We start from the raw sequence: 57671 nt of genomic DNA on the forward strand, positions 1-57671 counted from the left end.
CCAATGACGGTCAGTAGCTCTTTATACTCATCCAGCAGTTTTTCATGCTCCAAACCGGTCAGTTTCTGCAAACGCAGATCCAAAATGGCCTGAGCTTGCTGCTCGGTGAGATAATACTTGCCGTCGCGGATCCCGAACTCTTCTTCCAGCCATTCAGGGCGGGCAGCATCATCACCGGCACGTTCCAGCATCGACGCGACGTTGCCTAATTCCCATGGGCTGGCAATCAGGCCAGCTTTCGCTTCGGCTGGTGTTGCCGCACGGCGAATCAATTCGATAATCGGATCGATGTTAGCCAATGCAATGGCCAGCGCTTCAAGGATATGCGCGCGGTCACGTGCTTTACGCAGTTCAAAAATAGTCCGGCGCGTTACCACTTCACGGCGGTGGCGAACAAAGGCGACCAGGATGTCTTTCAGGTTAAGCAATTTAGGCTGCCCTTGAGACAGAGCCACCATATTGATACCGAAAGTCACCTGCAATTGCGTCAGAGAGTAGAGGTTATTCAGCACCACTTCCCCGACCGCATCGCGTTTGATTTCAATCACGATGCGCATGCCGTCTTTATCAGACTCATCACGCAATGCACTGATGCCTTCAACGCGTTTTTCTTTGACCAGCTCGGCTATCTTTTCAATCAACCGCGCTTTGTTCACCTGATACGGGATCTCGTGAACAATAATGGTTTCACGGCCAGTTTTAGCATCAGCTTCGACTTCAGCACGGGCGCGAACATAAATCTTGCCGCGACCGGTACGATAAGCTTCTTCAATACCACGGCGACCATTGATAATCGCAGCGGTTGGAAAATCTGGCCCAGGGATGTACTCCATCAACCCTTCAATGGTGATGTTTTCATCTTCGATATAGGCCAGGCAGCCATCAATAACCTCAGAAAGGTTATGCGGCGGAATATTGGTTGCCATCCCGACGGCAATACCTGACGAGCCGTTAACCAGCAAGTTAGGAATTTTGGTCGGCATTACGGCAGGAATTTGCTCCGTACCGTCATAGTTAGGCACGAAGTCGACGGTATCTTTTTCTAAATCCGCTAACAACTCGTGAGCAATTTTAGACATACGGATTTCGGTATAACGCATCGCCGCGGCGGAGTCGCCATCAACGGAACCGAAGTTTCCCTGCCCATCCACCAGCATATAGCGCAGTGAGAACGGCTGAGCCATACGCACGATAGTGTCGTAGACCGCGCTGTCACCATGCGGGTGATATTTACCGATAACGTCCCCGACTACACGGGCCGATTTTTTGTATGGTTTATTCCAGTCATTACCCAGTACATTCATCGCAAACAGTACGCGACGGTGAACGGGCTTCAGTCCATCCCGGACATCTGGTAATGCACGTCCGACAATAACGGACATCGCGTAATCCAGATAGGAGCTTTTCAGCTCTTCCTCGATGTTGACCGGTGTTATTTCTCTGGCAAGGTCGCTCATTGAGCCGCTATCCCTCTACTAATTACCGGATTTAAAGGTACGAAACTATATCACAAAACCCTGATTTTGGCGAAACTACATAATGATTGTCGAAACTACTATTACTGCATATCGCCGCATGCACGCCTTATAGACAAAACTGCGCCAATTGACGGGGAATATGTATAATCTGCGCAAAGATATAAAACAGAGAGAACTCGCCATGTCTATAGATACCACCGCCCCCCATCGTCAAGTTGTTGAACAGATAAACGTCGATGAACAAGAAATTGCTAAATTTGAAGCAGTTGCCTCCCGCTGGTGGGATTTAGAAGGCGAGTTTAAGCCTCTCCACCGTATTAACCCGCTGCGTCTTGATTACATTTTGCAGCGCGCTGGCGGTATTTTCGATAAGAAAGTGCTGGATGTGGGTTGCGGTGGCGGTATTCTGGCTGAAAGCATGGCGCATGAAGGTGCTCAGGTTACCGGGTTGGATATGGGCTATGAGCCACTACAAGTTGCGCGGTTGCATGCATTGGAAACCGGCACCAAACTCGATTATGTTCAGGAAACGGTTGAAAGCCACGCGCAAAAACACCCGCAATATTACGATATGGTGACCTGCATGGAGATGCTCGAACACGTCCCAGACCCTTCTTCGGTTATTCGCGCCTGTGCACAATTGGTCAAACCCGGTGGGCATGTTTTCTTTTCGACTATCAACCGCAATACTAAATCCTGGCTAATGGCGGTGGTCGGCGCTGAATATATATTGAAGATGGTGCCCAAAGGCACCCATGACTCGAAAAAGTTTATTCGCCCATCAGAACTTATCGGCTGGGTTGACCAAACGCCACTGCGCGAACGCCATATTATTGGCTTGCATTACAACCCGATAACAGACCATTTCAAGTTGGGCCGCAATGTTGATGTGAACTATATGGTGCACACTCAACGGGATGAAGAATAACCCCATCAAATGAGTGTATAAAAATCAAGCAATACCCAATATATTTCGCGTTGTAGCAAGGCAGCAACAGAACGCATCCCCAGGATGCTTAGTCCACTAAGTGACTGGGGTAAGTAAGGGCTGCCAACACCGCTACAGCGTGAAAGAGGAAGGGGATTTTTCTAATGTTTAATAAACCGGCAAACGATCAAATTTTTAAGATTTTCAGTAAAATCTTATCCCCTAGAGTGATGGGAGGTGAGCGCCAGTAATGGCGCTGCCTGTGAGCCTTTCGTAACAATTCACCCCCAAGTTATCCACACAATATAGCGGTTTTGTTCACTTGCCAAAAGTCTCAATACTCACTATCTTGTTATCTATCCACTACCCACCCCCTATATATTGTGTTTACATACTGAACAACACACTACGACCTCAATGATTATTTCAGTCATGGAGAGCGTTAATTTGCGTTGTGCAGACACGAAGTCAGGGGAAAAAAGGTCACGAATACATGAACCAAAGTCTACTTGTTACTAAACGCGATGGCAGTAAAGAACGCATCAATCTGGATAAAATCCACCGGGTCATCGACTGGGCCGCGGAAGGTTTACATAACGTCTCAGTATCTCAAGTAGAATTGCGTTCACACATTCAGTTTTATGATGGTATTAAAACCGCTGATATCCATGAAACTATCATCAAAGCTGCCGCAGATTTGATCTCGCGCGACGCACCGGATTACCAATATCTGGCGGCGCGTCTGGCTATCTTCCACCTGCGCAAAAAAGCCTATGGTCAGTTTGAACCACCAAAATTATTCGCCCATGTGACGAAAATGGTGGATATGGGTAAATACGACAAACATCTGCTGGAAGACTACACCGCAGAAGAATTCGAACAGATGGACACTTTCATCGACCATTGGCGCGATATGAACTTCTCCTATGCTGCGGTTAAGCAGTTGGAAGGCAAATATTTGGTGCAAAACCGCGTCAGCGGCGAGATCTATGAAAGTGCCCAATTCCTGTACATTCTAGTTTCCGCCTGTTTGTTCTCTAACTATCCGCGCGAAACCCGGATGGATTACATCAAGCGCTTCTATGATGCGATTTCTACTTTCAAAATCTCATTGCCGACGCCAATTATGTCCGGCGTGCGCACCCCAACCCGCCAGTTCAGCTCTTGCGTGTTGATTGAGTGCGGCGACAGTCTGGATTCTATCAATGCCACCTCCAGCGCCATTGTGAAATATGTGTCACAACGCGCCGGTATTGGTATCAATGCAGGCCGGATCCGGGCGCTGGGTAGCCCAATTCGCGGCGGCGAAGCTTTCCATACCGGTTGTATTCCGTTCTACAAACACTTCCAAACTGCGGTGAAATCCTGTTCACAGGGCGGTGTACGTGGCGGTGCAGCTACGTTGTTCTACCCAATGTGGCACTTGGAAGTTGAAAGCCTGCTGGTTCTGAAAAACAACCGTGGTGTTGAAGGCAACCGCGTGCGTCATATGGATTACGGCGTACAAATCAACAAACTAATGTATCAGCGCTTGCTGAAAGGCGAAGACATCACCTTGTTCAGCCCGTCCGATGTTCCGGGCCTGTATGACGCGTTCTTCGCCGATCAAGACGAATTTGAGCGCCTTTATGTCAAATACGAGCAAGACAGCAGCATCCGCAAGCAGCGCGTGAAGGCGGTCGAGTTATTCTCTCTGATGATGCAAGAGCGTGCTTCCACTGGCCGTATCTATATTCAAAACGTGGATCACTGCAACACCCACAGCCCGTTTGACCCGAAAGTTGCGCCAGTGCGCCAGTCAAACTTGTGTTTGGAAATTGCCTTGCCAACCAAGCCGTTGAATGACATCAACGACGAAAATGGTGAAATTGCGCTCTGTACTTTGTCGGCATTCAACTTGGGTGCCATTGACAGCCTTGATGATTTAGAAGATTTGGCCGTGTTGGCCGTGCGGGCGCTGGATGCCCTGCTCGATTATCAGGATTACCCAATTGCCGCAGCACAGCGTGGTGCTATGGGCCGCCGTACCTTGGGTATCGGTGTGATTAACTTTGCTTATTATCTGGCGAAGAATGGCGTTCGTTACTCCGATGGCAGTGCCAACAACCTGACTCACCGCACCTTTGAAGCTATTCAGTATTATTTATTGAAAGCCTCCAATGCGCTGGCCCGTGAGCAAGGCGCTTGCCAGTGGTTCAACGAAACCACCTATTCACAGGGTATTTTGCCAATTGATACCTATAAGAAAGATTTGGATGCCATCAGTGACGAACCTCTGCATTACGATTGGGAAACGCTGCGTAAGGACATCCAAACTCACGGCCTGCGTAACTCCACGCTGTCAGCGCTGATGCCTTCCGAGACATCCTCGCAGATCTCCAATGCCACTAATGGTATTGAGCCGCCGCGTGGATATGTCAGTATCAAAGCCTCGAAAGATGGTATTCTGCGCCAGGTTGTTCCTGAATATGAGCGCCTGAAAGATGCTTATGAGCTGCTGTGGGAAATGCCAAATAACGATGGTTATTTACAGCTGGTAGGTTTGATGCAGAAATTCGTCGATCAGGCGATTTCAGCCAACACTAATTACGATCCGACCCGCTTCCCGTCTGGCAAAGTGCCGATGAAGCAGTTGCTAAAAGATTTGCTCACCACTTACAAATTTGGCGTAAAAACCCTTTACTATCAAAACACCCGCGATGGTGCTGATGATGTGCAAGAAGATATCCAAAGTCAGCCGGGTGATGATGACTGCGAAGGCGGTGCATGTAAGATCTGATTTTGAGTTAAGGCCTGCGCGATGATAGCCAATACATTCATCGCGGGGCCTCTTCATTTGCCCCTGAGGAAATCATGGCCTATACCACTTTTTCGCAAAATAAAAACAACCAATTACTCGAACCCATGTTTTTTGGTCAACCCGTCAACGTGGCGCGTTTCGACCAACAAAAACACGCTATTTTCGAAAAGCTGATTGAGAAACAACTCTCATTTTTCTGGCGTCCGGAAGAGATTGACGTCTCCCGCGATCGTATCGACTACAACGCCCTGCCAGATCATGAAAAACACATTTTTATCAGCAACCTGAAATACCAAACATTGCTGGATTCTATTCAGGGACGTAGCCCTAATGTGGCCCTATTGCCGCTGGTTTCCATTCCTGAGCTGGAAACCTGGATAGAAACCTGGTCGTTTTCTGAAACTATTCACTCGCGCTCTTACACTCATATCATTCGCAATATCGTTAACGATCCTTCGATTGTTTTCGATGATATCGTGACCAACGAAGAGATCCTCAAACGCGCAAAAGATATCTCAGGGTATTACGACGATTTGATTGAGATGACCAGTTACTACCATCTGCTGGGAGAAGGTACCCATCAGGTCAATGGTAAAACTGTGGTGGTCAATCTGCGTGAGCTGAAAAAGCAGCTTTATCTGTGTGTAATGAGTGTTAATGCGCTGGAAGCTATCCGTTTCTATGTCAGTTTCGCCTGCTCCTTTGCCTTTGCCGAGCGCGAACTGATGGAAGGCAACGCCAAAATCATCAAAATGATTGCCCGCGATGAAGCCCTACATTTGACGGGCACCCAGCATATTATTAACTTAATGCGCTCAGGTGAAGATGACCCGGAAATGGCTGAAATTGCTGAAGAATGCCAGCAACAATGCTATGACCTGTTTGTTCTGGCCGCGCAACAAGAAAAAGAATGGGCAGAATACCTGTTCCGTGACGGCTCAATGATTGGTCTGAACAAAGAGATCCTGTGCCAATATGTGGAATATATCACTAATATCCGCATGCAAGCGGTCGGGCTGGGTGTGCCATTTAATACCCGCACCAACCCGATCCCATGGATCAACTCCTGGTTAGTGTCTGATAACGTGCAGGTTGCACCGCAGGAAGTTGAAGTCAGTTCTTATCTGGTCGGCCAAATTGATTCAGAAATCAGTGCTGACGACCTGAGTGATTTCGAGCTGTAATTGATGAAGCTTATACCCAATAGATTTCGAGTTGCAGCCAGGCGGCAACTGAATGCATCCAAGGAGTTGAGATAACTCAATGACTTGGGTAAGTGATGGCAGCCAACACCGCTGCAACTTGAAAGATGACGGGGATACTGTGAAGTTGAGCACCACCGGTGCTCAACTTACCCCACCAGCGAATAGCCGCAACTTGTTAGAAACACTTGAACACCATCAGGTACAAATCGAATACCAATGCCGCTCCGGTTATTGCGGTTCTTGTCGCCTGCGTTTGCTCAAAGGCGAAGTCTGCTATTCGCAGCAACCTTTAGCGTTTATTCAAGCCGGCGAGATTCTGCCCTGTTGCTGTCAGCCAAAGGGCGATATTGAAATCGAACTTTAATATTCCCGTCATACTTCAAGCTGCAGGGGTGTTGGCTGCCTTCGTTCACCCCAGTCACTTACCAGTATAAGCTCCCGGGGGTTTGCTCAGTTGCCGCCTTCCTGCAACTCGAATTATTTAGGGCATAAAGGAATCTTCCCTCGAATCGGATTTCACCTATAATCAGCTAGTTGAATAGATGATATTTTTGCATCTGGAATCAAAATCATAGGGACAAAAGATGAAAAGACTGTCAATCGCAATAACTAGTCTGTTAATGGCAGCATCGGCCAGCACTATTGCCGCTACAGAGCCGCCGCTTAATCAGCAACAGCCGTTAGAGAAGATTGCGCCTTATCCGGCGGCAGAAAAAGGCATGAGCCGCCAGGTCATTTTCCTCGATCCACAAGAAGATGAAAACAATTTCAAAGTTGAATTACTGATCGGCAAAACTATTGAAGTTGACTGCAACCGCCATATGCTCAGTGGCAATCTGGAAACCAGAACTTTGTCTGGCTGGGGTTTTGATTATCTGGTGATGGATAAAATCTCAGAACCGGCCTCCACCATGATGGGGTGCCCAGATAACACCCGTCGCCCGCAATTTATCGCCGCTAATCTGGGTGATGCCGCCATGCAGCGCTACAACAGCCGCCTGCCGATTGTGGTTTATGTGCCGCAAGGTGTTGATGTGAAATACCGGATTTGGCAAGCTGGCAATGAAGTCAGAAATGCGCAGGTGAAATAAACCTCGCGAACACCGGAAAAGGCTGACGCGGCCTTTTTCGGTGTTGTGCTACCGCCCGCAGTAAAAACTACAGAATTTCAACCACTTCCAGCCAACCGTGTTGACCACAAACCGCCCCTCCTTTCAGCCAACGGCGCAGCATATCTAATGCCAGCATGGCGCTGCTTTCTTGGCGGATGCGCAAACTATGGCGACTTGCCTGATAAGCTACCGTCTGGGCAAAAGTCCCATCAGGGGTATGCAGTGCCACACTCAGGCGATCGTTTTGCATGGCGCTCACTGCTAACACCACCTGAGCACCACACAGCATTGATAATGACTGCGCACGGCCAGCAACCTCATTTAATGACTCCTGGCAATGCGCCGGTAATAACTCGCCCCCAGCCAAAGGTGCAGCGGCGCTTTGTAACTGCCAATGCAACAACCCACCGGTAAATTGTTCACTGACGGCTAATAACAGCCCGCGTTGAGTCAATTGTTCACTCAACAATGCCGGTAAGCCCCGCGTACCTTCGAATATGATGCTCTCACCCGCGACCGCCTTGACCTGTTGCCAGATTTCCTCCATCGCCGCTTGCTGCGAAGCTGGCCCGGTTAGCTTCAATTCAATAATGGGGGCGGATGAGCGATAGCCTAGCACCGCGCCGTCCGGGAGTAGCAGTGAATCTAACTCAAGGGCCAAATCACTTTCCGAGCGGCCAAAGGTGGTCATTCGCAAACATAATGGCGGTTCAGCCACATCAAAATGTTGACGTAAGCGTGGCATAATCTGCTGCTCAACCATCACTTTAAATTCTGACGGCACACCGGGGGTGAAAAACATCAAACATTTATTGAGCCGTAAAGCAAAACCACACGCGGTTCCGACCGGGTTATCCAGCATTTCGGCATTGGCCGGAATATGCGCTTGTTTACGATTGGTCGACGACATTACCCTGCCGCGCTCTTTAAAGAATGCTTCCATCCGCGCAATCCATTCCGGATGCTCGATAAGCTCCGTTCCGGCTGCACGCGCCGCTGCCAAAGCACTTAAATCGTCACTGGTCGGCCCAAGCCCCCCGTTAACAATCAGCACATCAGCCACCTGGCTCCGCTCCGTCAGCACTTCAATAAGAGACGCGAGTGAGTCACCGACTGTTTCCCGGCTGCTGATTGGCAAACCCTGATTAAATAAATAATCTGCCAGCCATGCGGCGTTGGTATCAATAATCTGCCCATGCAGCACTTCATCCCCGGTACTCAACATCTCAACTCTGATCATTTTCTTCTCCGTCGATGCTTATGCATTCACTTTAAGAAGCCAACCGCATAAACACAATCGTTATCCATTATCAGAATGAAGAACGATGGTAAAAGTCGATATTTCAGCGCCTTAAGAATCGTAATGATAAGTTTACAGTGCGCGTAACGCCGATTTGACACAAATGAGGCAATCCTCTACTCTGCTGCACTTTATCATGCTAATAAATTATCATGTAGTAGAGGAAAGCGTGAAGAATCGCACTCTGGGCAGTATATTTATCGTTGCGGGCACCACTATTGGTGCCGGCATGTTGGCAATGCCACTGGCGGCGGCGGGAGTCGGCTTCGGCGTCACCCTCGCATTATTGATTTTTCTTTGGGTATTAATGTGTTACACCGCATTACTCTTGGTGGAAGTCTACCAGCATGAGGCGGCCGATACCGGGCTGGGCACCCTTGCCAAACGCTATCTCGGTAATCGCGGTCAATGGCTCACTGGTTTCAGCATGATGTTTTTGATGTATGCGCTGACTGCCGCCTATATCAGCGGTGCAGGCGAGCTACTGGCAACCAGCATCAGCCAGTGGACTCAGCAATCATTCCCAACCTATCTCGGTGTATTATTGTTTACACTTGTGGCTGGCGGTGTGGTCTGTATTGGCACCCATTCAGTTGACTTATTTAACCGCATCCTATTCAGCGCCAAAATTATCTTCCTGATAGTCATGCTGTCATTGATGATGCCGCATATCGAAAAAACCAACTTATTGACCTTGCCGCTGGAACAAGGGTTAGCGCTTTCTGCTATTCCGGTCATATTCACTTCATTTGGCTTCCATGGCAGCGTGCCAAGTATTGTTAATTATATGGGCGGTAATATTCGCAAGCTGCGCTGGGTGTTTATTATCGGCAGTGCGATCCCATTAATTGCGTATATTTTCTGGCAGTTAGCGACATTAGGGGCGATATCCTCCCATACCTTTGTCGGAATATTGGCGCAGCAAGCCGGGTTGAATGGGTTATTACAAGCGGTGCGCGATGTGGTGGCTTCACCCCATGTTGAGCTGGCGGTTCATCTGTTTGCAGACTTGGCGCTGGCGACCTCATTCTTGGGCGTTGCATTGGGGCTGTTTGATTATCTGGCTGATTTATTTAAACGCCGTAACTCAGTGCGGGGCCGTCTGCAAACCGGCGCAATTACCTTTGTACCGCCGCTGCTGTTTTCGTTGTTTTACCCCCGTGGTTTTATTATGGCGCTGGGCTTTGCCGCCGTGGCCTTATCTGTCTTAGCCTTAATTCTGCCCGCGATGCTGGCGTGGAAAGCACGTAAAGTCCATCAGGGAAATTATCGCGTCTGGGGCGGAAAACCCGCACTGGCGGCGGTATTTGCCTGCGGCGTGCTGGTCATTGGTATTCAGGTGGGAATTGTTACCGGTGCATTACCCGCAGTCGGGTAATTCAGCGAATAAATACAAAAAGGCGCATATCCTGTCAGGAGTGCGCCTTTTTTTACAGAAAATAGTGTTAAATCAGAAGTTCAGGCCAGCGCCGATATACACGCCATCCGCCAGGCGGTTATCGCGACGCCCTTCTTTACCTTCCATATTAATATAGCGATAGCCGACATCAACAGTCAGCGGGCGGAATACATTCCAGCGCAGGCCGCCATTGGCTTCACTGTAGGATTTCATCCCACTGGTCAATTCTTCCGGCGCGAAATAGCCCTCGCCATATAAGCTGAATGACTTGTTGATTGGGTAAGTTAGCCCGCCGCCAATCGCGACTGCGCCACCACTGCTACCCTCTTCCGGTGACATATAAATGCCTTTCCCGCCGACAGTGGCCATCAGTGGGCCAATAGGTAAATTGAAGCCCAAGCCCATACCGTAGATATCACCGTCATGGTCACTGCGAGCCCAATTACCACTGATGGCTAAACCGCCGGTGTTAGTGCCAAGGCCGAATCCTAAATTGGTGTAATGACGCCCGGTTTCGGCATTAAAACTTATTGCACTGGCGGAACCTGCAACAAACAGCAAGCTAGCTGCACAGGCGATTAAATGCTTATTCATATTGTTCTCTTATGATTCGTGATGTCACCCGTGACCCGCTATTGGCCGACAGATTTTTCCTGTACCAAGTTTAACTGAAAAAAACAGCATGAACACACGTAAAAACCGATTAAATACCACAGTATTTCAAATGATTGTAAGTCATTGTGTGATTGAAATTGGTTATACCCTAAATAATTCGAGCTTCAGGCAGGCGGCAAGTGAGAGAGTCCCGATGAGCTTACTGTGTTGTAAGTGATTCGGGTGACAAATCGGTCGAGAACCGATTTGAACGCTGTTTGCAGCGGCCTCGCAGAGGCGAGGCCCATGGACGGGCCGAGTAACGAAAGTAGCCAACGCACATGCAGCTTGAAGTATGACGGGCATATGCAAACAATGATAACAATAAGGCGTACCTATTTGCCGAATACCACTAATAAGGCTACAACTAGTGTGGAGATCAAGGAATAACTCGCTGATGTTGTTTAAGTTATTATTTTACCAATCAGACTTTTGGCAAAATGTAATGCTTTAAAACACCCGAAAAGCAATCAATTCAACAGAAATACTGGAGAAAATGATGAGCAAAAAGAAAGGATTAACCACCGCAGCGGGCGCCCCCGTCGTTGATAATAATAATGTCGTCACTGCTGGCCGACGTGGCCCCATGCTACTGCAAGATGTCTGGTTCTTAGAAAAACTGGCCCATTTCGATCGTGAAGTTATCCCAGAGCGCCGCATGCATGCTAAAGGCTCTGGCGCTTACGGCACATTTACTGTCACTCACGACATCACGAAATATACGCGCGCAAAAATTTTCGCCGAGCCAGGCAAACAAACTGAAATGTTTGTGCGGTTCTCTACAGTGGCAGGCGAACGCGGTGCTGCCGATGCCGAACGTGATATTCGTGGCTTTGCCATGAAATATTATACCGAGGAAGGCAATTGGGATTTGGTCGGCAATGATACGCCAGTATTCTATTTACGTGACCCATTGAAATTCCCCGATCTGAACCACGTAGTGAAACGCGACCCGCGCACCAACCTACGCAACCCAATTTATAAATGGGATTTCTTCTCTCAACTACCCGAAGCTCTGCATCAGCTCACTATCGATTTCAGTGACCGTGGCCTGCCGAAATCTTATCGCCACATGCACGGATTCGGCAGCCATACCTTCAGCTTTATCAATGCCGCCAATGAGCGTTTTTGGGTTAAATTCCATTTCCGCTGCCAGCAAGGCATTGAAAATATGATGGATGATGAGGCTGAAAAACTGATTGGGGCGGACCGTGAAAGCTCTCAACGCGATTTATATGAAGCGATAGAACGCGGCGACTTCCCGCGCTGGAATCTACAAATTCAAGTGATGCCAGAACATGAAGCATCACAAACCCCGTATAACCCATTCGACCTGACCAAAGTGTGGCCGCACGGCGATTATCCGCTGATTGATGTTGGTTTCTTCGAACTGAACCGCAATCCAGAGAACTATTTTGCTGAAGTAGAACAAGCCGCATTCAACCCTGCCAACGTGGTGCCGGGGGTCAGTTTCTCTCCTGACCGTATGTTGCAAGGCCGCCTGTTTTCCTACGGCGACGCGGCACGTTATCGTTTAGGGGTTAATCATCACCAGATCCCAGTGAACAGTGCCAAATGTCCGTTCCATAATTATCACCGTGACGGCGCTATGCGCGTTGATGGTAACAGTGGCAATGGGGCGACTTACGAGCCAAATAGTTTTGGTTTATTCCAGGAACAACCTGATTTCAGTGAGCCGCCATTGACATTAGAAGGGGCCGCAGATCACTGGAATCACCGCGAAGATACTGATTACTTCTCACAACCTCGGGCGTTATTCAACTTGCTCAGCGCAGAAGAACATCAGCGGATGTTTACCCGTATTGCGGGTGAGTTGTCGCAAATTCCTGAAGAAATTCAACGCCGTCAGATAGCATTATTTACACAGGTTCACCCGGATTATGGTAATGGGGTGAAGAAAGCGCTGGGGTTAAATTAACGTTTTTTGTTTATCACTATTAGGTGGACGGGTTCGGTTAATATCAGTTTTGCGATCAGGTTCGGTTGTTAAAGCAACTGAGTTTACTTAACCTCCTATGAACCAACTGGCAAAGGGGCCATAAGCGTGGCCCCTTATGCAATCCCGCGCTTGCGCGAAATATTGCCCTACGGGTAAACCGCCTGCGTCCTTCGGGCTGACGAGCCAGCGCGATTCGCAATCCATGCTCAAGCGCGCTTTTCGCGGGCGTCCATGCCCGCTCACTCTACCCTCCATCCTTGTCGGCAATATTCCTGAATGCGCTCAACATCAAAAGCCAATTCAAAACCTTGTTTTTAGGTTTTGAAGTTTAAAAGCACATTTGAGCCGCCGAGTGAAGAGTGTAGCAAGGGAAATCCGCCATGGACGGCGGATTTAGGCGTCACGCGGAGGGACCCGCGTAAAGCCGTCCCGCCAGCGAAATGATGAGTGAGGGAACCCACACAGTGGGCTAGCGATACGTGCGCCAGCGCGGGATTCCACAAGGGTGCGCGCCCGCACCCTTTGGCGGTTGAAGCTATGGAAGTTAAGTGAGCCGTGAAATTTTAACAACCGAACCCGATCAATCATCAACCGAACCCAATCACCAATTCAATTCAATTCAATTCATCTTAACCACAAAATCAGCCACATCCCGCCGCGAGACCTTAATCCCACCCTTTTTAAGTTCCGCCGGTAAGCGGTAAAAAGCCACCGGGCGCTGGAATGTCGCCAGTTGTGGTGCTAACCAGTTTGCTAACACGGCATCATCCACGGCCTCATCGGCATCAATCACCGCCACGGGCCGGTGACCAAATTCACTATCAGCAACAGGAATAACAAAAGCTTGCTGCACCCCCGGATACTGCAACAAAACGCGCTCAATATCCTCAGGTTGAATACCCTCGCCGCCGCTGAAAAACAAATTATCCAGCCGCCCAAGAATCCGCAGCTCGCCTTGCTGCCATTCACCACGATCGCGCGTATGGAACCAACCTTCGCTGTCAGTTATGGGTTGCAATTCACCCTGTTGCCAATAGCCCGCAGCCAAGCAATCTGCTTTCGCCCAAACCTCACCCTCAACCAACTTCACTTGCCGCCCTGCTAGCGCCACACCTACACCGGGCATGCCGTCAGCGCGTTTGGCACACAAGGTCGAGGCTAATTCCGTCAAGCCATAACCACACCAGCAACGAATCCCACGAGCTTCGGCTTGCTCGGTCAGCGCAGTCGGGATAGTCGCGCCCCCTAGCAACACCTCTTTCAAGGTGAGCACCGGGTCTGGACTCTCCAATAAACGCCAAAGTTGGGTGGGCACCAGTGAAGCATGGCTGCACCCCACCAACGCGTCAGATAGCGGCATCCCCGCTCGCACCACTAAGCCCGCCCCGGCACTTAGCCAGCGCCAGACAATACCCTGCCCCGATACGTGAAATAGCGGTAATGACAGCAACCAACTGTCATCCGCCGTAAAATTCATCAATCGCAAGACGCCGTGAGCGCTGGCCAGATGGGCCGCCAATGCGTGCACCGCTGCTTTGGGTAAACCAGAGGAGCCAGAGGTCAATGTCATGGTCGCCAGCCGTTGGCTATCCCAGGCAACAAAATCTACCGCGCCATGCTCAGTATTGAAATTCAACGGAATAAAGCTGAGTTGCGCAGGGAGCGGATCAGCCAGATTCAGCATAAAATCAATATTCAACTGTGGCAAAAGTTGCGCCAACAGTGGCTCTGGCAATTGCGGGTTGAGGGGCAATACGCGAGCGCCGCACTGCAAGGCCGCCAGATAGGCCAGCAGCAGTGAATCACTGTTTTTGCCGCGCAGCACTACGCCACAGCCGGGCGTCACTCCCTGCTGTTGAAAACTCGCCGCCAGATTATCAATATCAGCCGCTAATTGTTGCCAACTGATCCGTTGCGACCCCGAGCGAATAGCTGTCGCCCGAGGCCGCAGATTGGCCCAGTATTTCCATGGCGATAAGTATTTCCATGGCGATAAGTGTTGCCGTGGAAATAAATGCTTCCAAGGCCAATCACTTAGCTGTGCCATAGCACGTCCAGTTGATCGTCTGTCAATAGCGGCAGAGTGCTGTCCGGCCACTGACGAACAACTTGCGCCTGCATCAGGTTCAAGGTGTCCAACCCCGGCACTGTTGCTGGGGTTAACCACGCCGCCAATCGGGCCAGTTGAGTCAGCCCCAAGCTCGACTCGATGCTTGAGCTGATAACTGCCACCAACCCCGCTTGATGTGCTTGCTGCACCAATTGCTGGCAACGCGCGATGCTGCCCACCAATGTCGGTTTGATGACAATCGCCACCACACCTGGCTCGGCTTCTACCTTGAAATCCGCCTCGCGCACACTTTCATCCCAGGCGATGGCGATGCCGGTATCACGGGCAAACTCACGGGATTCGGCGCGGGTTTTGCAGGGTTCTTCTAAAAACGCAATGCGGGAGCGCAATTCGGGATTGACATACTTGGCGAAACCCTCGGCTTTGGCCCGCGTCCAACTGCGATTGGCATCCAGCCGCAGTTTCAAATCAGGTAAAGCCTCCAACAGCACATTAACAATCATGCCATCGCGCACCGCTTCATACAGCCCGACTTTTACCTTGGCGACTTTCTCGCCCGGCAAAGCCTGTAGCACCGCGAACAACTCGTCTGGATCGCCAGTACACAGCGGGGCTTTGCGGTAATCCGCCGTCAACGGCAATAATTCATCAAGCTCCGCCAGTGCGCAACTGAGGCCAAAATCCACCGAGGGCAATGAGCTGAGTTCCGGCTTTTCGCCATTTACCCAGCGCTGTAACTCAGTGATAGCGGCGGCTTGCGCCTCTGGCAAGGTTTCCTGGCTGAACTCTGGTAAGGGAGCAATTTCCCCCCAGCCGGTCTGCTCGCCTTGCTGCAATTTCACCAATAATCCATCGCGGCTTTTTAGCCGCTGATGCCGCAGTATCACCCCAGCTTCCATCGGGATGCTATAGCGGTAAAGTGTGGCCGCGCGCATTACGGATTACGCTTGAATTTGCTGAAGTCTGGCTGGCGCTTCTCATTGAATGCATTACGCCCTTCCTGACCTTCTTCTGTCATATAAAACAACATGGTGGCGTTGCCGGCCAACTCTTGCAGGCCCGCCTGTCCATCGCAGTCGGCGTTCAATGCCGCTTTCAGACAGCGCAGCGCCATTGGGCTGTTTTCCAGCATTTCACGGCACCAGCGCACCGTCTCTTTTTCCAGCTCGGCAACAGGCACCACGGTATTCACCAGCCCCATATCCAATGCTTGTTTAGCATCATACTGGCGGCATAAGAACCAAATTTCGCGCGCTTTTTTCTGGCCAACAATGCGCGCCATATAAGCCGCGCCCCAGCCGCCGTCAAATGAACCGACTTTTGGCCCAGTCTGGCCGAAAATGGCATTATCAGCAGCAACAGTCAGGTCGCACATCATATGCAATACATGCCCGCCGCCAATAGAATAACCGGCAACCATTGCTACAATTGGTTTCGGGCAAGTGCGGATCTGGCGCTGGAAATCCAGCACATTCAGATGATGGGTACCACTGGCATCCTGATAGCCGCCGTAGTCGCCACGAACTTTCTGATCACCACCGGAACAGAAGGCTTTTTCGCCCTCACCGGTCAAAATGATGACGCCGATATTGTCATCATAGCGGGCATCAGCCAGCGCCTGAATCATCTCTTTCACCGTCAATGGGCGGAATGCATTACGCACATGAGGGCGATTGATGGTGATCTTGGCGATCCCATCACTGGATTTGTGATAACGAATATCTTCAAACCCGGCAGAGCAATCTTGCCATTCGATGGCGGCATACAGCTGTTCTTCGCTCGGATAAAGCATAGTAAGCATTCCTTTAACGGGATGGTGGTGAAAATGAAGACTGTGATAAAAATGAAAGCACCTGCGCGGCAAATGCGCCGGGGTTCGCCCGATGAGCATTGTGTCCGGCACGAGCCAGAGTGCGTAATGGCAGTGGGTATTGGCGGGCCAATTGCTGGAATTTGTGGTCGCGCTCACCGCACAAATAGGTGTATGGGACATTAAGCCGTTGCAGGGCCGGTAATAACCAAGGTTGATGCCCAAGTGAGGTAGCTTCCAGCATATCAGCCACCGCCGGGCCATGATTATTGGCGCGCTCCGCCACTAATTGCTCGCGTTGTTGCGAATCTAAGTCAGCAAATACCGCCTGCTGATACCAGTCGGTGAGCACTTGTGGCAAAGGTTCATGGCGAAAACGTTGCGCCCATTGGCAATCTTGCTGAAAGCGCGCTTCTCGCAGCTCATCACTTTCCAGCCCAAGGTTGCCCCCTTCGACCAATAACCCTTGCAGACCAACAGGATTTCCATAACAAGCATGAAACATCGCGATTCTACCGCCTAAAGAATAGCCCGCCAGCCAATATTCGCGAATGCCATTAGCTTGCAATGTTTCGCTTAACTGGCGGCTGATATCTTCAAAGCTAGTGGTCGTCAGAGCCACAGAGTTACCGTGGCCCGGTAAGTCGATGAGCAGTGAGGGAATGTCACCGCATAATTCTGCTACGGGCAGCCAATCCTCGCCGCTTCCCAACAAACCATGCAACCAAACTAACCATGGCCCGCTATGTTGCCGCGCCGAGGATTGGGGATGTGGGCTGAGTTTTCGGCATGCCAGCGTCATAAATGAGCCACCTGTTGCGCCAGTTGTTGCAGCGTCTCTGCCCCCTGGCTCGGCGGCACCTGTATTTCAATCAGTGTGACTCCGCCGTGGTGCCAGCATTGTTCTACCTGTTGCTGGAGCATCAGCCAGCTCTCTGGGCGGGCATAACCTAAGCCAAACATCGCGGCGGCATGCTCAAAACTCACATTTTGCGGCATGCAATAAAAACGCTGGCGGTCAGCTTCTGGGGTGGGCAGCAGAGAGAAAATCTGCCCGCCATTATTGTTCACCACCAACAACACCATTGGGGCTGAACTTTGGCGCAATAAAGCCAGCGCATTAAGGTCATAGAGGGCGGATAAATCCCCGACAATAGCCAGCGTCGGCTTGGCGGTGGCGCGCTGGACACCGGCGGCGGTCGACAACAAACCATCAATGCCACTGGCACCGCGATTACTGTAAACCGGGTAGCCCACCGGTAATTGACCAAGCGCATCAATCAAGCGGACAATCAAACTGTTACCGACAAAAAGCTGCCCATTTTCGGGTAATAATTCAGCCAGCAGATGGGCAATCGCCGCCTCACTGAATTGTTCATTTAGCGCCTCGGCGACATGCGCATGAGCATTTTCCGCCCCTATAATTAGCTCGGTAGCCCAAGGGGTTCGGCGCTGTGCTGGATGCTGTTTCAGCCATTCATTCACCGGAGAAATAATTCTGCGCCCACGGTGATTGGCGGGATCAAGGCGGCCCGGTAAGTTATCGACCAGCCAGTATTCTTGCGGCTGGCATTGTTCTTGCCATTTCAACAGGTGCTTGCCAGTCAGGCTGCTGCCAAACTGCAAGACAATCTGCGCCTGCGCCAGCACGCGCTGTGCGCTCGGATGTTCAATCCATAGCTCCGCACAAGGTAGCGGTTGACCGGTCTGTGACAGCACATCGCCAATCAATGGCCAGCCGAGTAATTCTGCCCATTCGGCGAGCTGTTCGCCCTCTTCTGCCGTCATACGCCCGGCAATAATGACCCCGCGCTTTTGACGCCAGAAAAACCAGTCAGCTTGCTGAATTTGCGGCAAATAACCGGATTGGCGCAACCAAGGATGGCAATCTTGCCACCAGTCACCCAAGGTGGCAGACCAATCGGCATAGAGTTGCTCATCACCGCCATAGAGTGGTTCGGCAAACGGGCAGTTAATATGCAGCCCGCCATGGTGTAATTGCGCCATCGCACTGTCGAGGGTGGAAACCAGCCAACGCGCAGGAATATCTGGCGTCGGCCGTGGCAAATTAAGACTTAATGTCGGGTGGCTGGCAAACAGCCCTTGCTGGCGAATGGCCTGATTAGCTCCGCAATCTATCAATTCTGGCGGGCGGTCAGCGGTCAATAAAATCAGGCGCTCACCGGTCAACCCGGCTTCAATTAAGGCCGGATAAAGGTTGGCCGCCGCCGTGCCGGACGTGACAATCACCGCCACTGGCTCAGTGGAAGCTTTTGCTAATCCTAATGCCAGATGCCCTAAGCCGCGCTCATCAAAATGGGTATGGCAAACCAGCGAGGGATTTGCCGCCGCCGCTAAGGTTAGCGGTGTCGAGCGGGAACCCGGCGCAATACAGATATGACGCACACCGTGGCGACTTAACGCCTCCAGTAGCAATGCCGCCCAACGACGGTTAAAAACGCTTGTCGACATGGTTCGCCCAAAAGTCAGTTAACAGACACTGCAATCCCGATAATCAGCATGAGGAACATGCTTTCCTCTGAAAAAGCCCGGAGTGACTGATTAATAGTAAAATTCTTATCATTATCTCCCCAAAACCGGCATAAGAGCCATAATCCGACCACATAGTGAATGCGGTTAATGATTACATTTTAGGATTATAATTTTCATTAGTCAGCAAAGTATGTAACCCCGCCAATTTATTGTTAATTTCTTGCCATTCCTGTTCAGCATCCGAACCGGCGACAATACCGGCACCGGCATACAGATGAATTTGGCTGTCGTCCAGCCATGCCGAACGCAGTGTTACAGTGAATTCAGTTTGTTTCAGGGAGAGGTAGCCCGCCGAACCGGCATACCAGCCACGAGAAAAAGGCTCATTTTCACTAATAAACTGGCGGGCAACATTGCGAGGCAGCCCGGCCACTGCCGCCGTCGGTTGCAGCCGGTATAGGCAATCAGCATCATTGGCGCGGTTAAGCTGCGCATGAATACGGCGGCGCAAATGCTGCACTTTTCGCAAGCGAATAATTTCTGGTGGCATGACATCCACCGCCACCACCCCGCCTTGTAAGCGCTGGCAAATGTCATCAACCACCAGCAAATTCTCGCGCTGATTCTTTTCATCATGCATCAACCAATCAGCCAACGCAGTGGCTTGTGCCGTGTCATTATCATTTGACGTGGTTCCCGCCAACGCTTCGGTTTCCAGATGTTGCAACTGGCGCAAATACAGGCGCTCAGGGCTGGAGCCTAAAAATGCTCGGGAGCCATCAAAGCGCAACATAAAGTGAAAACAGTGATGATTGACCTGCCGACTGGCGGCCATAAAAGCCGCGCAAGAGAGCGGTTTATCCAGCCGCAAGCGGGTCGCCCGCGCCAGCACCACTTTCTCCATTTTTTGTTGCTCAATATTGCCCAAAGCCTGCTGAATAAGGCGGCTCCACTGCGGGTATTCCGGCATATGGCTGGCATTTTCAACCACCACGTCCAATGCAGGCAGGGGTTTGGCGATAACCAGTTGATCAATAAAGGCGATGGCGAGCAAGGCGTCTTGTGCGAGGGAATAGTCACTGACCAGATTAAGAGTCAAATGGGTATTGTTACCGCGCCGCAAAATTTCAATACGCGGTAAAAATAAGAAACTAGTTTGGGTTTGCTGCGGGGCTTCAGCAGCGGGTGTGGCAATATTTGCTGTTTCGGCAATATTTGTTGCTTCGACAATAATAGTGACCGGCTCAAACGCATTCAGTCCCCAAATGCGTAAACCCGCCACAGCACTATGCTGTTGGATAAATTGATCTGCTGATGCTACATCATTAAATTGCCGGGTTTGCCCACAGACGGCAGCCTCTTCATGACCATCGCGATGATGCCAATAGAATTGAGGAAAATGGCCTTGTGCGGCAAGCCATTCAAGCAATTGATTACCCACTTGTCCCGGCGCGGGCAAGATAATTTGCCGAATACCGGCCTGGTCAGGGAAACCGGCACGTAACTTTTGCCGTAATTCGCCCAACAAACCAGAAAGTTGCTTCACGACCACCTCGGCAAATCAACAGAAAGAGTGGGATTATACGGGCCATGAATAATAAGAAAAGTCAGATTGAAAAGTTATTGTTAGTTATCACACTAATTTTTGATGTCGATGCAAATCTTTACCTCTTAATAGGGGGAAAGGGCAGGAATCCCCCCCTGCCCTCTGTATTGAATTAAAACTCCCAACGCAGGCCAGCATTCACTTGCCAATTAGTGTTGATATCACCGCCGGAAGATTTTTCCACATCAAAATAAAAGCGAGAATTGTTATCCTCAGTTAACTGGATATTGGTTCCTACACCGTAGGTTACCCAGCTATCCTTACCCTCTTGTTTAGAGACTAAGGTGGCGTCTTTCCCGCGAATAGTGACATTGCGATCACCGGCAAACTCATGCAGTAAATCGACTTTTAGATAAACATCATTTTTACTGTTTTCCTCGAAGCGATGCCCTACCCGCACCCCAGCACGACCGATCACACTATTAATATTGTCCTGCTGGATCTGTAGCCCACTGCTGGTAGTGTAGTTGGCTTTATCAATATGGGTGTAAACCAGTTGCCCTTGAGGCTCGATAAAATTGCCGTTACCGATTGAAAACTCACGACCATATTCACCACTCGCACTCCAGGCCCAGTTGCTCGCCGCACCATGATCAGCAGTGCCCAGTGTATTTCGGTAATCAAAATCGCTCTTCAGGTGGCTGTATTTTAATACCAAATCGACATAATCCTGCTTCTCAGGCCGATTCCATGAACCATAAAGGCTGCCGCCGTAGCTTTTGTTATCGCCTGAACCTTGGTCAAAGGTAGATTTACCGGTCAAATAATGAGCAGCCAACCCTGTTATCCAGATGCCGTACTCATTCTCATTTTTGTGGTCATAACCTAGCTGATAAAAGTGATATTGGTTTTTAAAATAACTGCCCTCATCACTCTTCATCTCACCGCCTTTATAACGCAACCAAACTCCATTTTCCTGTTGGTCATTTCTTAATTCACCCAAACGTTTGTTAAGGCTATCAATTTCAAGGCGAGCGGTTGCGGTGGTATAATTGACACTGGCATTCGCCATCGCGGTATCACTCCCGGCACTGAGTTTTTTATCCACGCCGGTAATATACCAGTTAGTCCCAAACTGACTTTGCGGATCTCCATCTTTAATATCCGAGCGGAGAATAGGCTTATAGTCATAAACATATTCGTTGGTAATATCTATCTGATCATAAGCTTTAAAGCTGACATTATTGGCAGCATCTGCCACCCAAATATCTTCACTCAAATCGCTAAATTTATTGACGTTCAGTGCTTCAATATAGTGAGTCCCGCCAGTGCTACTGCTGACCACTTCAATAAAATCACTGCCATTTCTGCGCTGGTCATCGGTTTTACTGGTGTTCACGTCAACCAGGAAAATACCTTCATTGCCTTGTAAGTCATAAATTTTGACACTTTCATTCTGACTTTTATTGGTGTGAAGGTTAAAACCATGCAAATTAACGATACCGTCTTTTTGCAGATTTAATGCGCTGATTTCTGCATTAACTGCATCGGGTATCCACTGCGCTTTATTCATTAACGTCACATCCAATTTACCCGCCCAGGTATTATTGGTTGCATTATAGGTATTGAACTCGGTACCGTGCCAATAAGAATTGCCGCCATTTAATACGGCGGTAATTCTGCTACCGGTATCAAATTCACTGCCTAAGTCCAGATTACCCAATAAATTAACTTGATAATTACCCGATTGGTTAATTGTTACCTGACCACCGCGCTTGCCGCTAACAGCATCACTTTTCGAGCCACCACTGGGGTAATGTTCATTATGATCCAACGCCTCCAAAAAGTTTTTGGCGTAGGTGTTAATATACACATCCCCTTCATTGGCGGTAATTGTAGTGCCAACTCCCGTCGCATACAGGCCATTATTTGCAGTGGTTCCGGTACTTGCCCCGCTGGTATCCATTTCAACCAGGGAATTGATATACACTTTGCCATTGATGGTTACCTGTGAACCATTAGAAGCAAACAGCGCCGTGTTATTATGATGATGACCATCACCCACGCTCAGGTTATTGTTGAAACTGAAATTATTGATTGAAACCGCATTATTTTTATCAACTGCCAGACCAAAGAAAGCGGAATACGGACTCAAGGGTGAGGTGTTATTGCCCTGTATATCTACCGAGTAATCTCCAACGTTATAACTTTTACCGCTGGCTTCCGTTGCGCCAAGATAAACCTCAAGCGAGGTGTTGGGATTATCAACATTGACCTTCGCGGTGTAATTGCCATCACCATAAATAGCATCGGATAATTTCACCGAAGTGGGGCCGATACTGCTCGCTGAGTAATCCAATTCAATACTTTCAGCTATGCTGGAACCTGACCAAACAACATGGCTGATAATTGTAGATAAAAGTAATGGACGAAATAATTTAGATGCATGCCTAACTTTATGCATTTATACACACTCCGCATTAAATTAATATCACACAAAAAGCCTATGACATTTATTAAAGTTCACCCTCCTCTATTAAGTAATAAAATACAAGACGTAAATTGTAACTGACAAATATAGATGGCATTATTAATAAAATAAACCTTCTGTCAATATAAATGTGCATTTTTATGCATCTTTACATTTTTAATTATGACTTAACACCGCCGTTATTTCCCTAAAAAATAATTAATATCTTTATAAAAATTAAATTAAATATAACTATCAACAAAATGTTTTATAAAAAAACATCACATTCAAATAACAAATTATAATGTTTTTTTAAAAATAATCTCTTTATTGGTATTTTATAACTTAAAAACGGCCCATTTAAGGGCCGAGAATGAGTAGAATAATGTTGGAGATGATTTTTACTGCGGTGATATTGACGGGAATATTTAGCGCCGCGCCAGCAAAAGCCCCACAACCAAACCGACGGTTGCTCCAATCCCGGCACTGCACCAAGGTTTTTCGCGCACATAATCATCAGTACAACACGCAAGCGTTTTCGCCCGTTTGATATAGCATTTACTGCGGCCATTCAAACGGTATTGAACCTCCTTTAGGGCTTTTTCCGCGCGGGCTTTGATTTCCTTATAGCTTTCGTCAGCTGCATCGCCCGAGGCGCGCAACACTTCTTCCAGCGTATCAGTGAGCATAGTCAAATCGTCGTCCAGCGAAGTTTGCTGTTCTTTATCTCGATTCATGTAGATTCTCCATGAGTGACATAGGGTTTTATAAGGATAGTCGATAATGGGAGATGGGAGTCGATGGAGCTTCTCGGTAATCAGGTTCGGTTGTTAGAATTTCACTGTTCACTTAACCTCCGATGAACTAACCGCCAAAGGTGGTGGCCCGAGTGAGCCACCAGGGATATGAGGCGACAATGCCAGCAATGAGAACAAACCGAATATCAACCGAAACCAGAGCCGGCTCTAGCCGCCGCTACCCACCGAACCTTTCACCCTAATCCCCATAAATACCACACGCCCCTTGCTCCGCGCCGGACATCCGCTCACGCAGCGCGCCAAATAACTCCCGGCCACATCCCACATGGAAAGCCGAGATATCTGGGACTGCGGGCAGGCGAGTTGCTAACTCGGCTTCATCCACCAGCAGTGAAAGCTCCCCACTCACACCGTCGACCCGCAGCCGATCACCATTGCGGATTTTCGCCAGTAAACCACCGCAATAAGCTTCCGGTGTGACATGAATCGCTGACGGCACTTTACCGGATGCACCTGACAAACGGCCATCTGTGACTAACGCTACCTTAAAGCCGCGATCCAATAATACGCCCAGTGGCGGCATCAGTTTATGCAACTCCGGCATACCAATGGCCCGTGGCCCTTGATAACGCACTACCACCACACAATCGCGGTCCAGCGCGCCAGATTCAAAAGCTGGCCCGACATCATGTTGGCTTTCAAACACCACGGCTGGCCCTTCAATAATCTGATGATCATGCGGAACCGCCGAGGTTTTCATCACCGCTCGCCCCAGATTGCCGCTTAATACTTTGGTGCCGCCATGAGGCGAGAAAGGTTGATTCAGACTGGCAATAACGCTGTCATCCAGTGAGCGCTCTGGCCCGCTGCGCCATTGCAACTGCCCCTCCTCCAGATAAGGTTCCTGCGTGTAACGTTGCAGGCCAAACCCGGCCACCGTGTGAACATCTTCATGCAGCAAACCGCCTTGCAATAACTCTTTTATCAGCAATGCTACCCCGCCTGCGGCCTGGAAATAGTTAATATCTGCCGGGCCATTAGGATAAATGCGACATAACTGCGGGATCACTTCCGACAGTTCGGAAAAATCATCCCAATCGATGATAATGCCCGCCGAGCGCGCCATCGCCACTAAATGCATGGTGTGGTTGGTCGAACCGCCGGTTGCCAGCAGCGCCACTATGCCATTCACCATCACTTTTTCATCCACCAACTGACCGACCGGCAGATAGTTGCCACTGGTTTGCGTCAAACGCGTAACTTGCCGCGCCGCGGCGGCTGTTAGCGCATCACGCAGTGGGGTATTGGGCTGGATAAAAGAGGAACCGGGCAAATGCAGCCCCATCACTTCCATCACCATCTGATTCGAATTGGCGGTGCCGTAAAATGTGCAGGTCCCGGCGCTGTGATAAGAGGCTGATTCCGCCTCCAGCAATGCATGCCGGTCGACTTTCCCCTCGGCAAACAGTTGGCGCACGCGCACTTTTTCTTTATTAGACAAGCCGCTAGCCATCGGCCCCGCCGGGACAAAAACCGTCGGTAAGTGACCAAATGACAACGCCGCCATCAGCAACCCCGGCACAATTTTGTCACACACGCCGAGATACAATGCGCCGTCAAACATATTATGTGACAAGCCGATCGCCGCTGACATCGCAATCACATCGCGGCTCATCAGCGATAACTCCATCCCATCCTGGCCTTGCGTCACACCATCGCACATGGCTGGAACGCCCCCCGCCACTTGCCCGACCGCGCCCACTTCATGCAGCGCATCTTTCAGTTGTTGCGGATAATCTTCATAAGGTTGATGAGCTGACAGCATGTCATTGTAGGAGGTGATGATGGCAATATCGCTGCGCACCATATTTTTCAATGAAACTTTATCGTCCGGTTGGCAAGCAGCAAAACCGTGGGCCAAATTGCCGCAGGCCAGTTGTGAGCGGTGAACCGTATTTTCTTTGGCCGCACTAATTCGTTGCAGATAGGCGGTACGGGTCGCCGCCGATCGCGTAATAATACGCTGGGTCACACGGGTGAGAGTCGGGTTCATCGCCATTCCTTATTCGCTCAGAGGAGCCAAAAGTTCAATACTGCCCGCCGGAAGACCAATGAAGTCCGCCAGCACCTGCAACAGCAAATTGTGATCATCCAAATGTGGCGCGCCGGACACATTTACGCTGCCAATAATACCGGCCTGCTTAACTTGCAATGGGAAGCCGCCACCTAGCGCGGCGTAGTCGCGCAAACTGACACCATAGCGCTCCTCAAGTGAGGTTTGGCGCTGTTGCAGCATCAGCCCCGCGGCATAGGAGCTGGTGCCCAGTAACTCCACCACATTGCGCTTGCGCCGCAGCCAGTCACCATTTTCTGCACTGGTGCCCGGCATGGCGTAACTGAATAAAGTTTGCCCATTTACCCGGATATTAATCGCCAGTGCCACCCCTTGCCGTTCGGCCTGGCACTTTATTTTTTCGCCTAACTGCCAGGCGATTTCATGATTAAAATACGTCAATTGCAGCTGTTGTTGATGCCGTTGGCTGAGGGTAAGTTGCTGTTGTAAATTCATGAGATTCTCCGGTGATAAATGACGGCGGTCATACCCTTTACAGTAAAGACCGCTTGGCGGCTTAAGCGCGTTTAACTTTCGCTAACCCTTTGTCATAAATACCTTTTCCCTTGGCTTCAACTTCAACATCACACTCTTTTGGCAGGGTTAAGGTAATCAGCCCGGCAATAATTAATGAGCCAGCTAACATGCAAACTGCTGCACTTTGGCCGTAGAAGAAAATCATCACGCCGACCAAATAGGGGCCACAGAAGCCGCCTAAATTACCTAACCCATTAATCACACCACGCGCACCACCGGCCACTTCTGGCACAGCAATACGGCCTGGAATAGACCAGAATGGGCTGGTTGCAGCTTTGAGGAAGAACCCGCACACCACTAAGGCCAGGTAAGAGATCAACACGTTGTGACGGAAAATAACCGAGGTCACCAAACCGGCAGCAAAGCAGAACAGAGAAATCATGATCAGCAGACGGCGTTTACCGGTTTTATCTGATAGTGAAGAAATGACATAAATACCGGCGGTGGTGGCAATAAACGGCAGAATAGCCAGAATACCAACCGAGGCCATATTACCGCCGGTCAGATTTTTCAAAATAGTCGGCAACCACAAGGTGTAGCCATAATCCCCGGTCTGATAAAAGAAGTTCAGAGCAACCAGTTTCATCAACCCTTTATTTAGAAAGACAGCTTTTAACGGCGCATTGGTCACGGGCGCATCCAGCATCCGCTCCGCCCGTTCACGCGCAAGCTCGGTGACCAAATAATCGCGCTCTTTGGTCGACAACCATTTGGCTTCTTCCGGTCTGTCACTGATGACAAACCACCACATTATCAACACTACCGCGGACAGCGAACCTTCGAGGAAGAACAGCCAGCGCCAGTCTAACGCATTGATAATAAAGCCAGATAAAGGTGCGGTGAACATACCGCCGATCGGGGCGAACATCATGACGAATGCATTGGCGCGGCCAATTTCGCGTTCCGGGAACCAATTGCTGACCATGGTCAACACCACCGGCAGCATACCGCCCTCAGAAACCCCCAGCACAAAGCGCAGGAATAACAATTGATAATGGTTAGTGACAAAACCGGTCAGAATCGAAACGATAGCCCAAACTGCAAGGGAATAAGCAATGAATTTTCTACCGCTGCCATGAACAGCAATACGGCCACCCGGTACTTGTAAAAATAAATAACCAATAAAGAAAATACCGCCCGCTAAACCCGCCATTTGGCTGGTAATAGCCAAATCATTTTCCATGCCCCCCGGTAGCGCAAAACTAATATTAACCCGGTCCATAAAAGAAATAATACAAGCAATAATTATTGGCACAATAACGCGGAACCAACGGGCATTAGGGATCTTACTGTCCATATCAACACGCCTCTTTCTCTAGCTGAATAATTCCTACACTATTCAGAAAATAGCGTAGAGAATGCCGCTAACAAATTAGAATAATTTGCCAGTTATTTAAAATGCACGATGTGGTCTTTTATTTTTATTATAATAAGTTGAGGATTAATTTAATTAACCCTCATATCTCTTCTTAATTAGTAAGTAATGGCCGTAGGTGCTTTCTCGCCAGAGAAATGAGCATGAATATTTGAGAATACAATATCACTCATTTGAATCCGGGTTTCTATGGTGGCGCTGGCGATATGCGGTAGTAATACCACATTGTCCATTTCGATTAATGTTTGCGGCACATTAGGCTCATCTGCAAAGACATCCAAACCCGCCCCGCCAATTTCTTTCTGTTGTAGTGCACGGATTAAATCATCCTGATTGACCATACTGCCACGGGCAATATTAACCAGCAGAGCATGGTTTGGCATAGCGTCGAAAATAGCTTTATCAATCAGACCAATACTGTCTTTACCGCCCGAAATAGCCACGACCAAAATATCACTTTGCTTAGCAAGGCTAATTAAATCCGGCACATATTGATATGGCAGACTTTCGATGTGCACGGTGTCGGTATAGGCAATTTGCATATCAAAACCAGCTGCACGACGGGCAATGGCTTGACCAATCCGGCCCATACCAAAAATACCCAGACGTTTACCGGTCACTTTAGATGCTAATGGCAAGCTACTGTGCGGCCATTGACCAGCGCGGAGGAATTTATCGGCCTGACATAGACGCCGCGAAGTTGCAATAATCAGTCCCAGAGCTGTATCGGCCACATCGTCGGTCAATACGCCGGGGGTAGTAGTTACAATGATATTGCGCTCGCGAGTTGTGTCCAAATCCACTGCATCCGTGCCGACACCGAAGATTGAGATAATCTGTACTTCGGGTAATAACGTCAGCACTTCGTTGGTTACACCGACATCACCTCGAGTCACAATGCCTTTTATATTCTTGCCCTGCGCCGCAAAAAACTCAGCAGTATCCGTAACCTGAAAGAGTTTGTGAACAGTGAAATTCTGTTCCAACTTCTCCGTCAAATAATCCATTACCGGGGCGATAATCAATACGGCTTGTTTGAAGGAAGATGACTTGCTGTTTTTCATAATGAGTACCTGATCATGTCAATAAATCAAAACCAAAATGGCGGCGGGTAATCATCGGATGATGAGCCATTCAGCGAATGTCATTATGAGACCTGTTTTCAATGTTTTATTTTGTGACGCAGGTCACTGTAAATCATGTTAAGAAAACATGTTACCGGTAACGTGACCGACCTATCATTGTTCCTGCTGAATTGTTTCAGCTAATCAAGCCAGCGTTAATGATTAATCCCATGACTTAAGCAAAATGTTATGGATTGGCGCTATTTGTTATGTTCAGGAGGAGTATCTTGGTGGACTATTCGAGGGAAAGACTCACTGCCATTAAAGAGCACAATGGCAGTTATAGATAATTTGTATATCTTTCAGCAACAGCGAAAGTATTAAATAGTTCCCCCCAGTGAAATACGATAATGTAGGTCAACCTGTTCAATTGTAGGGATTTTTTTGATTTTCTTAATCAATATTTCAGCAGCCACTTTGCCCATTTCAAAACGCGGAGTGGTGACACTGGCTAGCACTGGGGTGGTCGCCTGGCCGATATCCAGCCCATGAAAACCGGAAATCGCTATTTCCGCTGGCACCGCCATGCCCAGTTTCAAGCATTCTTGTAACACGCCCACCGCCATATCATCATTGGTACAGAAAATAGCATCAACTTGCGGATACATTTGTCGTGCCAATGCCAACATACCGGCACCAATAGAGACAGATGAGACTTTGTTGGGCGTAATATGCAGCGGTGCTAACCCGGTATCAATCATTGCCTGGCTATATCCTTGATAACGCTTGCGATCTCGCACATCAGACATAGAACCGAAATAGACAACATGCTGTTTGCCGCTTGCCAACAGTGTCGCCGTCATATCATAAGCCGCCTGATAATTATTAAAACCGACGGTAATACGGTTGAACTGTGGTTCCAAATCCATCACTTGCGCGACCGGAAGTTCCGAAGCATTTAGGTACTTATCCGCACGTAAAGTATGTTCAGAATCGGTGAGTATCAACCCGGAAATCTGGCATGACAATAGATTAACTATTTGTTCTTCTTCACGTTCTTTATTGTAATTATAGTTAACGACCAGCGTTTGATAGCCACTAGCAGCAGTGACCGACTCAATACCAGCCAGTAAATCGGAGAAAATTTGGTTATTAAAGGATGGCACCAAAATACCAATTCTTGGACTTTTTTGATTGAGGCTAGTTTCCCCTTCTGAATCAACACTATAATTGACTTCAGTCATCACTTGGGCAATACGTTCACCGGTTTCTGGGGCCACTTTTTCCGGCGTGCGTAAGTAGCGGCTGACTGTCATTTTGGTCACGCCTGCTAGTAACGCGATATCCTGTAACGTAACACGCTGGTTTTTCATGGCATATACCTGGAACAAGAGTGTGGGATGGGATGAAGTGATTATGCACTGTTAGCGAAGGTAATGAAAAGCATGTTACTGATTTAAAATACAATAACAATCATGATTCCTATTATTTAGTTCTATTATTATCAATAAGTTAATCTGCATCCGCCCCCAGAGATGAATAAAGCCCCCACAAATAGTCGTATTTTGCCGCTCTCAAGGCGATGTCGCTCACGTAAGTGGTAACAGCTTGCCGTAACATGATTTAAAGTGATCTTCGTCACAGTTTGATGAGACAGAAAACGGTTTGATAGGCACATGTTTTCACGCAGTCATTATTCAATAATATTGATTTTATAGTGTCGCTTAATAAGCGTCATTTTCATCAGGAATTCATTATGAAGAATTTATTTTCGTTAGAAAACCGCAAAGTATTAATTACCGGTTCTGCACAAGGCATTGGGTTTTTATTAGCTAAAGGTCTGGCTGAATTTGGTGCAGAAATAATAATTAATGATATTACCGCAGAACGAGCAGAAAAAGCCGTCGCCGAATTACGCGACAGCGGTTTTGTTGCTTATGCAACGGCATTTAATGTCACTGACCATGATGCTGTTAATGACGCGATTGCACAAATAGAAAATAACATTGGTGCCATTGACATCTTAATTAATAACGCCGGTATTCAGCGCCGCCACGCTTTTACTGAATTCCCAGAAAAAGATTGGGATGATGTGATCGCGGTAAACCAGAAATCAGTATTCTTGGTTTCACAAGCTGTCTCCCGTTATATGGTTAAACGCCAACGCGGTAAGATTATTAATATTTGCTCAATGCAAAGCGAATTAGGCCGCGACACTATTACGCCATATGCCGCCTCTAAAGGGGCAGTGAAGATGTTGACGCGCGGGATGTGTGTTGAGCTGGCCCGTTACAATATTCAAGTGAATGGTATTGCGCCGGGTTATTTCAAAACCGATATGACAAAAGCACTGGTCGACGATAAGGCTTTCACTGATTGGCTATGCAAACGCACGCCAGCCGCCCGTTGGGGAGATCCGGAAGAGTTGATTGGGGCGGCAGTGTATCTGTCTTCCAAAGCATCAGACTTTGTTAATGGTCATCTGTTGTTTGTTGATGGTGGCATGCTGGTTGCAGTTTGATCCGAATTCAGTCAGTTATCTGCTTGATAGGTAACAGAGGAAAGCTATGTCTGGTAAATGCATTATTGTTATGGGCGTATCCGGCACAGGTAAATCCTGTGTGGGTCAGGCGCTGGCGCTGGCGCTTAACGCCAAATTTATAGATGGTGACGATCTGCACCCACGCGCCAATATCCAAAAGATGGCATCGGGTCAGCCGCTTAATGATAGCGACCGTGCTCCGTGGCTTGAGCGGCTAAGTGATGTGGCATACAGCTTACAACAAAAAAATGAAGTGGGTTTTTTAGTCTGTTCGGCACTAAAAAAACAATATCGCGACCGTTTACGTGAGGGGAATCAGGGTATTCGCTTTCTGTGGCTGACCGGCGATTACGATTTAGTGTTGCACCGAATGCAACAGCGGGCGGGGCATTTTATGCCGGAAAGCCTGTTAAAGAGCCAGTTCGCAACACTGGAAACACCTGATGCCCGTGAGCCGGACATCATTCCAATCGATATCTCGCCTGACATTGTCGGTGTTGTTGAACACTGCATTGCCGCGCTGGAGCCAGAAAATAATATCAGTCATTGTGCTTAAGTGCCCGGCATGATGTACACGCAGGAATATGGGAATAATTATGATACTTGATGAACTAAAAAGCGCGGTGAATAACCCACTTTATCCGGATGCTATCCGCCGCACACTGGCCGCCATCAGCAAAATGGATTTAGTCAATCTTCCTGCCGGGGAACAAGATATTGAAGGCCGCGAGATTTACCTAAATCACATTATTGCCGCGTCCAAACCTTTGTATGAGCAAGCGCCTGAATTGCATCATTATTACATTGATATTCATATTTTGCTGGAAGGTAGTGAGGTGATTGGCGCTTCACCGTCAGCTCAGGGCCAGCGCCCAACGATGGATTTTGATACTGAGCGGGATTTCGGTTTATTTGAAGGTATTACTAGCGAAACCTTGTTAACACTGGCTCCCGGCGATATCGCTCTGCTGTTCCCTGGCGAGTTACATCGCCCGATGGCAACACTGGGAGAAGTTGCGCCGCTGCGCAAGATAGTGGTTAAAGTGGCAAATCATCTTTTATGATTTAATTTGATGATCCTGTTCGGTTGTCAGAACTTTACGGTTCGCTTTACCGCCATTGCCTCAACCGCCAAAGGGTGCCGGCCTGTCCTCCGGCTCGGTTGAGGCGCTGAAGATCAAGTAAGAACAGATTGAATATCAACCGAAAACTGATCCGATCCTGTGTCTCCCATTCAACTTAATCAACCTCTATCGAAGACTCCAAGGAACTTCCCTTTTGACTCCGCCGCGCCGCCAACCACAACCCACTGTTCTTCATCGCATAACCAAATACCACCCCGACTAACAGCGAGACAATCACCAGTTTCCAATGGCCATTACCAGCGAAAGTGGCGCAAGCCCCAATAAAGGTGCCGGGGACAAAGGATAGCCACTGCTGGCAGGCCTGGATACACATCAAAAACGCCACCATGCCGGTCAACACATAGCCAAGGATGGCCCATTCAGGCTGTAAGGCGCTACCCTGAATAATCATCATCGCCCAGAATACCCCACTCACGCAGGTTAACAGGGTGATAAGCAACCCTTTTAAGCCGCCTTGTGGGCAGGCAAAGTAGGCGGTGCAGCCGAGAAACCCCGCCCAACTGATAAGCCCGAGGCTAACCGCAACCCAACCCCAAATACCTGAGAGAATGCCAGTGGTAATAGCAATCATCAGAATAATGTTCATCAGTATTTACCTGCGCAACAAAGGTTAAAAGAGAAAGTGTATTGCATGAAAGTCGCGCAGTTTACCTGAATTGAGAGGATTTTTTGCGATCCATACCTCATAAATAATGAAATAGCTAATTGACTTTCATAAAAAACGTGATGTTCATCAAAAACGTGATGTTCATCACCTAAATGAAAAGCTGCGGATAAAGTGATCAAACTGCTGCCGTTCAGCTTGTGTCGATAGAACCGCGACCTTTGTATCTTGTTCAACTTTTTTCTTAATACTTACGGCTAATTCATCTGCTAATGTCGCTTTTTCACTTTCGGTCCAAAACACACTTTCAACAATTTCTTCAATACAGTCGACTATAAAACTATCTGTAGATAATATTTCTTCCATTTTTTCTGGAATTTTATAGTTGTAATATTGGATAACTTTTGCTGAAACAATGGCATTAATATCAACATTATCATGTCTATCTTTAGCCCAAGATAACATTGCCCTCGTTAGCGGGTTTATCTTGACCCACTCACCATTATTAATATCGGAACGTTTTACACCAGTGAACTCTTTGGCGATAATTTCATAGAGTATTTCGTTGCTTTTAATCTGATAATCTTCTTTTGACATCACCAAGCCCTGCTTGAATACACTACTCAAACAGTCATACTTTTCATCTATTTTTCCTTGCAATATTCCCGTGTATTTCAGAGCCGTCATATTGGCTCTATCACTCTGGTTAATAATAATATTTACTGCGCAGTTATAGTTCCCATAAGTAAAATGACAGGCATCTTCAATTATCAAAGCATTAGATAGATCAGTTTTTGGCTGAGATATATCATCAACCACATAACTATATGGTTGAAAAGAAGAATCATTACTTGCTTGAACAGAAAAACAACCCATAAATATCCTTGAAGGTAAAATAAAAAACCACCTTAAAGATAGCCAAATATAACCCGCTCTCCCCTCCGACTTTTACCCCACCTCCACCTTAAACAAGCTTAACTTCAATGGCACATATAAAACAAAACCCCCGGCCAGTTTTGCTGAACGGGGGTTGGACTTGCCGATTTAACAATGAATTACATCAGCGGTTGAGCTAACTGCACCAGCGAAATCAACGGCTGCGGGTAGACACCCAAGAACAGCACCAGAATCGCGGAAATCAGTACCACCACACCACCGGCAGTCAATGCCCAGTTGCTTGGTGTGTCGCGGACCAATGTTTCCGGCGCACTGAGGAACAAACTGACAGTCACGCGCAGATAGTAGTACAGGCCAATGGCGCTGCCCAATACCACAGCACCGGTCAGCCACCACAGATTGGCGCTCACACCCATTGCCACCACAAAGAACTTACCGATAAAGCCCAATGTCATTGGGATACCCGCCAGAGACAACATCATCACCGTCATCACCGCAGACAGAATGGGCTTGTGCCAAAACAGCCCGCGGTAGGAGAACAGTGACTCGGCATCCGGGCCTTTGTATGGGCTGGACATCAAGCTGACCACCCCGAAAGCCCCCAAGCTGCTGAACAGGTAACCGGCCAGATAGACGCCGACAGTTTCCAGTGCCAGCTGATGGGTTTGCACCGCCACCAACGCAATCAGCAAGTAGCCAAGGTGGGCGATAGAAGAATAACCCAGCAGACGCTTGATGTTAGTCTGGCTGATCGCCATCAGGTTACCGAACAGAATTGATGCCACCGCAATCAGCGAGAGCACCAAACGCACCGCTTCACTGTCAGCGGCTGGCGCATACAGGAACAAGCGCATCACCACGGCAAAGATGGCAATCTTACTGGCGGTCGCCAGGAAAGTAGATACCGGGGCAGGTGCGCCCTGATACACATCCGGCGTCCACAGTTGGAACGGCACCAAAGATAACTTAAAGCCGAGACCGACAATCATCATCCCGAGGCCCGCCAGAATCAGCGGCCTGTGGACCATCGAGTCACTCAAACTTTTGCCCAGACCGGCGAAAGACAAGCTACCGGATTCCGCATACAACAGCGCCATGCCGAACAGCAGGAATGACGATGCCGCCGCAGACAGCAGCATGTATTTGATACTGGCTTCCAATGAGCGCTTCTGGCGATAGGCATAACCAATCAGACCAAACAGCGGCAAGGAAATCAGTTCAATGCCAAGGAACAGTGACGCCAGATGATTGGCACTGGCCAGCAGAATGCCGCCCATAGTCGCAATCAGCACCAGCAGATAGAACTCTTCGCGGTTATCCGGATAGCCATTCAGCCACGGATAAGCAAAGGTGCTGGTCGCCAGACTGGCCACAATCACCAGCCCGGTATAGAACATCGCGTAGCCATCAACCCGCATCAGCGGCGTGACATCCATCGGCCCGACCTGGCCGACAAAATACAGTGACAGCAGCGCCAGGTTAAGCCCGATAACCGTCAGAGTGGCGTTGATAAAGTGGTCGCGTCGCCACGCAATGGACAGCATCACAACCACCACCGTCAATCCGACGATCAACAGCGGTAGCATCGCGATCAGTTGTTGAGGAGTTATTGTCATGGCGAATTACGGCCTTGTTGTTGGAATGGTTGAAGCATTGAACCACTGCTGTACATTACTCATCGCAGCATGGGAGGTGTCGAGAATTGGTTGCGGGTAAACCCCCAGCAATACTAACAGCACCACTAACAGCAGGATGATAGACAGTTCCCTTGCACTCATACCCGGCAACGCTTCTTCAGATTTCGGCGCGCCGTAATAGGCACGCTGCATCATGATAAGCGAGTAAACCGAAGCAAAAACCAGCCCAAAAGTAGAGATCACGGTAATCACCGGAACCACCTGGAAGCTGCCGAATAGGATCATAAACTCACCGACGAAGTTACCGGTACCCGGCATCCCCAATGTTGCCACCGCGAAGAACAGTGATAGCGCAGGCAAGTATTTGATTCGGCTCCACAAACCGCCCATTTGGCGCATGTCGCGGGTGTGCAAACGCTCATACAGCTGGCCGCAGATGATGAACATACCGGCGGCTGACAAGCCGTGGGCAATCATCTGGATAACCGCACCTTGGTAAGCCAGTTGGCTGCCGGTGTAGATGGCAATCAACACAAAACCCATGTGCGATACGCTGGTGTAAGCAATCAGGCGCTTGATATCCGTCTGGCAGAAGGCCATCCATGCACCGTAGAAGATGCCGATAACCCCTAGCCACATAGCGATTGGCGCAAACTCTTGCGAGGCCGTCGGGAACAGTGGCAAGCTGAAACGCAGCAAACCATAGGCCGCGGTTTTCAGCAAAATCCCCGCCAGGTCGACAGAACCCGCCGTTGGTGCCTGACTGTGTGCATCTGGCAACCAGCCGTGCAATGGTACCACCGGCATTTTCACCGCAAACGCGATAAAGAAGCCCAGCATCAGCAACCATTCAACATTGTGGGACATCGGGGTTTTCAACAAATCTTCATAGTTGAAAGTCCAGATACCGGTGGCCTTGTAGTGTACAAACACCAGCCCCAAAATGGCGATCAGCATGATAAGACCGCTGGCCTGGGTATAAATGAAGAACTTGGTGGCCGCCGCGATGCGCGTTTTACCGTCTGATGCTTTGTGACCCCACAAAGCAATCAGGAAGTACATCGGCACCAACATCATTTCCCAGAAGAAGAAGAACAGGAACATGTCGATGGCGAGGAACACGCCGATAACCCCACCCAGAATCCACAACAGATTCAGGTAGAAGAAACCCTGGTTGCGCTGAATTTCACGCCACGAACAGAGGATAGCCAGTACGCCCAGTAGGCCGGTCAGCACCACCATCAGCAAAGACAACCCATCTAAAGCCAGATGGAATGAAATGCCGAACCGTGGGATCCACGGCAAGGTGAATTCTGACTGCCACTGCGGGATACCCGCCGGGTTCATCAGTGAATAGTTGCCCTGCACCCACAGTTGTAGGGAGAGCACCAATGTCAGCCCCATCGCGAGTAGCGCTATCCAACGCGGTACTCTGGTACCGAAGCGTTCACACTGCCAAGACAGTAAGCCGCCGATAAAGGGGATAAGAATTAGCCAAGGTAATAGCATGGCGTTTTGTGTCCCTAATTAAACGAAAAGCAACAGAGCCAGTACAACGACTGCACCCAAACCTATAGACGCGACATACCAACGCACCTGTCCATTTTCACTGACGGTCAAACCACGGTTACTCCAGCGCGCAAGCACCGCCGGGGTATTCATCAGTGAGTTCAGCGGATCACGTTGCAACAGTTTTGCAATCCACAGATACGGGCGGACAAACACGTTATGGTACAGCCAGTCGAAGCCCCACGCATGGAACCACCAGACCGTGAAGAAACGGCCCAATGCACTTTGCGCGATGCTGTTGACCAACTGACGTTTGCCCAAATACAGGAACGCGGCCAATGCTATGCCAATCACCACCAGCACGCCGGAGAAGATTTCCAGCGGCATTTTGCCCTCTTCACCGAAGTGAAGCTCTGGCAATACACCTGCGAGTGGAGGGGTTATCAGCGCGCCAACAAAGGTCGACAGCACCAGCAACACCATCAGCGGCAAGCTATGAGTGATCCCTTTGACCGGATGCGCTTTGGTTTTTGGCTCGCCATGGAACACAATGAAAATCATCCGGAAAGTATACAGCGCGGTGAGGAATGCCCCAACCAGCCCCGCAACCATCAGGTTGATATGGCCACTGGCCAATGCGCCCCACAGAATTTCGTCTTTACTGTAGAAGCCTGCGGTGACGATTGGCAATGCTGCCAGCGCCGCGCCGCCCACCAGGAAGCAGATATACACCAATGGAATAGTCTTACGCAGACCGCCCATTTTGAAGATATTTTGCTCGTGGTGACAGGCCAGAATGACTGAGCCTGAGGAGAGGAACAGTAACGCTTTGAAGAATGCATGGGTCATCAGGTGGAAGATAGCCGCATCCCACGCTTGAACGCCAAGCGCCAAGAACATGTAGCCAATCTGGCTCATGGTGGAATACGCCAGCACCCGCTTGATGTCGGTTTGCACCAGAGCAGCAAAACCGGCCAACACCAAGGTGACCGCCCCGATAATCCCCACCAAATGAAGCACTTCTGGTGCCATCAGGAACAAACCGTGAGTACGGGCAATCAGATAGACACCGGCGGTGACCATGGTCGCCGCATGGATAAGCGCGGAAACCGGGGTCGGGCCAGCCATCGCATCGGCCAACCAAGTTTGTAATGGCAACTGCGCCGACTTACCGACCGCACCACCGAGTAGCATTAGCGTCGCCCAAGTAATGGCCGTTGAGCCCATTTCCAGTTTCTGCGGTGCCAATACCATCAGCTCACGAATGTTCAGCGTGCCCAATTCTTGATAAAGGATGAACAGCGCGATGGCCAGGAACACGTCACCCACGCGGGTCACGATAAAGGCTTTCATCGCCGCCGCGCCATTAGCCGGATTGGTGTAGTAGAAACCGATCAGCAGGTAACTGCACAGACCCACGCCTTCCCAACCCAGATACATCAGCATCAGGTTATCCGCCAGCACCAAAACCACCATACTGGCGATAAACAGGTTGGTGTAGGCGAAGAAGCGGGAGTAGCCCTCTTCCCCACGCATATACCAAGAGGCATACATGTGGATCAGGAAGCCCACGCCAGTGACTACCGACAACATGGTCAGCGACAGGCCGTCCAGTGTCAGAGTCAGCGGAATGTTGAAAGTGCCGACCGACATCCAGTTCCACAATGTCTGATTAAACACCTGTACACCGGTGGCCTTTTGGCTGAGGAAATCCACGGCAACATACAGTGTGACTAACGCAGTCAGGCCAATCGACCCCACCCCGACAGTGGCAGAGGTATTTTCAGACCAACGGCCACGGGAGAATGCCAACAGCAAGAAACCCAGCAGTGGCAGCAGAATTGTTAAATATAATAGGTTCATCCGCGCATCTCACTGACTGTGTCAATATTCAGAGTATGACGGCGACGATACAGCTGTAACAGCAGTGCCAGACCAATGCTGGCCTCGGCTGCCGCCAGTGTAATCGCCAGGATATACATCACCTGACCGTCAGCCTGCCCCCAAAAACTGCCCGCCACGACAAAAGCGAGCGCCGCCGCGTTGATCATCACTTCAAGGCTTATCAGCATAAACAGCAAGTTGCGACGAATAATCAACCCCGTCAGCCCCAGCACAAACAGGATGGCCGCCAAAATCAGGCCATGTTGTAGAGGGATCATGCTTGTTCCTCCGTTTTTCTTTTCGCGCTGTCACTTGCGCCCAGCACTTCACCCGGCTTGTGCTCACGCCCGATATGGAAAGCAACCACCAGACCGGCCAACAACAGCATTGACGCCAATTCAACCGCCAGCACGTAAGGGCCAAACAAGCTGATACCCACTGCTTTGGCATCGACCATTTCGCCAGTGATACCCTGATGAGTTAACGAGCTAATGGCATAAATCAGTACCGACAACAGCACCAAGGCCAGTAAACCGGGGCCAATCCACAAGCTCGGTTTCAGCCAATCGCGCTCTTGTTGCTCGACCTTACCCAGGTTCAGCATCATCACCACGAACACGAACAGCACCATAATGGCACCGGCGTAAACGATGATTTCCAACGCACCAGCAAAGTAAGCGCCCAGCGAGAAAAATACCGCCGAGATAGCCAGCAAAGAGATAATCAGGTACAGCAGCGCATGTACCGGGTTGGTGTGAGTGATAACGCGAATAGTCGCCACCACTGCCACCAATGCTGCAATATAAAATGCAAATTCCATGGACGCTGGCTCCTAAGGCATCAGACCTTTAACGTCGATCGGTTTGGCTTCATTTTCGGCTTCGCCTTTCGGCTTGCCGTCAATCGCCATACCGGACATCCGGTAGAAATTATATTCCGGATATTTACCCGGTCCCGAGATCAACAAGTCTTCTTTCTCATACACCAGATCCTGGCGTTTGAACTCACCCATTTCGAAATCCGGCGTCAGCTGGATAGCGGTAGTCGGGCAAGCTTCTTCACACAATCCACAGAAAATGCAGCGGGAGAAGTTGATACGGAAGAACTCCGGATACCAGCGACCATCTTTGTGCTCAGCTTTCTGTAATGAGATACAGCCAACCGGGCAGGCAACCGCACACAGGTTACAAGCAACACAGCGCTCTTCACCGTCGGGGTCGCGCGTCAGCACAATGCGGCCACGATAGCGCGGCGGCAGGTAAACCGGCTCTTCCGGATACATTTGGGTTTCGCGCTTGTGGAAGGCATGAAGGCCAATCATCCACAGGCTGCGCACTTGGGTGCCGAAACCAACCACTAACTCTTTCAACGTCATGGTTCATTCACCCCTTATTGAGCGTTATACAAAATGACCGCGGCAGTCGCCAGCAGATTCAGCAGGGTCAACGGCAGGCAAACTTTCCAGCCGAATGACATCACTTGGTCATAACGTGGGCGCGGCAAGGATGCACGGATCAGAATGAACATCACCATGAAGAAAGCCGTTTTCAGCGCAAACCAGATAAATGGCGGCAAGAACGGGCCTTGCCAACCACCGAAGAACAAGGTGACTATCAGTGCAGAGACAGTCACGATACCGATGTATTCACCGACGAAGAACAGACCGAATTTCATACCGGAATATTCAATGTGGTAACCATCGGCCAGTTCTTGTTCAGCTTCTGGCTGGTCAAAGGGATGACGGTGACAAACTGCCACCCCCGCAATAGCAAAGGTCACAAAACCAAAGAATTGCGGGATAACATTCCAGACGTGTTCCTGAGAGTTAACAATATCCTGCATGTTAAATGAGCCAGCCTGTGCGACCACGCCCATCAATGACAAGCCGAGGAACACTTCGTAGCTCAGGGTTTGTGCCGAAGCACGCATCGCCCCTAACAGAGAATATTTGTTATTACTGGCCCAGCCGGCGAACAGCACGGCGTAGACCGCCAGCCCCGCCATCATCAGGAAGAACAAAATGCCGATATTAAGGTCCGCAACCGCCCAGGTCGGGCTGACCGGGACGATGGCGAAAGACAGCAGCAGCGAGGTAAAAGCAATCACCGGGGCTAAGGTAAAAATAGCTCGGTCGGAGAAGCGCGGCACCCAGTCTTCTTTGAAGAACATTTTGATCATGTCAGCAACCAGCTGCAATGACCCGCCCCAGCCGACACGGTTTGGTCCGTAACGGTTCTGGAACAAGCCCAGCAAGCGACGCTCGCCGAAGCTCATAAATGCACCGCAAGTCACCACGACCAGCAGAATCACTACCGCTTTCAGGACAGAGATTAAAATCTCAATCAATTCAGGGGTAAACCAGCTCATAGCACTGCCTCCCGCAGATTCTCAACGCGCGCACCCACCATAATTGGCGGAATACCCGGTAAGCCAAGCGGCAAGCCGACCTGACCCTGAGCCAAGGTTTCACTCAGTCGCACTGGCAGACGCAGAGTCTGACCTGCGCAGTTGAATTCCACCAACGTCCCGAGGTTAACCCCAAGACGCGCGGCATCAGCAGGATTGACCATCACATAAGGTGCTGGCATGCGCTGCTGGATGACATCTGAACGCTGAGACATCTCTTCACTACCGAACAGGTGGTAGTAAGGGGCAATTTGCCAGTTTTCAGCATTGGCGGTAAAGGCCGGTGGGACTGAATCGAAGTAACCCAGTGTTCCCTCCCCTGCTTCAATCAGACGCACACCCGGATCACCAAAGCGCAGACTGCCACCCACTTCCGCCTGGAATTTATTCCATGCTTGCGGTGAGTTCCAACCTGGTGCCCAGGCAAATGGGATCTGCTGGCGGTCAGCCAGTGGGCTGTTGTTCCCCTCCATTGAGAAGGCAAACGGCGTGTCGATATCCTGCGGTTGGCGCGGTTCGTGCACACTGATATCCGCGCGCATGGCAGTACGGCCACTGTAACGAATAGGAGAACGCGCCAGTTTCTGACCACGGATACGGAAAGTGGCATCCGGCGCGGCTTCAACAATCCCTTCCAACTGCGGCAATGCGGCAACACAGGCTGCAATCACGTGATCAAGTTGCGTCCAGTCCACATGGCGGCTGGTGTAAGTTGAGTGCAGCGAGTGCAACCAACGCCAGCTTTCCAGCATGATGCTGTTGTTTTCCGGTTTTTTCGGGTCGTCATAATAGGTTGGGTCATAAACCTGGAAGAAGCGCTGAGCGCGGCCCTCCTGATTGACCAGCGTCCCGTCACTTTCAGCAAAGCTAGCTGCTGACAAAATCAAGTTCGCTTTGTCCATGATGGCGGTGCGCTGATGATCAACCACAATCAGGTTGGCGACTTTATCCAGCGCCGCATCAACTTTGTCTTTCGCTGCATGGCGATAGAGATCGTTTTCCATCACGATAACGCTATCAGCGTCACCTTGAGTCAACAACTCCAGCGCTTGATCCAGAGAGCCGCCGCCGATCATGGTCAGGCCCATGCTGTTAGCCGCACTGGCGACAAAAGTAATACCGACGTCAGAACCACGGCCTTTCAGAGCTTTCGCCACGTTAGCTGCGGCTTCAATGATGGCATCGCTGCCCGCATTGCTGCCGGTAATAATCAGTGGCTTCTTCGCACCGGCTAGCGCCTGCACGATGATATCCACTTTACCTTTCAGCTCTTTCGCTAAGTCATCCACTGCTGGCGCGGATTCATCCAATGCATGAGCAATGGCAAAACCTAACCGGGCCTGATCATCCACCGGCGCACGGTAGTTCCACGCCGCGATGTCATCCATGCGAGTGTTATCAACGTTAGTGATAAACAGCGGATGTTTGGCATGCTGGCCAATGTTCATAATGGCGGCAATCTGCCAGTCAGCCACTTTTTGTGCTGCGGCCATTTCACGGGCTTTGCCTTTCACCGCCTGACGGACAGACAGCGCGATACGTGCGCCGGTCTGAGTCAAATCTTCGCCCAGAATCAGTACCGCATCATAACTTTCAATTTCGCGCAGTGACGGCGTATAAACTCCGCCTTCTTGCAGAACTTTCAGCATCAATTGCAGGCGTTGTTGCTCGCTTGCGGCGATACCGGTATAGAAGTTTTCCGCGCCGACCAATTCGCGCAGCGCAAAGTTGCTTTCCAAACTGGCGCGTGGTGAACCGATACCGATGGTTTTCTTCGCCTGACGCAGAATATCTGCAGCAGCGGGCATCGCCTGTTCAGCGTTCAGGTGGATCCAGTCATTGCCACGCAATTGCAGCGGCTGACGTGGGCGGTCTTTGCGGTTGACGTAGCCATAACCAAAACGGCCGCGGTCACACATAAAGTAGTGGTTCACGCTGCCGTTGTAACGGTTTTCGATACGGCGTAATTCACCATAGCGCTCGCCTGGACTGGTGTTACACCCCACGCTGCACTGTTGGCAGATACTTGGCGCGAACTGCATATCCCATTTACGGTTATAACGCTCGGAATGGGTTTTATCGGTGAATACGCCGGTCGGGCACACTTCTACCAGGTTACCGGAGAACTCGCTTTCCAGCGTGCCGCTCTCGGTGCGACCAAAGTAGACATTATCGTGCGCACCGTAGACGCCAAAGTCAGTGCCATCAGCATAATCTTTGTAGTAACGCACACAGCGATAACAGGCGATACAGCGGTTCATTTCATGGGAAATGAACGGGCCGAGATCCTGATTTTGGTGAGTCCGTTTGCTAAAGCGATAGCGGCGGAAACTGTGGCCGGTCATCACTGTCATATCTTGTAGATGACAGTTACCCCCTTCTTCACAGACCGGGCAATCGTGCGGATGGTTTGTCATCAACCATTCAACCACACTCGCGCGGAACGCTTTGGCTTCGCCGTCATCAATGGAAATAAAGGTTCCATCGGTGGCTGGCGTCATACAAGACATCACCAAACGCCCACGAGTGTCGTCCGCGTTTTGGTATTGCTTTACCGCACATTGGCGGCAAGCGCCGACGCTTCCCAGCGCCGGATGCCAGCAAAAGTAAGGAATATCGAGTCCCAGGGAGAGACAAGCTTGTAACAGGTTGTCGGCCCCGTTTACGTCGTATTCTTTGCCGTCTACATGAATCGTAGCCATAGTCAGCATGCTTCCAAGTGGCTTGCCATAAGGCAAGCGTTAATCAAAAATTCTGGCGGGATGAATGACCGGTTCCGGATAAACGGGACAGATGCATTCATCAGGGCTACCAACGTTGCTTCAATAGGTTATTCGGTTGAATACCGGCTATGGCTTGGGTGTTGCCATAGTCTTTCGCTGCGATCCCGGCTTCGAATTCTTCCCGGAAATATTTGATCGCGCTTTGTAGTGGTTCAACCGCGCCCGGCGCGTGAGCACAGAAGGTTTTACCCGGCCCCAAGAAACGGCAAAGCTGTTCCAGCGTCTCGATATCGCCCGGCTGACCTTCACCGCGCTCCAGTGCTCGCAGGATCTTCACGCTCCATGGCAAACCATCACGGCAAGGCGTACACCAGCCACAGGATTCACGGGCGAAAAACTCTTCCAGATTACGCACCAACGGCACCATACCGATTTCGTGGTCGACGGCCATTGCTAACGCAGTCCCTAAACGACTGCCCGCTTTAGCAATATTTTCGAAGTCCATCGGCAAATCCAGGTGGTCGGCGGTCAGGAAGTCAGTGCCCGCACCACCCGGCTGCCAGGCTTTAAATTTCAAGCCATCGCGCATGCCACCGGCATAATCTTCCAGAATTTCACGGGCGCTGATACCAAATGGCAATTCCCACAAACCCGGATTTTTCACCCGACCGGAGAAGCCCATCAGTTTGGTACCGGCATCGTTACTTTTACCGGCGGTAATTCCCTGATACCACTCCACACCATGCTCAAGAATGGCCGGAACGTTACACAGAGTTTCCACGTTATTCACGCAAGTTGGTTTCCCCCAAACACCAGAAGATGCTGGGAAAGGCGGCTTGGAACGTGGGTTGGCACGGCGGCCTTCCAGCGAGTTAATCAATGCGGTTTCTTCACCGCAGATATAACGCCCAGCCCCAGTATGAACAATCAGCTCAAAATCAAAGCCGCTGCCCATGATGTTTTTGCCAAGCAGTCCCGCTTCAGTGGCCTCGGCAATCGCACGGCGCAAGTGAACGGCGGCCTCGATATATTCGCCACGCAGGAAGATGTAACCGCGGTAAGCTTTCAGCGCAAACGCACTGATAAGCATCCCTTCCACCAGCAGATGCGGCAATTGCTCCATCAGCAGGCGATCTTTATAGGTACCCGGTTCCATCTCATCGGCGTTACACAGCAGATAGCGGATGTTCATGCTTTCGTCTTTTGGCATCAAGCTCCACTTCAAACCCGTGGAAAAGCCCGCACCGCCACGCCCTTTCAGACCGGCGTCTTTGACCAAGCTAACAACATCAGGTGCAGCCATGCCTTTTAAGGCTTTTTCAGCACCGACATAGCCGTTTTTGCTGCGATATTCATCCAACCATACGGGTTGTTTGTCATCGCGCAAACGCCAGGTCAGCGGGTGCATTTCCGGCGTGCGAATAATCTCTTTATGAAACCCCGTGGCTTTGGTAAGACCTGAATTAATTGTCATGGATATTGCTCCAGTAACTTCTCAATATCTTCAGGTTTCAGGTGGCTGTGTGTATCGTCGTCGATCATCATGGTCGGGCCACGATCACAGTTACCCAAGCAGCAGGTTGGCAGCAGTGTAAAACGGCCATCAAAGGTCGTCTGACCTGGCTGAATGCTGAGTTTTTTCGAAATCGCAGCTTGGATCCCCTGATAACCGGTGATGTGGCACACCACGCTGTCACAGTAACGGATCACATGGCGTCCAACAGGTTGGCGGAAGATCTGGCTGTAGAATGTCGCGACACCTTCAACATCACTGGCCGGGATACCCAGCACTTCAGCAATGGCATGAATCGCCCCATCCGGTACCCAACCGCGTTGTTTCTGCACAATTTTCAGTGCTTCTATCGACGCGGCGCGGGCATCTTCGTAATGGTGCTTTTCATGTTCGATAGCATCACGTTCTTCAGCGCTCAATTCGAAAACTTCAGCTGTGATGGCTGGTTCAGCCGCATTGACTGCCAGATTCGCCACATTTTGGCTTTCGTTACTCACCTGAGTCTCTTTTTGATCACTCATAATTAGCGGTCCACATCAGACATTACAAAATCGATACTGCCCAGATAGACGATCAGGTCAGATACCAGGCTGCCACGGATAACCGATGGGATCTGCTGCAAATGGGCATAGCTTGGCGTGCGTATCCGAGTGCGATAGCTCATGGTGCTGGCGTCACTGGTCAGATAGTAGCTGTTGATCCCTTTGGTCGCTTCAACCATTTGGAATGATTCGTTAGCTGGCATCACTGGACCCCATGAAACTTGCAGGAAGTGAGTAATCAGCGTTTCGATATGTTGAAGCGTACGTTCTTTCGGTGGCGGAGTCGTGAGTGGGTGGTCGGCCTTGAATGGGCCTTCTGGCATGTTTTTATAACATTGCTCCAGAATGCGCAGGCTTTGACGCAATTCCTCCACTTTCAACATCACGCGGTCATAACAGTCGCCGTTGTTGCCGACTGGCACTTCGAAATCAAAGTTTTCGTAGCCGGAGTATGGACGCCATTTACGCACATCAAACTCAACGCCAGTAGCGCGCAAGCCAGCACCGGTCACGCCCCATTCCAATGCTTCTTTGGAATTGTAGGCAGCAACACCGATAGAACGCCCTTTCAGGATACTGTTCTGCAATGCAGCTTTGACGTAGGAATCAAGGCGTTTTGGCATCCAGTCAAGGAAGTCACGCAGCAAACGTTCCCAGCCACGCGGCAGGTCATGTGCAACACCGCCAATACGGAACCAAGCCGGGTGCATACGGAAACCAGTGATTGCTTCCACTAAATCGTATACTTTCTGCCGATCGGTAAAGGCAAAGAACACCGGCGTCATTGCACCGACGTCTTGGATGAAAGTACTGATGTACAGTAAGTGACTGTTGATACGGAATAACTCGGACAGCATAACGCGGATGGTTTTAACGCGATCCGGCACTTCAATGCCCGCCAGTTTTTCAACTGCCAGCACGTAAGGCATTTCGTTAACACAGCCGCCAAGGTATTCAATACGGTCGGTATAAGGAATGTAGCTGTGCCACGACTGGCGCTCGCCCATCTTCTCCGCACCACGGTGGTGGTAACCTACATCCGGCACACAGTCGACAATCTCTTCACCATCAAGCTGCAACACGATACGGAACGCACCGTGTGAAGAGGGGTGGTTTGGGCCGAGGTTAAGGAACATAAAGTCCTCGTTTTCGGTCCCGCGCTTCATACCCCAATCTTCAGGTTTGAAAGTCAGTGACTCCATTTCTAGATCTTCTTTCTGCTTGGTCAGCACAAAGGGATCAAACTCGGTAGCACGAGCTGGATAGTCTTTTCGCAGCGGGTGGCCTTCCCAGCTCTGCGGCATCATGATGCGCGTCAGATGCGGGTGACCATCAAAGGTAATACCGAACATTTCCCAAGTTTCGCGCTCATACCAGTTGGCATTAGGGAAAATCTTGGTCGCTGTGGACACGTGCAAGTCTTTTTCAGACAGTGCCACTTTCAGCATGATGTCGCGGTTGCGCTCGATGGAAAGCAGATGATAGAAAACAGAAAAATCCGCAGCAGGGAGACCCTGGCGGTGAGTACGAAGGCGCTCATCTACACCATGCAGGTCAAACAGCATGACATACGGCTTCGGTTGTTTTCTCAGGAACGTCATTACTTCCAGCAATTGTTCACGCTTCACCCATACCACGGGCATACCGGTACGAGTGGCTTGAACAACAAAGGCCTCTGGCCCAAAACGGTTCGACAGTTCACCAATCACCGGGTCATCAAGATGGTCTCGGGTCTGCCATGCTGGCTGGGTGCTGTCGGACGTCGTTAAATCGGTCATTATTTATTCACCACACTGTTTTTTCACCACACTGAATGTGTCATTTTGTGGTTATTTGCCGCACACATGTTCTGGAAGAAAAAGGGTCTCTCCAAAAACAAATCACTTACGCACCAAAATCTTGCGCCTAAAGGCAATATTAGATTTCGTCAGGTGTACGCAGGTTAGTTACTGCAATTCGTTCAGCATGCTTACGTTCTCTTTCTGGCTGCATATTGGCGCGATAAACACCTTGATCACCCACAACCCAAGAGAGAGGACGGCGCTCTTTACCGATAGATTCCTGTAGCAACAACAATGCTTGCATATAGGCTTCTGGGCGCGGTGGACAGCCAGGGATGTACACATCTACTGGCAGGAATTTATCCACACCTTGTACTACAGAATAGATATCGTACATGCCGCCGGAGTTGGCACAGGCGCCCATGGAAATGACCCATTTTGGTTCTAGCATTTGTTCATACAAACGCTGAATAACTGGGGCCATTTTAGTAAAGCAGGTACCGGCCACGACCATGAAATCGGCCTGGCGCGGGGAGGCACGCAATACTTCGGCACCGAAACGTGCCACGTCATGTACGGCAGTGAACGAGGTCACCATCTCGACATAACAACAGGAAAGACCGAAGTTATACGGCCAAAGAGAGTTCTTACGCCCCCAGTTCACCATGTCATGCATGGCATGCTCAAGTTTACCCATGTAAACACTACGGTGGACATGTTGCTCGAGAGGATCGCCGCTGACGGTTTCCTGAGTTTGCAGGGGGTAACGGTCATTCTCACCGTTAGGGTCTATGCGGGTGAGCGTATAGTCCATGTTAATGCCTCGCTGTATTTATTGACCACTATACCTTTTGTACTTGAAGCCACAGGGTGGTTAGCTGTGCGCCCTCACCCGATAAGTTTACCTAGGTAAGCTTATCGGGGTTCGCTCGCTTGCTGCCGACCTGCAACATCAATCTCTTTGGGTATATCTTGCGGATGACTGCTGGCGTATCTGACTATGCTCGGTTTGCTCACGCGGCGGTTAGAACGCGTAGGAGTCCAATCTAGAGCGCCAATACGCACCAGATAAACCAAACCAGCCAAGAGCACCAAAATGAAAATGGTTGCTTCGATAAAGCCTATCCAGCCACTCTCTCGGATAGAGATTGACCACGCATACAGATACAAGGCTTCAACATCGAAAATAACAAAGAACATCGCGACCAGGTAAAATTTAGCAGACAGGCGCATGCGCGCGGAGCCTACTGAATCAATACCCGACTCGTAAGGGACGTTTTTGGCGCGGGCCCGAGCTCTCCCGCCCAGAAAGAACGCACCTAGCAGCATCAAACCGCACAGCCCGATAGCGCCGATCAGGAATACAGCAAACGCCCAATGATGAGCGATAACTTCAGTGGTTGTTGACATACTCATTGCTTACTCATCAAAAGTGGCGTCGAACATCCTGCTCTTGTGTTGGCAGTTAGTGCACCACATCGATTCAAAGGGAAGGATAAAAACCACACAAAACACACTGTCTTTACAACTGTTTAGCCAGTGTTTTACTGTGGGCTTTTTACTCCTTTCAGTAACCTTTTGTCAACTTTGACAAAAGTAACTACAGATTAATTTACAAACGCACGATCTTACTTAACAATTGGTGCGAACCTGCAAGCTAAATCGAGTCAGTAATTTGTTAAGTCAGAACATACACCTATAAACCAATGTGGATGTTTCGTTATAACTATACCATTGTCTCAGGAATAACCGGTTCTTCCACTCACTAGCTAGGGGTATTTTTTTGATCCAGAACACGTTTTGAGTGTTATTTCATAAATATTCGGCACGAAAAGTTTCATTTGTTTATTTAAAATAAATGAAACGGTGTTTTATTAAAAAATACATTTTTAATAAAAAAAGCGATATTAACCACTAATTTAATAAGGCTTATGACTGTTGTCCGTGGCAGAAAAACCTCTATAAGTAAAATAAAACGACGTTTTACTCATGAAATTAAACTTAAAGTGATAAAAAAGGGGTTTTCATAAAAATGAAAATAAAAAAAGCTCCTAAAATAAGGAGCTTATGATAATTTATGTAAACAGAAACTTAATTTTGATCGTCTATTACATAATCAGAATTAAGCATTAAATCCACACCGGACTGCAAACCATGTTGATGACCAGTCTGCATAGCGTCGAAAATGGCCAAGGCCAATTCATTACCGCTCCCACTGACTTTGCATAATGAATAATGGGTTTCAGGCAGGCGAGGTAGCCCTTCTATTTCACCCAATACGCGCAAATCAGGACTCATCATCTCTATCGGTCTGGCGGTCACACCCAGCCCTGCTCTCACTGCTGCACGGATGGCAGAAAGTGAAGAGGCAACATAGGCAATACGCCATGCTATACCGGCTCTGGTCAAATACTCTATTGCCATATCACGGAATGGGCTTGGCTCATCCATAACGACTAAAGGTACTGATTCGCCGGGCTGGAACTGATAATCGGCAGAACAATACCAAAGCGTCGGTGATGTTCTTAAAATCACATGAGGGTGGTTGTCGACCTTAGCGGTGGTAATAGCCAGGTCAACTTCGCCATGACTCAGCATGTCAGCAATGAGTGGGCTACGTTTTACCCGCACATCGATAGCCAGTCGAGGATAGAGCGTCGCCACTCGATTTAGCAGGAAAGGCAACAGTGTATCGGCAGTATCATCAGATGCGCCGATAATAAGTGACCCTTCTACATTGCTATACATCAGCGACGTACAAGCTTCATCGTTGAAACGTAATATTTTTCTAGCATAGCCAAGTAACTGGAGACCATGTTCAGTGAGTAATTTGTTACGCCCGTGACGGGCAAATAACTCCTTACCAACCAACTGTTCTAACCGTTGCATTTGTTGGCTAACTGCTGATTGAGTTCGACAAACCGCTGCCGCAGCAGAGGCAAAAGTATTCAAGTCAGCAACAGCTACAAAGGTTCTAAGCAGATCGAGGTCGAGATTAATTATCGGACGATTTGCATTTGTCATAGTGTATTCTTCACTTTTTTGAATTCTAATTACAAACTACCCTGGTGTTTAAGTATTAGCGCCATCAATAAGGAACAACGCTAAGTATGACAGTACCCCACTCATTAGAGTAGGGCAAAAAATTTACTTATATTTCGTTACCGCTATCTCTTTTTAAAAAAACTATTGGCGAAACTCTGTATTTGTTTGTGGATATGATCATAAAAATTCGCTAAATCTTCGATAAATGAAGATTTTTTCCTTTAGAAACTCTGATTTTTTGAAACATTTATAAAGCGGAAAAACCCCACTTTAAATAAATCATCCAGATTTACCCTCCATAAAATATTAAAAACATCAATATTTTCTTGGCTGATTTTTTTATTTAATTTAGTAATTTCAAACATTAACATTTAACAATCGATAAGCCACTACAAGGATAACATTAGACATTTTTAATAGTTTTCCTATTTACAAATCTGGCTTTCTGCGCCCCACTATATATGTATGATGATATAAACTGTTGAATTCAGATCCTAACCATTAAAACTCAACGTGATTGGATGCCAATATTTTCCATATCCGTCTGTCTTCATACAATAAAAAAACGGACCTTATTTTATTGATAACTATTTTTTGCTGATACCCGCAGACGCCAAACTCTGTCAGAAAAAACTTCAGGCAAACTCATCAATCAAACATCACCAGACAGGTTTGACGACAAAAAACATCCGCCATACCCCGGCACTTTTCACCTGGAAGCCACTTGCATTAACGATGTATATAAACTCTAAATAACTCGAGTTGTAGGAAAGCGGTAAACGAACAAATCCCGCTGAGTTGACGCCAGTCAATAATTCGGGTTACAAACCTGCCTGGAGCAGAATTGAACGCTGTTCGCAGCGACCTCAACGAGACGAGACCCATGAACGGGTGAGTAATGAGAGTAGCCAGTACACATTCAGTTTGTAGTATGACGAGTATAGAGCTTCAAAAATCAACGGCGTCGGAGTACATTGAACACCTTGCCGTGTTCTACGCGAGGACACGCTTTTACCAGCAAAAGGCTCAATTTTTTATGTCCCCCATTGAGAAATCCAGCAAACTAGACAACGTCTGTTACGACATTCGTGGCCCAGTGCTAAAAGAAGCTAAGCGTCTTGAAGAAGAAGGTAACAAGGTTCTGAAACTGAATATCGGCAACCCTGCCCCGTTTGGTTTCGATGCACCAGATGAAATTCTGGTGGATGTGATCCGTAATTTGCCGACTGCACAGGGCTATTGCGACTCCAAAGGCCTATATTCGGCGCGCAAAGCCATTATGCAGCACTATCAGGCTCGCAATATGCGCGACCTAACAGTGGAGGATATCTACATTGGGAATGGCGTTTCTGAGCTAATCGTGCAATCCATGCAAGCATTGTTGAACCTTGGCGATGAAATGCTGGTACCCGCCCCGGACTATCCGTTATGGACGGCGGCAGTGTCGCTTTCAAGCGGCAAAGCTGTGCATTATATGTGTGATGAAGAATCAGGCTGGTTCCCTGATTTAGATGATATCCGCAGTAAAATCACCCCCCGTACTCGCGGGATAGTGATTATCAACCCAAATAACCCCACAGGCGCGGTCTACAGCAAAGAGCTGTTGCTGGAAATTGTCGAAATCGCCCGCCAGAATGACCTGATTATTTTTGCCGATGAAATCTACGATAAGATTTTATACGATGAAGCTCAGCATCATTCGATTGCCGCATTGGCACCTGATTTACTGACGGTGACCTTCAATGGTTTGTCCAAAACTTATCGCGTTGCCGGTTTCCGTCAGGGCTGGATGGTATTGAATGGGCCGAAGAAGCATGCCAAAGGTTACATTGAAGGTTTGGAAATGCTGGCATCCATGCGCTTGTGCGCCAACGTGCCAATGCAGCATGCCATCCAAACAGCACTGGGAGGCTATCAAAGCATCAGTGAATTTATACAACCGGGTGGGCGTTTATATGAACAACGCGACCGCGCCTGGGAACTCATCAACCAGATCCCCGGAGTTTCCTGCGTAAAACCCCAGGGCGCACTGTATATGTTCCCGCGCATTGATCAGAAAAAATTCAATCTGAAAGACGATCAGAAATTGGTATTGGACCTGCTGTTGCAGGAAAAAGTCTTGTTGGTGCAAGGCAGTGCCTTTAACTGGCCGTATCCCGACCATGTGCGAATTGTGACCTTACCGCGCGTGGATGAGTTGGAGATGGCCGTTGGTAAACTGGGGCGCTTCCTGGAAAACTATCACCAATAATTGCTTGTATAAATAGTGAGATAATGACAAATAATATTGAGACTTAACCAAAATATTATTTGTCATAAATATTTTTATCTAGCTAAATATTCACTTTATATCATCTTGGAATATACCCAACATTGAGTGTAGAATAGTTAAATAACTCATCTACACTAGTTAAACTCATTCAATAAATGAGTTTAATAGACTTGAATAGTATCGATAAAATCTCTATGTATTCTATATTTAGAATACAGGACACAACACACCAAATTTACCATGCATACCATGAACATCATGCATATAGAATATAGACAAGGTGAATATTATGACTTATATAAAATCGATATCTCTATGTAGTTTATTGCTCTCGGCCATCCTTATAACGGCTCCTATCACTGGGCATGCTGATATGTACCAGGCACAACAACCTGACTTTTGTACTAAACCCGTGGAATCATGGGGTGTACATGATGTACTGATGGCTCCGTTTAGAGGGTTTATGTTGATATTTAGTCGCTCATGTGACTAAAGAAATCATAATCGCTCTATAGTTAACACCTATTCAAGTCTATTTAATAATTTTTCAAAAATAAATCTGGGATCAATAATATAAAAGGTCATATTATTTTAATTACATCCGTAGAAATGAATATTTATAAGAGTAACTTATAGGAATCATCAGTTATATATTACAGGGCAATTAACTTGTATTACCGGCAAGATGGTCAGAAAGTGAAATTCAACAATCAGTCAATGGGTTTAGATGTGCGCAACCACTCCACTGCAACTTCAAGCACGATGGGTATATAATGTCGCCACTGAGCCATCTCGGCATCCTATAGTTGCCGACAGAAAACTGAGATTAACATGAGCCACTTTTTTGCCCACCTATCCCGTTTGAAGCTGATTAATCGCTGGCCACTGATGCGCAATGTTCGCACTGAAAACGTTTCTGAGCACAGTTTGCAGGTGGCCTTTGTCGCTCATGCACTGGCTATCATTAAGAACCGAAAATTTAATGGCAATCTCAATGCTGACCGTATCGCGCTGCTGGCGATGTATCACGATGCCAGTGAAGTGATAACCGGCGATTTACCCACCCCTATCAAGTATTACAATCCTCAGATTGCCCATGAATACAAGAAGATAGAAAAAGTCGCTCAGCAAAAACTGATTGAAATGCTGCCAGAAGAGTTACAGCACGATTTTCGCTGTCTGCTGGATGAGCATTATTATAGTGAAGAAGAAAAAGCGTTGGTTAAACAAGCTGATGCGCTATGTGCTTATCTAAAATGTTTAGAAGAATTATCCGCCGGTAATAATGAGTTTATTCAAGCTAAAGCGCGGTTAGAGAAAACTCTCGCCATGCGCCAAAGCCCGGAAATGGATTACTTTATGGAAGTCTTCGTCCCCAGCTTTAGCCTGTCACTGGATGAAATCAGCCTCGATTCACTGGATTGAAGTCAATTTTTAAAAGCACATTTGAGCTGCTGAATGAAGATTATAGGCAAGGAAAACGGGCAGGACGCCCGTTTTAGGCGTCACGCGCTTGTGACCCCTTTGGCGGTTGAGGCACCAAGGGGCAAGGTGAGCACCAATCTCATATCAACCGAACTAAACACAACTCTTACCCTGTAGCATCCCAATCAGAATGGAAACAGCACTGGCACCACCATTACACTCACGATCATCACCAATACAGTGAACGGCACCCCGATTCGGATAAAATCACCAAATTTATAGCCGCCGGGGCCTAATACCAAGGTATTCACCGGCGATGAAACCGGCGTCATAAAGGCCGCTGATGCAGCAATACCGATAATCATCGCGAATGGATACGGGGAAAGCGACATCTCACGAGCGGCGGCGATGGCAATCGGTGCCATCAACACCGCCGTCGCCGTATTAGAGATAAATAGCCCGATAGTGGCGCACAGCACAAATAAGCACAACAACATTACCCTTGGCCCCATGCCACCAGCAACATCCATCAGCCCGCGAACAATCAAATCTACCCCGCCGGTTTTTTGTAGTGCCTGCGCAAAGGGCATCATACCGATAATCAGAATCAAACTCGGCCAATGGATTGAGCGGTAAGCACTTTCCATATCAATACACCGGAACTGCCCCATCAACAAACACGCCACCAGCGCCGCAATCACATTCGGCACTTCGTCGGTCAGCATCATCGCCACCATCAGCGCCAGACAGAACAAAGCATGGGGCGCTTGTGAGATAGCTGGCGCGACTTCGTCAACTTCAGCCGGTAGATTCAGTACAATAAAATCACGCGTTTTTTGCTGCAATTGGCGGATAAGTTTCCAGTCGCCGATCACCAATAAGATGTCGCCAAACTGCAATTTGTCATCAACCAGTTTACCTTCCAATGTCTTACCGTTGCGGCGGATACCCACCACATTCAAACCATAACGGGTACGAAAGGTCACTTCGCGTAAGCTTTTTCCCAGCAGGGCGGAATCGGGAATAAGAGAAACTTCAGCCATTCCGACGTTACGCGCCTGTTCTGAAAAATATTCGCCACGCAGCACCATTGGCTCTAACATCTGCTCGGTGCAAAATTCGCGTAAATCCATATCGCAATCTGACATATCAATCAGCAAAACATCATTTTCGCGCAGTTCAGACGAGCCGGTCGCACTGACCATAACCCGCCGAAAACGTTTCCAGCGCTCAATCCCGACGACATTGGCACCATAGCGGGCGCGAAGATGCAGCTCATCAAGAGAACGGCCAATTAAAGGGGAATCGTGGCGGATGGCCAAACGGCGGGCACGGCCGGTGAGTTTATAATCACGAATAAGATCGCGGAAAGTGCGGCGTTTCCACTGCTGTTCTTTTTCTGAGTTTTCCTGTTTCCCACCCAGCCAGTGGCGGGCGACTAACATGTAGCCGACCCCCATCAGTAGAATAATAAGGCCGATCGGCGTGACACCAAAGAAACCAAAGCCTTTGATGCCCTCGCGCAGTAACTCACTGTTAACCACCATGTTTGGCGGGGTCGCGACCAGAGTCATCATGCCACTGATCAGCCCGGCAAAACTCAGCGGCATCATTAATCGCCCCGGCGAAATCTTCATCCGGTTAGCAACACTCAGTACCACCGGGATAAAAATCGCCACCACCCCGGTTGAGCTCATAAAGGCCCCCAAACCGGCGACGGTCACCATGAGCAATGCCAACATTTTAGTTTCACTGTGACCGGCAACTTTCACCAACCAATCGCCCACTTGATAAGCAACTCCAGTTCTGACCAACCCCTCCCCAATCACAAACAATGCCGCGATCAAGATCACATTAGGGTCACTGAACCCGCTGGTGGCCTCACCCAACGACAGCGTGCCGCTCATCACAAAGGCAATAATCACCAATAGCGCCACGACATCCATCCGCAGTTTATTGGTGGTAAACAGCACAATAGCTATCAGAAGTAGCGTCAACACCCACAATAGTTCGCTGTTCAAAATGGCCTCATTGGCAAAAAGTGAAAGAAAATGTCCGACTATACCCAAAGTCATTCGAGCTGCTGGAAAGCAGCCAACGCATATCCAGTTTGAAGGGCATATGGCAGTAAAGCATTAAATTCAAGGGTGACCGCTGTTTGAGATCAATAATGACTGCAAATTTATACGCTTACCATCCCATAATGCTATTAATTATATTTTTCTGAAAAATATTACTGCTCAACATCTCGTCATCTTTTGGGCAATAGAGGAATCGGAAATAATTGACTATCTATACTTGAGGCTAGCAGGGTTTAGCTCACTAACTAAACTAATAAGCTCAATGCTAAACTGCAGGCGGAAAAAGTGCTGGCAGGAGGGCTTAATGGATAATATTACAGATCATCTAATAATACTTTTTCTACTGTCATTTGTACTATTGTGGTGTTCGAACTATGTCGACGTGACCGAGATTTGGACGACGATGCTCGCGAAAGTTTCAACGTCATTCAGGGGGGGCGACACTAACCTTATTATGCCTGATTATTGGTTTCAGTTTTTCCATGGCGATCAATCGCTATAACCTGCGTAAACCTATGAAGAGGCCGAAGCAAATTCAATTAGCACACAATATCTTCGCACTGATTATTTGCCCGCAGCGCCTAACCTCACC

General features: G+C 49.0%; 45 protein-coding genes (1 of these 45 running past the window's edge). 12 read left to right on the plus strand and 33 right to left on the minus strand.

All coding sequences use genetic code 11. From position 1 onward, the window contains the following. Positions 1 to 1457, minus strand: partial view of a DNA topoisomerase (ATP-hydrolyzing) subunit A gene (gene gyrA, locus DXZ79_RS13380; RefSeq protein WP_038631885.1) — the 5' portion only. 1210 nt of this gene lie to the left of the window's left edge; only the first 1457 of its 2667 coding nucleotides appear in the window; the start codon lies at positions 1455 to 1457; its stop codon lies off the left edge, out of view. Between the two features lie 202 nt (positions 1458 to 1659). On the opposite strand from gyrA, the gene ubiG reads away from it, so the two are divergent. The 5 genes from ubiG to eco all read left to right on the plus strand — a co-directional run bounded on the left by ubiG (position 1660) and on the right by eco (position 7502). Further along, a complete protein-coding gene (ubiG, locus tag DXZ79_RS13385; protein WP_038639428.1) occupies positions 1660 to 2406 on the plus strand; it encodes a bifunctional 2-polyprenyl-6-hydroxyphenol methylase/3-demethylubiquinol 3-O-methyltransferase UbiG in 747 nt (248 codons plus the stop codon). Between the two features lie 493 nt (positions 2407 to 2899). Then, positions 2900 to 5185: a class 1a ribonucleoside-diphosphate reductase subunit alpha gene (gene nrdA, locus DXZ79_RS13390; protein WP_038631883.1), complete on the plus strand. Its 2286-nt coding sequence runs from the start codon at positions 2900 to 2902 to the stop codon at positions 5183 to 5185. Between the two features lie 74 nt (positions 5186 to 5259). Continuing rightward, positions 5260 to 6390, plus strand: coding sequence for a class Ia ribonucleoside-diphosphate reductase subunit beta (gene nrdB / locus DXZ79_RS13395; protein WP_038631881.1), 1131 nt, complete (start codon positions 5260 to 5262; stop codon positions 6388 to 6390). 79 nt (positions 6391 to 6469) lie between these two features. Further along, positions 6470 to 6775: a class I ribonucleotide reductase maintenance protein YfaE gene (gene yfaE, locus DXZ79_RS13400; RefSeq protein WP_042562392.1), complete on the plus strand. Its 306-nt coding sequence runs from the start codon at positions 6470 to 6472 to the stop codon at positions 6773 to 6775. A gap of 220 nt (positions 6776 to 6995) precedes the next feature. Next, positions 6996 to 7502: a serine protease inhibitor ecotin gene (gene eco, locus DXZ79_RS13405; RefSeq protein WP_038631879.1), complete on the plus strand. Its 507-nt coding sequence runs from the start codon at positions 6996 to 6998 to the stop codon at positions 7500 to 7502. Positions 7503 to 7569: 67 nt separating this feature from the next. On the opposite strand, the gene DXZ79_RS13410 is transcribed toward eco, so the two are convergent. Further along, positions 7570 to 8763, minus strand: coding sequence for a nicotinamide mononucleotide deamidase-related protein YfaY (locus tag DXZ79_RS13410; protein WP_038631877.1), 1194 nt, complete (start codon positions 8761 to 8763; stop codon positions 7570 to 7572). A 229-nt stretch (positions 8764 to 8992) separates the two neighbouring features. On the opposite strand from DXZ79_RS13410, the gene tyrP reads away from it, so the two are divergent. After that, positions 8993 to 10201 (plus strand): tyrosine transporter TyrP, encoded by a 1209-nt coding sequence (gene tyrP / locus DXZ79_RS13415; RefSeq protein ID WP_038631875.1) that lies wholly within the window; start codon positions 8993 to 8995, stop codon positions 10199 to 10201. A gap of 72 nt (positions 10202 to 10273) precedes the next feature. Here the strand turns inward: tyrP and DXZ79_RS13420 are convergent, their stop codons facing one another. Beyond that, positions 10274 to 10816 carry a YfaZ family protein gene (locus DXZ79_RS13420; protein ID WP_038631872.1) on the minus strand — a complete coding sequence of 181 codons (543 nt, stop codon included), beginning with the start codon at positions 10814 to 10816 and terminating at the stop codon, positions 10274 to 10276. A 559-nt stretch (positions 10817 to 11375) separates the two neighbouring features. Between DXZ79_RS13420 and DXZ79_RS13430 the strand changes: the two genes are divergently transcribed. After that, positions 11376 to 12815, plus strand: coding sequence for a catalase (locus DXZ79_RS13430; RefSeq protein WP_172667598.1), 1440 nt, complete (start codon positions 11376 to 11378; stop codon positions 12813 to 12815). Positions 12816 to 13455: 640 nt separating this feature from the next. On the opposite strand, the gene menE is transcribed toward DXZ79_RS13430, so the two are convergent. The 13 genes from menE to DXZ79_RS13500 form a co-directional block, all read right to left on the minus strand. Beyond that, on the minus strand, positions 13456 to 14883 hold the full coding sequence (gene menE / locus DXZ79_RS13440; protein WP_120011331.1) for an o-succinylbenzoate--CoA ligase: 1428 nt from the start codon (positions 14881 to 14883) through the stop codon (positions 13456 to 13458). Continuing rightward, positions 14871 to 15842 carry an o-succinylbenzoate synthase gene (gene menC / locus DXZ79_RS13445; protein ID WP_038631866.1) on the minus strand — a complete coding sequence of 324 codons (972 nt, stop codon included), beginning with the start codon at positions 15840 to 15842 and terminating at the stop codon, positions 14871 to 14873. The genes menE and menC overlap by 13 nt, the downstream gene beginning before the upstream one ends. Next, the gene (gene menB / locus DXZ79_RS13450) at positions 15842 to 16699 is read right to left on the minus strand and encodes a 1,4-dihydroxy-2-naphthoyl-CoA synthase (RefSeq protein WP_038631864.1); all 858 of its coding nucleotides are present in this window, start codon (positions 16697 to 16699) and stop codon (positions 15842 to 15844) included. Before menB ends, menC begins: the two co-directional genes overlap by 1 nt. Before the next feature lie 13 nt (positions 16700 to 16712). Then, the gene (menH, locus tag DXZ79_RS13455) at positions 16713 to 17519 is read right to left on the minus strand and encodes a 2-succinyl-6-hydroxy-2,4-cyclohexadiene-1-carboxylate synthase (protein WP_038631862.1); all 807 of its coding nucleotides are present in this window, start codon (positions 17517 to 17519) and stop codon (positions 16713 to 16715) included. Continuing rightward, positions 17516 to 19189 carry a 2-succinyl-5-enolpyruvyl-6-hydroxy-3-cyclohexene-1-carboxylic-acid synthase gene (gene menD, locus DXZ79_RS13460; protein ID WP_038631860.1) on the minus strand — a complete coding sequence of 558 codons (1674 nt, stop codon included), beginning with the start codon at positions 19187 to 19189 and terminating at the stop codon, positions 17516 to 17518. The genes menH and menD overlap by 4 nt, the downstream gene beginning before the upstream one ends. Before the next feature lie 172 nt (positions 19190 to 19361). Then, positions 19362 to 20756 (minus strand): isochorismate synthase, encoded by a 1395-nt coding sequence (locus tag DXZ79_RS13465; RefSeq protein ID WP_050291324.1) that lies wholly within the window; start codon positions 20754 to 20756, stop codon positions 19362 to 19364. A gap of 172 nt (positions 20757 to 20928) precedes the next feature. Beyond that, the gene (locus DXZ79_RS13470) at positions 20929 to 23220 is read right to left on the minus strand and encodes an autotransporter family protein (protein ID WP_120011332.1); all 2292 of its coding nucleotides are present in this window, start codon (positions 23218 to 23220) and stop codon (positions 20929 to 20931) included. A 434-nt stretch (positions 23221 to 23654) separates the two neighbouring features. Continuing rightward, positions 23655 to 23963, minus strand: a complete 309-nt coding sequence (locus DXZ79_RS13475) for a DUF883 family protein (RefSeq protein WP_038631854.1) — start codon at positions 23961 to 23963, stop codon at positions 23655 to 23657. 259 nt (positions 23964 to 24222) lie between these two features. Then, positions 24223 to 26037 (minus strand): phosphogluconate dehydratase, encoded by a 1815-nt coding sequence (gene edd, locus DXZ79_RS13480; RefSeq protein ID WP_038631852.1) that lies wholly within the window; start codon positions 26035 to 26037, stop codon positions 24223 to 24225. A 9-nt stretch (positions 26038 to 26046) separates the two neighbouring features. Next, complete coding sequence (locus tag DXZ79_RS13485) at positions 26047 to 26553, minus strand: heme-degrading domain-containing protein (RefSeq protein ID WP_038631850.1); 507 nt, start codon at positions 26551 to 26553, stop codon at positions 26047 to 26049. Positions 26554 to 26614: 61 nt separating this feature from the next. After that, on the minus strand, positions 26615 to 27931 hold the full coding sequence (locus tag DXZ79_RS13490; RefSeq protein WP_050291327.1) for an MFS transporter: 1317 nt from the start codon (positions 27929 to 27931) through the stop codon (positions 26615 to 26617). 176 nt (positions 27932 to 28107) lie between these two features. Continuing rightward, complete coding sequence (locus DXZ79_RS13495; RefSeq protein WP_038631846.1) at positions 28108 to 29073, minus strand: 2-hydroxyacid dehydrogenase; 966 nt, start codon at positions 29071 to 29073, stop codon at positions 28108 to 28110. Positions 29074 to 29453: 380 nt separating this feature from the next. Further along, a complete protein-coding gene (locus DXZ79_RS13500) occupies positions 29454 to 30446 on the minus strand; it encodes a substrate-binding domain-containing protein (protein ID WP_120011333.1) in 993 nt (330 codons plus the stop codon). 383 nt (positions 30447 to 30829) lie between these two features. Here DXZ79_RS13500 and idnO point away from each other — a divergent pair, with 383 nt between their 5' ends. From idnO to DXZ79_RS13515, 3 genes are read left to right on the plus strand one after another with little or no spacing between them, the layout of a single operon-like run. Then, positions 30830 to 31594 carry a gluconate 5-dehydrogenase gene (gene idnO, locus DXZ79_RS13505; protein ID WP_038631842.1) on the plus strand — a complete coding sequence of 255 codons (765 nt, stop codon included), beginning with the start codon at positions 30830 to 30832 and terminating at the stop codon, positions 31592 to 31594. A 46-nt stretch (positions 31595 to 31640) separates the two neighbouring features. Then, the gene (locus DXZ79_RS13510) at positions 31641 to 32171 is read left to right on the plus strand and encodes a gluconokinase (protein ID WP_038631840.1); all 531 of its coding nucleotides are present in this window, start codon (positions 31641 to 31643) and stop codon (positions 32169 to 32171) included. Between the two features lie 40 nt (positions 32172 to 32211). Continuing rightward, on the plus strand, positions 32212 to 32679 hold the full coding sequence (locus tag DXZ79_RS13515; RefSeq protein ID WP_038631838.1) for a NanQ anomerase/TabA/YiaL family protein: 468 nt from the start codon (positions 32212 to 32214) through the stop codon (positions 32677 to 32679). 175 nt (positions 32680 to 32854) lie between these two features. Here the strand turns inward: DXZ79_RS13515 and DXZ79_RS13520 are convergent, their stop codons facing one another. The 16 genes from DXZ79_RS13520 to rovM form a co-directional block, all read right to left on the minus strand. Further along, on the minus strand, positions 32855 to 33346 hold the full coding sequence (locus tag DXZ79_RS13520) for a DUF1097 domain-containing protein (protein WP_038631836.1): 492 nt from the start codon (positions 33344 to 33346) through the stop codon (positions 32855 to 32857). Between the two features lie 165 nt (positions 33347 to 33511). Then, entirely contained in the window at positions 33512 to 34240 is a 729-nt protein-coding gene (locus DXZ79_RS13525) for a hypothetical protein (protein ID WP_050291329.1), read from the minus strand. Between the two features lie 179 nt (positions 34241 to 34419). Then, entirely contained in the window at positions 34420 to 35877 is a 1458-nt protein-coding gene (gene nuoN, locus DXZ79_RS13530; RefSeq protein ID WP_038631834.1) for an NADH-quinone oxidoreductase subunit NuoN, read from the minus strand. Between the two features lie 6 nt (positions 35878 to 35883). After that, positions 35884 to 37407: an NADH-quinone oxidoreductase subunit M gene (gene nuoM / locus DXZ79_RS13535; protein WP_038631832.1), complete on the minus strand. Its 1524-nt coding sequence runs from the start codon at positions 37405 to 37407 to the stop codon at positions 35884 to 35886. Positions 37408 to 37425: 18 nt separating this feature from the next. Beyond that, complete coding sequence (gene nuoL / locus DXZ79_RS13540; RefSeq protein ID WP_038631830.1) at positions 37426 to 39270, minus strand: NADH-quinone oxidoreductase subunit L; 1845 nt, start codon at positions 39268 to 39270, stop codon at positions 37426 to 37428. Then, positions 39267 to 39569, minus strand: coding sequence for an NADH-quinone oxidoreductase subunit NuoK (gene nuoK / locus DXZ79_RS13545; protein ID WP_032820332.1), 303 nt, complete (start codon positions 39567 to 39569; stop codon positions 39267 to 39269). Before nuoK ends, nuoL begins: the two co-directional genes overlap by 4 nt. After that, entirely contained in the window at positions 39566 to 40111 is a 546-nt protein-coding gene (gene nuoJ / locus DXZ79_RS13550) for an NADH-quinone oxidoreductase subunit J (RefSeq protein WP_038631828.1), read from the minus strand. The genes nuoK and nuoJ overlap by 4 nt, the downstream gene beginning before the upstream one ends. A gap of 12 nt (positions 40112 to 40123) precedes the next feature. Beyond that, positions 40124 to 40666, minus strand: coding sequence for an NADH-quinone oxidoreductase subunit NuoI (gene nuoI / locus DXZ79_RS13555; protein WP_038631826.1), 543 nt, complete (start codon positions 40664 to 40666; stop codon positions 40124 to 40126). A 14-nt stretch (positions 40667 to 40680) separates the two neighbouring features. After that, complete coding sequence (gene nuoH, locus DXZ79_RS13560; protein ID WP_038631824.1) at positions 40681 to 41658, minus strand: NADH-quinone oxidoreductase subunit NuoH; 978 nt, start codon at positions 41656 to 41658, stop codon at positions 40681 to 40683. After that, complete coding sequence (gene nuoG, locus DXZ79_RS13565) at positions 41655 to 44399, minus strand: NADH-quinone oxidoreductase subunit NuoG (RefSeq protein WP_038639419.1); 2745 nt, start codon at positions 44397 to 44399, stop codon at positions 41655 to 41657. Before nuoG ends, nuoH begins: the two co-directional genes overlap by 4 nt. A 106-nt stretch (positions 44400 to 44505) precedes the next feature. Further along, positions 44506 to 45894 carry an NADH-quinone oxidoreductase subunit NuoF gene (nuoF, locus tag DXZ79_RS13570; protein ID WP_071841791.1) on the minus strand — a complete coding sequence of 463 codons (1389 nt, stop codon included), beginning with the start codon at positions 45892 to 45894 and terminating at the stop codon, positions 44506 to 44508. Further along, complete coding sequence (gene nuoE, locus DXZ79_RS13575; protein ID WP_038631822.1) at positions 45891 to 46454, minus strand: NADH-quinone oxidoreductase subunit NuoE; 564 nt, start codon at positions 46452 to 46454, stop codon at positions 45891 to 45893. Before nuoE ends, nuoF begins: the two co-directional genes overlap by 4 nt. Positions 46455 to 46456: 2 nt before the next feature. Then, positions 46457 to 48253: an NADH-quinone oxidoreductase subunit C/D gene (gene nuoC, locus DXZ79_RS13580; RefSeq protein ID WP_038631820.1), complete on the minus strand. Its 1797-nt coding sequence runs from the start codon at positions 48251 to 48253 to the stop codon at positions 46457 to 46459. A gap of 139 nt (positions 48254 to 48392) precedes the next feature. Next, positions 48393 to 49070 (minus strand): NuoB/complex I 20 kDa subunit family protein, encoded by a 678-nt coding sequence (locus tag DXZ79_RS13585; RefSeq protein WP_038631819.1) that lies wholly within the window; start codon positions 49068 to 49070, stop codon positions 48393 to 48395. A gap of 101 nt (positions 49071 to 49171) precedes the next feature. Next, positions 49172 to 49672: an NADH-quinone oxidoreductase subunit NuoA gene (gene nuoA, locus DXZ79_RS13590; protein ID WP_038631817.1), complete on the minus strand. Its 501-nt coding sequence runs from the start codon at positions 49670 to 49672 to the stop codon at positions 49172 to 49174. A gap of 675 nt (positions 49673 to 50347) precedes the next feature. Further along, positions 50348 to 51280 carry a virulence transcriptional regulator RovM gene (gene rovM / locus DXZ79_RS13600; RefSeq protein ID WP_038631815.1) on the minus strand — a complete coding sequence of 311 codons (933 nt, stop codon included), beginning with the start codon at positions 51278 to 51280 and terminating at the stop codon, positions 50348 to 50350. Positions 51281 to 52337: 1057 nt separating this feature from the next. Here rovM and DXZ79_RS13605 point away from each other — a divergent pair. Both DXZ79_RS13605 and yfbR read left to right on the plus strand, forming a co-directional pair. Beyond that, entirely contained in the window at positions 52338 to 53552 is a 1215-nt protein-coding gene (locus DXZ79_RS13605; RefSeq protein WP_038631813.1) for a pyridoxal phosphate-dependent aminotransferase, read from the plus strand. 852 nt (positions 53553 to 54404) lie between these two features. Continuing rightward, entirely contained in the window at positions 54405 to 54998 is a 594-nt protein-coding gene (gene yfbR, locus DXZ79_RS13610; RefSeq protein ID WP_038631811.1) for a 5'-deoxynucleotidase, read from the plus strand. A 185-nt stretch (positions 54999 to 55183) separates the two neighbouring features. Here yfbR and DXZ79_RS13615 read toward each other — a convergent pair whose 3' ends face one another. Continuing rightward, positions 55184 to 57019: an SLC13 family permease gene (locus DXZ79_RS13615; protein ID WP_038639414.1), complete on the minus strand. Its 1836-nt coding sequence runs from the start codon at positions 57017 to 57019 to the stop codon at positions 55184 to 55186. Positions 57020 to 57671 lie beyond the last annotated feature (652 nt).

The organism is Yersinia rochesterensis (assembly GCF_003600645.1).
GTDB lineage: Bacteria > Pseudomonadota > Gammaproteobacteria > Enterobacterales > Enterobacteriaceae > Yersinia > Yersinia rochesterensis.

Excerpts from the sequence above, each read along its gene's own strand:
- ubiG (WP_038639428.1), top strand. The coding sequence starts at position 1,660 with ATGTCTATAGATACCACCGCCCCCCATCGTCAAGTTGTTGAACAGATA.
- nrdA (WP_038631883.1), top strand. The coding sequence starts at position 2,900 with ATGAACCAAAGTCTACTTGTTACTAAACGCGATGGCAGTAAAGAACGC.
- nrdB (WP_038631881.1), top strand. The coding sequence starts at position 5,260 with ATGGCCTATACCACTTTTTCGCAAAATAAAAACAACCAATTACTCGAA.
- yfaE (WP_042562392.1), top strand. The coding sequence starts at position 6,470 with ATGACTTGGGTAAGTGATGGCAGCCAACACCGCTGCAACTTGAAAGAT.
- eco (WP_038631879.1), top strand. The coding sequence starts at position 6,996 with ATGAAAAGACTGTCAATCGCAATAACTAGTCTGTTAATGGCAGCATCG.
- DXZ79_RS13410 (WP_038631877.1), bottom strand. The coding sequence starts at position 8,763 with ATGATCAGAGTTGAGATGTTGAGTACCGGGGATGAAGTGCTGCATGGG.
- DXZ79_RS13420 (WP_038631872.1), bottom strand. The coding sequence starts at position 10,816 with ATGAATAAGCATTTAATCGCCTGTGCAGCTAGCTTGCTGTTTGTTGCA.
- DXZ79_RS13430 (WP_172667598.1), top strand. The coding sequence starts at position 11,376 with ATGAGCAAAAAGAAAGGATTAACCACCGCAGCGGGCGCCCCCGTCGTT.
- menE (WP_120011331.1), bottom strand. The coding sequence starts at position 14,883 with ATGGCACAGCTAAGTGATTGGCCTTGGAAGCATTTATTTCCACGGCAA.
- menC (WP_038631866.1), bottom strand. The coding sequence starts at position 15,842 with ATGCGCGCGGCCACACTTTACCGCTATAGCATCCCGATGGAAGCTGGG.
- menB (WP_038631864.1), bottom strand. The coding sequence starts at position 16,699 with ATGCTTTATCCGAGCGAAGAACAGCTGTATGCCGCCATCGAATGGCAA.
- menH (WP_038631862.1), bottom strand. The coding sequence starts at position 17,519 with ATGACGCTGGCATGCCGAAAACTCAGCCCACATCCCCAATCCTCGGCG.
- menD (WP_038631860.1), bottom strand. The coding sequence starts at position 19,189 with ATGTCGACAAGCGTTTTTAACCGTCGTTGGGCGGCATTGCTACTGGAG.
- DXZ79_RS13470 (WP_120011332.1), bottom strand. The coding sequence starts at position 23,220 with ATGCATAAAGTTAGGCATGCATCTAAATTATTTCGTCCATTACTTTTA.
- DXZ79_RS13475 (WP_038631854.1), bottom strand. The coding sequence starts at position 23,963 with ATGAATCGAGATAAAGAACAGCAAACTTCGCTGGACGACGATTTGACT.
- edd (WP_038631852.1), bottom strand. The coding sequence starts at position 26,037 with ATGAACCCGACTCTCACCCGTGTGACCCAGCGTATTATTACGCGATCG.
- DXZ79_RS13485 (WP_038631850.1), bottom strand. The coding sequence starts at position 26,553 with ATGAATTTACAACAGCAACTTACCCTCAGCCAACGGCATCAACAACAG.
- DXZ79_RS13490 (WP_050291327.1), bottom strand. The coding sequence starts at position 27,931 with ATGGACAGTAAGATCCCTAATGCCCGTTGGTTCCGCGTTATTGTGCCA.
- DXZ79_RS13495 (WP_038631846.1), bottom strand. The coding sequence starts at position 29,073 with ATGAAAAACAGCAAGTCATCTTCCTTCAAACAAGCCGTATTGATTATC.
- DXZ79_RS13500 (WP_120011333.1), bottom strand. The coding sequence starts at position 30,446 with ATGAAAAACCAGCGTGTTACGTTACAGGATATCGCGTTACTAGCAGGC.
- idnO (WP_038631842.1), top strand. The coding sequence starts at position 30,830 with ATGAAGAATTTATTTTCGTTAGAAAACCGCAAAGTATTAATTACCGGT.
- DXZ79_RS13510 (WP_038631840.1), top strand. The coding sequence starts at position 31,641 with ATGTCTGGTAAATGCATTATTGTTATGGGCGTATCCGGCACAGGTAAA.
- DXZ79_RS13515 (WP_038631838.1), top strand. The coding sequence starts at position 32,212 with ATGATACTTGATGAACTAAAAAGCGCGGTGAATAACCCACTTTATCCG.
- DXZ79_RS13520 (WP_038631836.1), bottom strand. The coding sequence starts at position 33,346 with ATGAACATTATTCTGATGATTGCTATTACCACTGGCATTCTCTCAGGT.
- DXZ79_RS13525 (WP_050291329.1), bottom strand. The coding sequence starts at position 34,240 with ATGGGTTGTTTTTCTGTTCAAGCAAGTAATGATTCTTCTTTTCAACCA.
- nuoN (WP_038631834.1), bottom strand. The coding sequence starts at position 35,877 with ATGACAATAACTCCTCAACAACTGATCGCGATGCTACCGCTGTTGATC.
- nuoM (WP_038631832.1), bottom strand. The coding sequence starts at position 37,407 with ATGCTATTACCTTGGCTAATTCTTATCCCCTTTATCGGCGGCTTACTG.
- nuoL (WP_038631830.1), bottom strand. The coding sequence starts at position 39,270 with ATGAACCTATTATATTTAACAATTCTGCTGCCACTGCTGGGTTTCTTG.
- nuoK (WP_032820332.1), bottom strand. The coding sequence starts at position 39,569 with ATGATCCCTCTACAACATGGCCTGATTTTGGCGGCCATCCTGTTTGTG.
- nuoJ (WP_038631828.1), bottom strand. The coding sequence starts at position 40,111 with ATGGAATTTGCATTTTATATTGCAGCATTGGTGGCAGTGGTGGCGACT.
- nuoI (WP_038631826.1), bottom strand. The coding sequence starts at position 40,666 with ATGACGTTGAAAGAGTTAGTGGTTGGTTTCGGCACCCAAGTGCGCAGC.
- nuoH (WP_038631824.1), bottom strand. The coding sequence starts at position 41,658 with ATGAGCTGGTTTACCCCTGAATTGATTGAGATTTTAATCTCTGTCCTG.
- nuoG (WP_038639419.1), bottom strand. The coding sequence starts at position 44,399 with ATGGCTACGATTCATGTAGACGGCAAAGAATACGACGTAAACGGGGCC.
- nuoF (WP_071841791.1), bottom strand. The coding sequence starts at position 45,894 with ATGACAATTAATTCAGGTCTTACCAAAGCCACGGGGTTTCATAAAGAG.
- nuoE (WP_038631822.1), bottom strand. The coding sequence starts at position 46,454 with ATGAGTGATCAAAAAGAGACTCAGGTGAGTAACGAAAGCCAAAATGTG.
- nuoC (WP_038631820.1), bottom strand. The coding sequence starts at position 48,253 with ATGACCGATTTAACGACGTCCGACAGCACCCAGCCAGCATGGCAGACC.
- DXZ79_RS13585 (WP_038631819.1), bottom strand. The coding sequence starts at position 49,070 with ATGGACTATACGCTCACCCGCATAGACCCTAACGGTGAGAATGACCGT.
- nuoA (WP_038631817.1), bottom strand. The coding sequence starts at position 49,672 with ATGAGTATGTCAACAACCACTGAAGTTATCGCTCATCATTGGGCGTTT.
- rovM (WP_038631815.1), bottom strand. The coding sequence starts at position 51,280 with ATGACAAATGCAAATCGTCCGATAATTAATCTCGACCTCGATCTGCTT.
- DXZ79_RS13605 (WP_038631813.1), top strand. The coding sequence starts at position 52,338 with ATGTCCCCCATTGAGAAATCCAGCAAACTAGACAACGTCTGTTACGAC.
- yfbR (WP_038631811.1), top strand. The coding sequence starts at position 54,405 with ATGAGCCACTTTTTTGCCCACCTATCCCGTTTGAAGCTGATTAATCGC.